Source organism: Polynucleobacter sp. AP-Nickl1-40-C4 (assembly GCF_035012665.1).
In the GTDB taxonomy this organism is placed as follows: domain Bacteria; phylum Pseudomonadota; class Gammaproteobacteria; order Burkholderiales; family Burkholderiaceae; genus Polynucleobacter.
Map to the genome: position 1 here is coordinate 113,156 of NZ_JAYGQR010000007.1, position 45,594 is coordinate 158,749.

Here is a 45,594-nt window from a genome sequence, read left to right on the forward strand (position 1 = left end):
GTCATCACGCTTTGCGGCTTTCGAATTCGAAGGCATCAATCCAGTACCAACCCAAAGGCCAGAATGCTGCATAGCCAAAGTAAAGAAGTAATGCAAGGTTGAATGCTTATCACCATTCATTGTGGCTGAATTCGTAAAACCACCGAAGACCTTGTCTTTCCATTGCTGTGAAAACCATTGCTTTGAGCTAGCGTCAGCAAACTTCTTAAACTGCCAACTCACCGTACCCATATAGGTTGGAGAGCCAAACACAATAGCGTCAGCATCATTAAGTGTCGCCCATTGTGCATCAGTAATATTGCCCTCAGCGTCAATGGCAATCAATGTTCCATTAGCGCCTTTAGCAATAGCCTCAGCCTGCTTTACGGTGTGTCCATAACCACTATGAAATACGACAGCTACTTTACTCATCAATTTCTCCTTAAAAAAATATTGACTTGATGTTTATGATTTAAAAGCATCTTTCAGCAACCGCAATGACTCTTCTAATTGCTTCAATTCATTTGATGATAATTTCTTAAATGCACCATTTAGATGTTCCAAATGCTCTGGAAATACTTTCTCAAATAAAGACTGTCCAGATGTCGTCAAACCAATCAGTTGACTACGCGCATCTTGAGCATTTGTCTGACGAAGAATGAGACCTTTTGCTTCCAAGCGCTCTAGCACCCCCGTTAACGTTCCCTTGGTCACAAGCGTTTTCTCGCCTAACTCCTTACAAGTCATCGGCAACTGATTGCCCAACGTGGCAATCACATCAAACTGGGTCATCGTTAAACCCATTGCTGCTATATGCGGAGCTGAATAACGCTCAAACGCTTGATAGGCAGAAACGAGGTTTCTCAGGACAGGTAAAAAGTTCATAAATCCTATTTAAAGTACTAGTTAGAACTAATATAGTACTACTACGAACTATTTGCAATATAAAACTAAAAAACTTCAATTTATGGGGTTTAAAGTCAGCAATACATTGCAATTAGGAAGACCTACCTCACAAGGTTAGCCCCTGCTGGCTTCCCTGGCTAGCGCTTAGCGCACAGAGCGAGACACACCCACCTTTATAGGGCTCTACTCTCGCTTGATACCAGCGCCCTTAATAATCTTGCCCCAGCGAACCGATTCCTTCTATAGAAATGCTCCAAATGCCTCTGGAGTCAGAGCGCGATACTTTTCGCCCTCACTTCAGAAGCAATTGAATTTAAAAATAATCCTTGGGATTGAAAATTAGAGACTGCTCAGAATTGAACTGTTTCACCTTCAGTCATCGGAATAATTTTGATATTGCTGCCCTTCATAGCCTCCTGAAACTCGGCTAACGTACCTTTAGTCATCGGGTTAGAGTTGTAGTGCATTGGGATCACCATTTTTGGCTTAATCCAGGTACGCAATGCAAATGCAGCATCATCAGGCGCCATTGTGAAATTTCCTCCAATTGGAACCATTACTAGATCGGGCTTGTAGTGCTCGCTAATGAATTTCATATCACTAAATAAGCCGGTATCCCCCATATGCCAAATCTTAAAACCGTTCTCAAGCTCAATAATGAAGCCCATAGGCTCGCCGGCGGGATGTGACTCCATTTTGTCTGTAGCCGGATTCTTCCAAACCAATAAAGAAGAGTGCTCTGCTTGAACTGCGGTTACCTTGATTCCAGGCGCAGGTGTTACGCGACCCGTTTTATTAAAACGATAACCCAAGTCTGCTGGCAGAATTCCCAAAGTAGTTAGTGGCGTCACCATATCGGCTGGACCATATAACTTGATGTTATTCATCTTAGCCACAGCTGGCGCATCGCCAAGATGGTCAACGTGTGCATGCGTCACTAGCAACACATCAATCGGACCAATCGCCGCCAAATCATTCTTGTAAATCGATGGTGTCTTCGGTCCGCCAGTAATCCAGGGATCAATCAGAATCATTTTTCCCTGAGGGGATTTAATCCGGAACCCTGCCTGTCCAAACCATAGTGCCTCAGTCTTACCCTGAGCACCTACAGCTGGAGAATTCTGCGCAATACTGAGCGAGGCTGTTGAAACTAATATTGCCGAAAGCAATACGCCCAAACCGCTTTTAGCTGAAAGGCATTTCATTGATACATCTCCTGATGATTGTAGTAATCAGGGAACTATAGACCAAATTGAAAGTTGAGATTTATGACGCAATGCGTCAATTTTTTAGGCACTATTTCCAGAATAGGGAGATCTTTTGCGGTGAGTTGGCTTTAATAGAAAGCACTCTCTTTTGAGTCACCTCTTGGTAAGCTGCCTCAATCACATAGTCGCCAGACTCGAGATTAATCAGCATATAGGGTCCATCTGCCTGGGCATCAAAAATCATCTGTTTTTTTGAGTTCATGATTTTGATAATTGCCCCGAAGATCCAGACTCCCCTGCCATTTTCTATTTGAGACATTTCTAATAGCAATGGCCATTGCTTTGCATCAGCCAAAATCGCAACCGTCTCACTCTCACCTACCCCACCAGTGATGTAAGAAATTCCCTGTGAATGCTGTGTCTCAGGAATTTGTGCCGAGGACAAAGAACTCAATAAAATTAGTTGAGTAGCGATCAGTATTTTGAGAAGTGTTTTCATACTTCCATCTTACGTCTGATTGATATATAAAAAAAGCCCCGCATACACGGGGCTTATGTGCGCTAGAACACTTAAGCTTATGGAGTCATCACAATGGCGCCTGAAACTTTTCGTCCTTCAGCAGCACGATGCGCATCAGCAGCTTGTTCTAAAGAAAATTTAGCGCCGATTTGTACTTTGACATGCCCTTTGGCAATTGCATCAAATACTGCTTTAGCATTTTCTTTTAACAAAGCCGCAGTAGCGTTGTGCGGAAATACAGAAGGTCTAGTTAAAAACAGGCAGCCCTTCTTATTTAAAATCTCTGGCTGAATTTCTGGAGCTGGGCCTGAAGCAGCGCCAAACAAAGCGACTGTTCCAAAGGGAGCGGCACAATCTAAAGAACCCAAGAAAGTAGTTTTAGCAACAGAGTCATAAACCACATTGGCTTTTTTGCCACCAGTGGCTTTAAGCACTTCTTCAACCCAATTTGCTTGAGAATAATCAACAACAGCATCGCAACCCGCTTCCTTAGCAGCTGCAAACTTTGCTGGCGAACCCACAGTGCCCACGACAAATGCACCCAATGCTTTTGCCCAACCAGCTAATATTTGACCAACGCCGCCAGCGGCAGCGTGCACCAGCACTACATCACCCGCTTTTACTTTATAGGTTTTTTGCACAAGATATTGTGCAGTCATTGCTTTAAAGAAAACGGCTGCGGCTACTTCATCAGAAATATTGCTGGGCAAAACAACCAATTTGTCAGCCGCTACATTGCGTGCACTTGCATAAGCGCCAATTCCGGCATTCATATAAACGACGCGATCACCCACTTTTAAATCAGTGACGCCTTCGCCCAAAGCCTCAACCACACCTGTAGCCTCATGCCCAAGGCCCGTAGGCATTTCTAATGGATAAACGCCTGAGCGCTGATATACGTCAATGAAATTAAATCCAATGGCAGTTTGACGGAGCTGCACTTCACCTTTTGCAGGTGGTGGCAATTCTTTATCAATCACTTTGATTACGTCTGCACTACCTAGTTCACTAAGACTAACGACTCGAGCTTTTGTCACAGGTCACCTAATTATTTTTTTATAAAGAAAAACATCATACAGTAAGGGCGCCAACAGAATCCTCTTCAATTACCGCCCAAGTACTGTCACCTAACTTCTTTACTGCCATCGAATAAGTCCAACCATCTGGAATTCCACAACTCCATTCTTTTGGACCATTCTGAATCAATACATTGGTGTTATTTCTACCGTCATAGTACAGATGGTAAATTTTTCCATGAATAGGATTAAAGCCAAATTTAGCGCTATGCACCATCTCTGTAGCATCTAGTCTTGCTTGTAATGCTTTAGCCTGCTTCATTAAGACTTCAGCCTGCTCCATAATGCGATCGTACTCAAGCTTGGCATTTTGGCGAGCTACGTTAACAGCCTTATCTTTTTCCTCAGTCACTTTGATGGGTGCAAACACAGGAGCACCCACCTCCATTGGATATTCAATCCCTGCATGTCGCGCTGGATCGGTATCTTCGATTCTCATGAAATGCCCTGTATGTACTAATTTAATAAATAGATGTGATTACTTAATCAAGCCACATGCAATACGTGGGCCAGAATTTCCTGCAGGCTGAGATTTGTAATCATCCGGGTCTCTGTGCACAACCACAGAGCGACCAACAATTCCAGTTGGACCTGTATTTACAGCAAATCCATGTAACTTAGCAGTGTAAGTTGCGTTGCCATTGGCATCGGACTTAATGTTGGGCAGATCTCCTGCATGATTCATGCCGCTATTTGGCATGCCATGAGATTTTGTTTCAGGATTGAAGTGACCACCTGCGCTGGTTGCATCCGGAGCAGAGCAATCGCCTTTTTCATGAACATGAAAACCTTGTTCTGAGTTTGGCTTTAATCCAGAAAACTTACCATTGATGAGAACATCATCTCCTTGCCAGGTAAACATAACCTCACCCTTAGCCTGAGAGCCTGATCTTGAATCTAAATTTGCGCTGGCTTTTTGCCCAGTACCTTGCTCCATTGATTGGCAGGCCACTAATAACAACATTCCCACAGCGGATAAAGCAATCGAAATTTGCTTGAATTTCTTGTTCATTTAGATCTCCTTGGATGAGGCGCCCAAAGGCGACTTCCAAGAAAGTGTGACACAAATCGGGCGCTTTTGCTTAGCGCTTATAGAAGCTCAAAGTCACCTCACCCAAATCAATCCCAAACTTGCTCATCTTGGCCTTATTGAGCATTACCTTGGGGGTAACTAAGTACATCCAATCATTAAATTGCACATTATAAATGGTGCCATCTACCGGTAAAGCAAGGGTGTAGGTCCAGTTAAGCGCATTTCCGGCGAGCTGACCTTGTGCATCACCCACTACATCATCAGCCCTACCAATATAGTTACCCGGAGATTGCTCAGTTAGAGTCCAGATGCGTGTTTGCTTTGTGCCGTCAGAGTATTCAAAACGTTCATCCAAGGTGCCGACTTTTTTACCTTCCACTACTGTCCAACTTGCTTTGATCAGCACAGTAAAGCGCTTTTTCACTTCACCGTTACGATCAGTAAAGATGCCATAGGCATCAATCGTTCCAGAAAAGTACTCACTCAGGTCTAGAGCTGGTTTCTCAGCCGCATATTGAGAAACCTGAGGTGAAGAGCATGAAACTAAAAGCGCTCCACAAAATATTGTGAATGCAAGGCGTGTAAAAAAGGATTTCATAACTTAACAAGCCTCATTAAAAAGTGGTGGTGGACAGGTTTGTCCCAATAGTTCTGCTCTCAGTTTAGGGGCGCTTGTTTTAGGATCTAACCAAATTCCAAAAAATGCCCTTGAAAACTCTGCCCCAGGTATTTGTGCGATTTGCTTACCATCATGATAAAAAACGGTTCCTTGCTTGGGGGAGTAGACAGCTGTCAAAGTTTGCCCCGACTCGACATTCGGCAAGAATGACGCCAACTCCTTACCCCAAAGGGCGGCTTGTTCATCAGGTACGCCAGTGCGCTTCATTTCCTCTGCGCTCCGATTAGCAATCGATTTACCGGAGAAGGATTTTTGATAGCGCATATCCAATGCAAACTCAGATGAGGATAGTGAGCCCACCCTATAAAAGGAAGCATCGTAAATATGTAGGCCCCACCAAGTCAGTCGACCGCTTCCTTGAAGTTTTGCAGTGCTTAGATATGCTGGCACCTCTAATGGATCGCGCGCAAAGCTGGTCGGCACCAAGAAACTCAGTAAAGTGGCGATGAGAAGAAGATGAATTTTCTTCATTGCTGTACAGATCTTGAGCGGGCCTTCACCAATCGTAAAGCTACAGGCCCAAAGAGATTAGATATCACATGCCGATTCTTGGCAAAAAAGAGATAAGCCAATTTCAAGAATGGCTGAAGTGGCTTTCTTGAAAAGAACCAGGCCATGCGCGGCAGATTTGCACGACGATAGGCCTCAGGAAAAACTGAGACGCCTTGGATCAATTTGCCGCTAGCAAACTGACCATACATCGCCGCCAATGCAGCCTCACAGGAGACCCCCACCTTTTGAGGGTCATACTGTTCTGAGTTAATGTCGACAAAGCCCAATAGATTGTCTTGATTGCGTCCCGATAAAAAGAGAATCTCCGCCTGGCACAACGGGCAAGCGCCATCGTAAAACAAGGTGAGCTTTTCTAATTGAGTCATTGTTCAGCAAGTTTACGGCTTATTCAATAAACTGGCTAACACGGACATTTTTAAGGTTGCTATGCAAAAAGAAGTTGCGCTAAATGTTTTTGGTGAACCCCTCATTCCCTGCTCTTTCGACCCCCTAACAGGGTTTTTTAGGGATGGCTGCTGCAAAACCAATGAAGAGGATGTGGGCAGTCACTTAGTTTGTGCGATTGTGACAAATGAATTTTTGCAATTTAGCCTGCAAAAAGGAAATGACCTCATTACCCCAAGACCAGAATATCAATTTCCAGGGTTAGTGGCTGGTGACCAATGGTGCCTATGCATCAATCGTTGGGTGGAGGCATTCAATGCCCAATGCGCGCCCTCTATCAAACTGGAAAGCACTCACATCAAAGCCCTAGAGACTGTGCCCTTGAATATTCTGAAAGAATATTCAAGGGAAATATAAAAGCGTGAAAGCGTTTTATACCGACCATTTTGTATTGCCACTTCCAGAGGGTCATCGCTTCCCAATGGAAAAGTATTCTCGCTTACGTGATCTAGTAAGTAGTCTGATCGATATCGAACTGGTAGAGGCACCCCCTGCTACTGACACTCAAATTCTGTATGCTCACGATCCAAGCTATCTCATTAAAGTCATTGAAGGAAGACTTTCTCCGCAAGAGCAAAGAGAGATTGGATTTCCGTGGAGCAAGCAGATGGTGGAACGTTCACGTCGCTCAGCAGGCGCCACTGTTGCGGCAGCCAAAACTGCTTTACGAGAAGGCATTGCCGCCAATCTTGCGGGTGGCACCCATCATGCATATCGAGATGCCGGTAGTGGATTTTGTGTCTTTAATGATTCCGCTATTGCAGCACGCGCTTTACAAAAAGAGATCAGCCCATCCCTCAAAGTTGTAGTGATTGATTTGGATGTGCACCAAGGAAATGGCACTGCATCGATACTGCGAAATGATGATTCTATTTTCACCCTCTCGATTCACGGGAAAAATAACTTTCCATTTAAAAAAGAAGAGAGCGATCTTGATTGGGGTCTGACCGATGGTTGTGATGATGCCGCCTACTTAGATGCTCTGGGCCAGTCCCTAGATCAAATGGATTCACGCTTCAAGCCAGACTGCCTCATTTTCTTAGCTGGTGCAGACCCCCATGAAAGTGATCGCCTAGGAAGGCTGAATGTCAGTACAGCAGGAATGCGCTTACGGGATGAGGCGGTATTTCAGTATGCCTTGGATAGACAACTACCCATCGCGTTTTCAATGGCGGGCGGCTACGGAAAGGAAATGACATCTACAGTAGATATTCACTTTCAGACCATTAAGACCGCCCTGCAATTTCAGAAGCAATATTAAATCTCTAGCCCTTCTTTTTTGAGGTGCTTTTTGGGCTGGCGAGATTGCCAACATTCTCGACGCTCTTCTCAAAATTTGTAAATGAGTCCGCCATTGCAGCGCGAATCAGTTCAAAATTTTGCAATGCGTTGTTAAATGAGGTTTTGAATACAGAGACATAAGCCTCGCTACCAAGAGGCGCATTGTCCGTTGCATCATTTACAAAGTGAATTAAATCTGCCTTAGATTCTTGAATCATGGTTTCAGCAATATCAGCGAGCTCTTGATTACCGCTTTTAAGCACCTGAAGTAATTGGTTGTGATATTGAGAGATCTCTTTAGCAGCATCCTGCAGCACTTCGGCATGAACAAATTCAAATGCAGATCGAGGGTTCTGAGTTTTCATTAGCTCAGCTACCCTCTTCTGAATCATGCCGGCTAATTCCTGTGTCGCCTGCTGATTAATCTGTGCGATTGCCTGAGCACTTTCAATCGCCACGCGCCCAGCTGCCTTGGTCGCATCAATAGCTCTTTGTTGTCCTGGCATTGCATTCATATCAAGTGATTTCTTGCTCATATCAGCCTTTCAGATGGGGAAATGTCAGACACCAATCTACTCTCGTTCAGGCGGGTTTCTATAGAGAAATACCAGTAGATCTACCCGATACAGGCAAAAGAAAAGCCCCAGCTATTACCAGTTGGGGCTCCATCAGCATCCAGAGATCAATACACTCTATTCCTTACTTTGAGTCGGACTTCTTCTTTGGAAGACTGTTCAGAGTCTCAGCACTATTAAGCTGTTGATCTACCAAATAGAGCGTGCCACCATAGTTGGCCTGCAAATCGTATCCCGAGAGCCCCACTGTATAGAAGGTAATTTCAGGATTAAAGGAGCGAATCGTACCGCCCGAACCAGCAGAAAAATTTGCATCTACATCGATGCCACCACGACGACCATCAATCGAGGTCAATAAAAACTGATCGATAGCGCCCGGGGTCTTAAAGATCGCCACTTGATATTGATCTTGATAGCCAGCCCCCAAACCTTCACCTGTTTTGAGCGCTTGCATAAAAACAGGTTCTTTGCGACGCTTATCAAACAGGACACCCTCGCCACGGGCTACTACCAGCAAAACAATATTGACATTGGTAGTCGTAAAGACTGCATAGCCAGCCGCCTGATCAATTTCTTTTTGAATATCTGGTTTTTGCTTGATCAATGCATCAAGACCTGTCTTTGACATCTTTAACGTAGCGTCACGCTTTTGAATGATCTCTGCAGTAGTGAGTGGCTTGCCATCTTGACCAGTGGATTGGCAGCCAGCTAGAAAGGCTGCTGACAGCAAAGTTAAGGTAAGGCATTTCAAAAAAGATTTATGTGTATTGGTCATATTTAGGTGATTGATAGGGTTTAAATAGTCAGCCTCAATTGAGAGTATTACTCTAAGGGTCTGGGTTTCTTGGTTTCCGACACCGGAATAACTTTTCCGCCCAAAACTGTCGCATACACTCCAATATCTTTAATTTTGATTGCGGGAACAGTTTGTGGGTCCGCATCTAAGACCGCAAAGTCTGCGAACTTACCGGCTTCAATACTTCCTACCTTATCCTCTACTCCCAATGTGTAAGCAGCATTAATGGTAATCATCTTCATCGCATCAGAGGCAGTTACCGCCTCAGCCGGACCCCACACCTTGCCATCGTTGTACACATCCTTACGAGTCACTGCAGTCCACGCCTCTTTTAAGGGCACAGGCGCAGACACAGGCGCATCTGAATGAATAGAAGTGACAATGCCGTTGCGAACAAGAGTACCAAGTCGAGTTGCATAAGATACGCGATCCATACCTAAAGCTGGGTATTCCAATTTAGCGCGCTCGGAAATATAAGAAATATTGGCACTGACTACAGCACCAAGAGCCTTAATCTTCATCACCATTGCAGTCGAGGGAATGCCAAAATGGTTAATCGTGTAACGATGATCAAAGCGTGGCTTGGCATCAATCATTAATTGCAAAGCGTTAATAGAATTTTGATTGCCAATATCGCCATTACTATGAATGTGAATGTGATAACCCGCATCCCACCATGGCTTCATGGCAGCAGCAAAGTCTTGTGCAGACTTGTAGTTTGATGAGCCTAGACTTCCATCGGTATAGCCTGGGTGCTCCATCCGCATGGTTTCTGGCAAGTAACCGCCATCACTATAGAACTTGACGCCCTGGAATATCAAACGGTCGTTGTCTTGCTGTTGTAGAGCCTGTGCTTCTGCAATCGCCTTATCACCATACTTCTGAATAAAAGGCTCCGCGTAAACGACCGGAACAATTCGTAAAGCGCCTGCTGAAGATTGACTAAAAGCTTTAGCAATCTTTAGCTCCATATCGATGTTCAAGGTACCAAATGCCAAATCGCCAGAGGTAGTGATCCCGCCCTGCTGCATAAGATCACTCATATACAAATAGTCAGTCGGAATTTCACTTGGATTGAGAACATCTTTTCCAGCAATGCCCAAAATATAAGTTACCGCAGGGATTTCTAAGAACTGGCCATTTAATTGACCATCCTTATCAATACCTACGCCCTTCACATTCTTCACCTTCTCAGGCGTGATGCCATAGAACTTGATAAAAGCACTATTGACGTACATATCGTGGCCCGAAGCATCCCATACAACAATGGGTCTAGTGCTCGAAGCTTGATCTAAGAGCTGACGATCAGGCATCTTCCCCATAGCCACTACGTCAAAGCCCCAAGCCAATAGTGTCTTGTTCGGATCCTTGATGTCATCAGAGTATTTTTTGAGCTGTGTCATTGCTGACTGTAAGTTAGCAACCCCAGGAAATGCTGGCCCCCATGGATTTGGCATAGGCGATGGTGTCAGTAATGGTTTGTTGAACAAAATACCGCCCAACAAAGGGTGCGCATGTGGCTCAATGAATCCCGGGTACATGACTTTATTAGCAAAATCTTTATTAATCTGCGTTGGGTACTTGCTTGTCCAAGGCTTCATGTCTTCCAAAGAGCCTACAGACAAAATACGCCCATCCGCAACAGCAACAGCCGTTGCATTCGGAATCGCCGGATCCATCGTGACAATTTTTTTAGCCACAAACACAGTGATATTAGTGACCCTAGGTGTTGATGGCGGATCAAGCAACTGAACCGCTGAAGCTAGGCTTGAGAAAAGACCTAATACAACGGCATAAATAATTTTAGACTTTAGGTTCACTGGGGGCCTCTATCAAACCTTCATTTATAGAATACTAACCATACTTCAATTGCAATCATCAATCTAATTAAAAAAGAAGCTCGACAAGCGAGCCTCTTATTAATATCAGATAGCCGAATTTAAATCCATTAATTAACCGGGACTACAATTTTTGGCTGAGCTAATTTAACGTACTTCATTTCCTTAGCATTCACATCCATTTTTTTCAAATCAAATGCATACGTATTATTGTTTTCAAACATCTTGACGTTGTAAACCATAGTTTTATTGTTGGCCACAATGCTCCATTCAGTTACCTCATAACCGCCAGTGCCGCCACCATAAGGATTACTAGCTGGCAAGGTCACTGATCCAGGAGGAATATCAAAGCTTCCTAGAATGTGCCAAGCAGCACCGTCCATTTGGGCGTTGGTAAAGTTTGTTGGCACTGAGTTTGATAAAAATAGTGCGCGAATAAAACGGCTTGGGCTCAAGAAATCTCCAGGAAGGCCATGCAATCCATTGCCAGAACTCGGTGCTGCGTAAGTGGCTCCATTAATGACTAGTGGTGGCTTCTCTACCTTAGAGAGATTGGCATAGTTTCCAATGCTATTGAGGTGATCTTGAAACGGAGGGTCATTTGTCAATACAGTCGTTGGGTTGTCAATGATAGATAGTCCATTTTTGGAGTACTCAACTACGATACTTTTACCATTGGCATCGTGCAATGTATAGTGCACTGGTGGTGTCTGATTCCCATAAACAGCCAACTTCGCGCCATTGACTTTAATCTTTGGTAGACCAGCCTTCACCTCATCAACAGTAGCAAAATTTGTCAGCACGTAAGTGAGCACCTGAACTGAATTGATGCTTGTTGCTGAGTCAGCTTGGGTAACTACCTGGTAAGCAGCACTATTTGGGTAGTTAAGTACACCTCCGATGAGACCCTTTTCATTCATGCCATCTACCAACTCAGGCAAGCCAAGTGCATTCATGCCGGCTACTGCATATTTAGAATTCCAATTCAAGCCTGAGCCGTACTTACCATCAACACCAATCCCTTGATGGGCATAAGCTCTTGGAATGGTAGTTAACTGAGAATTCAAAGGCAAACCGAATTCCATTGTGCGGCCATAAACATAGCCACCATCACTACCTTTGAGCAAGAAGCTAGTACAGGCTTCACTCACCAATGGAGCAAATGCCAAGGTAACTGAAACCGAAGTGGCTAGTAATTTATTAAACATCCGTTTTTTCATGATTAACTTCCTATCTTTTATAAGTGGGAAACTCTGCAGCAAATTACTTAAGAACAACTAGTGTGGCCGTAGCACGCGCACCCCAACCAGATGGCCCACCGGGTGTATTGCTGACGTAATACATAGGACCAGCACCAAAGGAGAAAGGCACGCCATCAATCACCACCAATTTGGAAACGCCTACATATAGAGGGTTTGATGTGCGATGCGTATCGTAGTTATATTGCGCTTCCATATTGGCTGTATATGTCCAAGCCTGTTTATCGGTGTAAGCAACAAAAGGCTGTCCATACAAATTATTTTGTGTGCCAAAAGTTGGATTGCCGCCTACGTTCCAGGATTGGTAACCAAGCAAGCCATAAGTCCATGGACCTTCGCGATTCAGGACAACAGCAGTCACGCCGGCACCAGTTTGTTGTGAGCCAAACTTACCGCTATTACCGGATGGTGATTGCGCATACGGGCCAATACCCCAAATCCAAGAGGAGTTGGTATTGGGTGCATAAAAAGACTCAAGAGTTACGCTAGCAATACCGTATCCAGAAAATGATTGGCCAGGCGCAGTTTGCACACTAGTTTCTCTAACACCCGCAACAATAGGGCGAACGATGAATGTGTCACCGCCGCCTAAATTGAATGGCATGACTGGCTGAAATAATAAAGTTTGCTCGGAGCCGCCCTGATTTAGGCCCACACCGCGGCTAAATTGGTATTGCAGCGGCACTGAAATCATATTGGCGATTGGATTTGCTAATTTCTTAGCAATGTCAACGCTGTCCACGGCCGGCTTGGCAGAAACAGTTACAGCATCTGATTTCTCAGCAGCAACCATACCCGCACGGGCAGGAATTTCTTGGGCAAAAGTTGGGGATGCAAAAACACCTACTGCCGCTAAGGTAGCTGTTATTTTTAGAGTGAGGTTCATGTTTTATTTCTAATGAATTGAGGATTAGAAGTGAAATGTTGCTGATAATTGTGGGCCTTGAAAGGTCGTCTTTTGTAGTAAACCTGCACCGTTTGTCTTTGAGCTGCTCATGTCATAGTAGAGGCCGCGATAAACCAAGGAGACATCAACCCATTTTTCAATAGTCTTGCCGACGCCTGCCATTGCCTGCCAAGTAACATTAGTAGTTCCACCTCCGCTGCCGATATCAGCATAAAAAGGAATGTACCAAGTGGAATCTGCGATGCGATAGCGCCCTTTAAAGCCAATAATCGGATCAACGGTACTTACAGTCTTTGAGTCGCTCAATGAATAATTTGTTCCGTCAAGCGCGAGGTTCAACGTGGCGGTCATACTAATCCAACGTACTCCCAACAAACCATCAACATTAGCGTCTTTATTGTTTACAAGGTTATATGTAGCCGCGCCAGTCAACATGGTTTGCTGAAGGGTAGGTTTCATCGCCACCCTAAAGTTGTAACCAGGCGCCGGAGTAACTGATGTAGTACCGCTCTTTTGCAAGGTAGCGCTGACTACATCAGCCATCATTCCCCAACTACCATAATGCGCCTCTCCAGAAATCATTGCCCCAGACTTCAGATTGCTAATAATGTTATTCATGTTCGCATCAGCAGTATTCAGGTATTGACCTTTGTAGTTGAGTGTAGAACTAACATTAGGGAGCCAGACATAAGGCGTTACATCAACAGTCCACTGATTAGAAATCCTAGGAATTGGCGTAAGCTCCTCATCCGCATAAGCCAAACCCATCGAAGTAAATAATGTAGACACTGATAAGAATGCTAGGAGAATTTTCTTATTCATAAAAGGACCGATGTAATATAAGATTGGTGAGGAAATAGTTAATACAAATTTTGAACTAATTATAGTCTGTAGGCCTAACACTTAAAGGCTTGCGCTCTAGAAGTTATAGGAGACCTTCGCGTAGGTAGACCAGTCGTACTGGTGATAACTTTGAACCACTTGCTTGCTAGCCCCCACTGCAAATACCCAGTTCCTTGCGAAACGATGTGTCACCATGGCATCAATTGGCACAAACCAGCCTCCACCAGCAGAGTTATAGACTGCGCCGTTTTCATCCCAAAACGCAACATCGTGTTTGGGGATAGCTGGAAGCCAACAGTTGGGAACACCTGGAGATTCCTTACCAACGCTGGTTGGCTAGGATTAATGACTTGGCTATTATTTTTGGTGTCAAAACCATACATATAGCGCAATAAGGGCGAGAAATCAGTCACATGTAAAAGGCTGTCCACCTCAGGCAAAAAAGACCACCCTAACTGAGGCCCCACTGCCCACTGACCGTTATTGCCAAATGGAAATACAATGCGACCACCAACTAAAGCCCCCAAGGGCTTCAGAAAAGTTTGATCTTGACCCCATACCGTCACCATGGTGTTGCCCGCACTGTACTGCCCTGAATTATTAGCCGATGAAATAGAGTTGTAATTTGAGGCGTAAGAAGTATCCAGACGTATACGTCCACGCCACTCGCCAGCTGCTAAAGGGTTGTAATAGCGAAGCTTAAGAATATTTTGATAATTATCATTGCCGTCGTAATTGTGATAACCCCAAAATTCCAACACCTTGCTATTGGTTAGCCGCTGAGAGTCGTTGTCAAATTTTGAAACGGGGACCAATAAGTCCTCAGCATAGCTTGCTGACACAAAAAAGCTAATAAGAAGTGATAAAAGTATTTTCATGAAAGGCAATGCCACCCTAGGGTGGCATTTATTACATATATCTATTTAAAAACGAAAGACTATGGCGTTACAACATGCCATACATTATTGACGTTATCACCAGTCTTATCGCCAGGATTTTTGTCCTTAACAAAGAAGTACAGTGGCTTACCTTTGTAAGTTATCTGCTTTTGACCATCGTTACGGGCGATAGAAGAAAAATCTCCTGAGAGCATGATGCCTGGCTCTACATAAACTGGGGGCCAATTATTCGCACAAGTTGACACACATTCGGATTTTCCTGAACCAGCCTGGTCTTTATCAAAGGTGTAAATGGTCTTGCCATAACTGCTTGTCAAAATACCGTTGTTCACCTTTATAAAATCTGCTGAGGATGTTTTGATATCGGGCGTACCGCATGCTGTCAACGCCATAGCAACAATTGCTGCTGAGCTAAGCTTTAATAAATGTTTCATTCTCTATCCTTATATGGGCTATGAATTAATTACCTGGTCCAACCAAGGTAATTTCAATACGACGATTCTGTGCACGACCTTCTGGAGTTGTATTAGAAGCAACTGGATTAGATTCACCCATGCCTTGCGCAGAAATCAAACTTTGGCTAACGCCCTTACGAATAAGATAGTCAACTACATTATCCGCACGCTTTGAAGAGAGGTCCAAGTTTGTAGCAATTCCTTGATTACGTAGCTCGGCTCCGATCGATACATTATCTGTATAGCCACGAACAACCACTTTTGTATTTTTAAATCCAGAAAGTGTTGGCGCCATTTTTGCTAAAACCTGCTCAGCTTTTGCATTTAAGCGATAGCCACCCTCTGGAAACAAAATTTTGTCGCGAATAGTAATGCGCAATTCGCCCTGTAATTGACGAATTTCCACCTCATCACCTTGGTAGGCCTGTTGAAGCTGGCTATACGCCTGGTCCAATTGATTGTATTTGCCATCAGTAACGCAGGCACTTAAGAGCGCAAGTGCTGTAATAGATAAGGCCATTAATCCATGCTTCGTCAAACTCATGTCATTTCTCCAAAATCAGTAAAAAATATGCTTTTAATGGCATTAAGGCCACTATAGCCCAAAGGCTCACCCGAGCCTTTCAAATACCCATAAAAAATGGTCATTTTCTTCAAGAGTCTTGAAATAACTTGTTTTAAGCAGGCTGGAGACCCTAGAATCAATTATCTATAAATTCGATCATAAATATCAAATTTATTCATTAGACAAATAAACAACTGAGGTTCAAAATTGCTCTAGTTGTAGTAGTTACTAAAGAAATTGATTAACCAACACTAGGAGCACAGTATGTCCATTATTAATACGGCAGTTCAACCATTCAAAACCGAAGCTTTCCATAATGGTAAGTTTGTAACGGTTACTGACGAATCCCTCAAGGGCCACTGGTCAGTTCTGATTTTTATGCCAGCAGCATTTACTTTTAACTGCCCAACAGAAATTGAAGATGCAGCTGAGAACTATGCTGAATTCCAAAAAATGGGTGCTGAGGTTTATATCGTAACAACCGATACTCATTTCTCACACAAAGTTTGGCACGAGACCTCTCCTGCTGTTGGTAAAGCAAAGTTTCCGCTCGTTGGCGACCCAACACACACCTTGACAAACGCGTTCGGTGTTCATATTCCTGAAGCCGGTTTGGCATTGCGTGGCACATTCATCATCAACCCAGAAGGCATCATCAAGACAGCAGAGATTCATTCAAATGAAATCGCTCGTGACGTTTCTGAAACTTTACGTAAGTTGAAAGCCGCTCAGTACACAGCAGCACACCCAGGCGAAGTATGCCCAGCTAAGTGGAAAGAAGGCGCAGCAACATTGACCCCATCTTTGGATCTCGTAGGCAAGATCTAAGTTAAATCAGTAATCAATAGACTCTCTTTAAGAGAGTCTATTGGAGAGGACCAGATCCTGCCCAATAGACTCACCTAAAAAAATACCCAAGGAAATCATCATGCTCGATACCAATATCAAATCTCAGTTAAAGGTATATTTTGAAAAGATTGTTAGCCCGATCGTTCTAGTAGCCAGCCTAGATGACAGCGACAGCTCTAAGCAGATGCTTGAGCTCTTAAATGAACTAGCTGAGCAGTCTGACAAGATCAGCTTAAAAACTGACGGTAAGAGTGAGCATATTCCTAGCTTTACCGTTAGCAAGACTGATCAAGAAGCACGCATTACCTTTGCCGGCCTACCAATGGGTCACGAGATGACATCTTTTATCTTGGCTATTTTGCAGGCTAGCGGCTACCCAGCCAAAGTAGAGCAAGAAGTGATTGATCGCATTACTAAATTAGATGGCAAGCTCAGCTTTCAGACCTTCATCTCTTTGTCATGCCATAACTGCCCTGACGTTGTTCAGGCGCTGAACTTAATGGCAGCCCTCAATCCAAACGTCACCCATGAAATGATTGATGGCGCCCTTTACCAAGGCTTGGTAGATCAATACCAAATCATGGCTGTTCCAACTGTGATTCTCAATGGCGAAGTATTTGGTCAAGGTCGCATGAGTGTTGAAGAGATTGTTGCCAAGCTGGATACCTCTACCCCTAAAGAAGAGGCTGCAAAGCTTTCTGCTAAAGAGTCGTTTGACGTTTTAGTCATTGGTGGTGGGCCTGCTGGTGCTGCTGCTGCAATCTACGCGGCACGTAAAGGTATTCGCACTGGAATTGTGGCCGAACGTTTTGGCGGGCAAGTCATGGATACCATGGGTATTGAAAACTTCATTTCCGTAAAAGAAACTGAAGGGCCTAAGTTGGTTCAAGCACTCGAGCAACACGTGAAGAGCTATGAAGTCGACATTATGAATTTACAGCGCGCCAATGCTTTGCGCAAAACGACTCATGGTCTTGAAGTGGAATTAGCCAACGGCGCAGTACTCAATAGCAAGTCCGTAATCATCAGCACTGGTGCTCGCTGGAGAGAAATGAATGTGCCTGGCGAACAAGAATACCGCGGCAAAGGGGTTGCATATTGTCCTCACTGTGATGGCCCTTTATTTAAAGGCAAGCGTGTAGCGGTGATTGGTGGTGGCAATTCCGGTGTTGAGGCTGCCATTGATTTGGCGGGCATTGTTAGCCATGTCACTCTCATCGAGTTTGATAGCAAGCTCCGTGCAGATGCGGTATTGCAAAAGAAAATGGCTAGCATGCCAAACGTAACCGTCATCATGAGCGCGCTCACCAAAGAAGTATTGGGTGCCAATGGCAAGGTCAATGGCTTACGCTACCAAGATCGCACCAATAACACTGAGCACAATATTGATCTGGAGGGTATTTTTGTCCAAATCGGCTTATTACCGAATACTGATTGGCTTAAAGGTAGCATCGATTTATCCAAGCACGGTGAAGTCATCGTCGATGCAAAAGGTGAAACTTCTTTGCCGGGTGTATTTGCAGCGGGAGACTGCACCACCGTTCCATACAAGCAAATCATTATTGCCATGGGTGAAGGCGCCAAAGCTTCGCTAGGAGCATTTGATTACCTCATTCGTTCATCGGTTACTGAGCCAGAAGAAGTAGTTGCTGCGTAAGCAAAAATTAATCTGCAGCAAAACAAAAGGGAGTCTTTCGACTCCCTTTCTCGTTTAAAGACAAATGTGACTTATTCTGATTGACCTGGTCTAGGCGCTTGCCACGGCCAGCGGCCATCAATCTCTAAAGTCAGGGACCAGCTTAAGAAGCAACGAATCAAAACGATAGCGCCCAGTACCGCCACACTAGTCAATGTTGGGCTTATGGCTACCGTCCGAATCACATCACCTGCAACTAAGACTTCGAGCCCCAGAATAAGCGAGCGCACGATTTGTATGCGAAAGGTTTTATAAGCAATATCGGCCGTCTGAGTAATCAGACCTTTTGCAAAACAGAAGAGGCCCCATAAAACACCGATGGACACTACGGCTACTCCAAGAGCATCCATCACATCACTGACATCTCGAATAATTTCAATTTGATTCATATTGCAGTCTTTTGAGATTGAATGCCTACATATTAGCTCGTTTAGCACTAGCCTCCGTTATAAACTACACTGTGCCATCTATTGCTAGATTAAATCTAAGGAAATCAGAATGAGCTTAATTGACAAATTACAGTGGCGCTATGCCACCAAGAAAATGGACTCCACAAAGTCTGTACCGCAGGATAAGGTAGAGCAAATACTGGAGGCTATTCGTTTAACTGCCAGCTCTAGTGGATTGCAGCCTTATGAAGTGCTTGTGATTACCAATAAAGCGATTCGTGAAAAGATCAAAGCAATCTCCTGGGATCAAACCCAAGTAGTCGACTCTTCTCACTTGCTCGTTTTTGCCGCTTGGGATACCTATACAGCAGACCGAATCAATCAATCATTTGATATGACTGAGAAGCTGCGCAACTTCAAAAGCGAAGCTGGTGATATCTACCGCCAGAAGCTACTAAGTGGTTACACCGCAAGAGATACTGAAACTAATTACACCCACGCTGCAAAGCAAGCTTATATTGGACTCGGTACCGCCCTCATTGCGGCAGCATACGAGCAGGTAGATTCGACACCAATGGAAGGCTTTGATGCTGCATCCCTCGATGAAATCCTCGGCCTCAAAGCAAAAGGTTTACGCAGTGTTGTCATGCTGCCGCTAGGATATAGAAAGGCAGACGAAGACTGGTTACTTAACTTGAAAAAAGTCAGGAAGCCTAAAGAAGAGTTTGTTACTTGGATTGAGTAATAAATAGAAGTATAGAAAAAGTAAAAGCCACCCGAAGGTGGCTTTTTTAACGACAAAATTAACTATTCAGTTAATTAAGCAACTTTACGGCTTTTAGCAGCTGGCTTAGCAACAGCGTATTGACCTTGAATGTTTGCCAAAGCAGCATCAACACTCTTCTCAAAGTTAGCAAATGCGTCAGTTGCAGATGCGCGAACTTGGTCAAACTGTTGGAGTGAAGAATCAAATGCAGTTTTGAATGCAGAAACAAAAGCTTCAGAACCAGCAGGAGCTGTCTTAGTAGCTTCTTTAACAAACTTAACCAAATCCGCACGTGCGTCATTGATAGAAGCGTCAACTACTTGAGCAACTTCTTTGTTACCGTTGCGAACTACTTGGTTTACTTTAGCTTGGTAAGCAGCAGCATATTTAGCGGCTTCTTGAGCAGCTTCTGGCTGAGCTAATTTAGCTAATTGCTGTGGATCCTTGATTGCCAACAATTGTGAGCTTGTATCTTGAGCAGCAACTAAAGCATCTTTAGCAGCAGCTTGGTTGATTTCAGCTAATTCTTGAGCGCTTTCAACAGCAACTTGTGCCAAATGTTTAGCAGTTTCGATTGCTTTAGCTTGTGCAGAAGCGAGTTGGTCGTTTAATTGAGTTTGGAACATGATTAATCCTTTATTTATTAAATGGGTTTTTTATTGCGATGCACCATTTTAAAATCGGTCTTTTGGAATTGCAAGATCTTTTTGTTGCAAAGCAACATTTATTTTAAAAACCTTCAATTTCAGGCTTTAAATGAGGTTTTTCAAGGACTTAACTCAGCCCTGAAATAGGGGAAAAGGCTAAAAATTAGGCCAAATCCCTCTAAAAATGACTGAAATTACCCGCCATTGAAAGCTACTTTACCCAGGTCGTAAAGTCCTCAGCACTTACCCTAGGGGTAATAAAGGTATTCACAATCTCGCTTTTATCGGCATAACCTAGTGCCATACCGCACACAAGCATCTCATTCTCTTGCGCACCAATACGAGGCAGGATGATCTTGGCATAGTCATTCCAAGCAGCTTGAGGGCAGGTATCCAAACCTTCACCTCTAGCTGCAATCATCATGTTCTGCAAAAACATTCCATAGTCAAGCATCGAACCCCTACCAAGCTCCTTATCGATGGTGAAGAAGATGCAAACGGGAGCGCCAAATGCCTCAAAGTTTTTTCGATGCTGAGCATGCATCTTATCTTTATCGCCCTTAGTAATTCCTAATAAACCATACAAGCCCCAACCGTTTTCACGACGCCTGTCTATATAAGGGCTAAACCATTTTGTGGGGTAATAGTCGTAGGCGGATTGATATTCTTTTGCCAAATCGGGGTTAAGTGCAATGTCATCATAAGCAGCGCATACTTTTTTGCATAATTCATCAAGCGCCTTACCCTCTACAACATAGGCCTTCCAAGGTTGGGTATTAGTACCCGAGGGTGCACGCGCAGAAATATTGAGTAACTTGAGCACGGTCTCTTTGGAGACGGCTTCTTTTGTAAACGCTCTTACCGACATACGCGAGGTAATTGCCTCGGCTGGAGTTAATGTCTTCATAAAGATTCCTTAGCTTTATTTAGGTTTAGCGCTACTAGCTCTTGCCTTATGTAGCTTACGATAACTATCGATCAAACGATGATGCCTATCTAGCCCCTCTAACTTCATACTCGTTGGCGTTAAACCGCAGAAACGAACACTGCCATCGATTGAACCCAAAACGGCATCCATCCTAGCATCACCATACATACGGCGGAAGTTCAGTTCATAGTCTGACATCTCTAATTCATCATCTAGGTGAACTTCAAGGGCAGCATCTAGGGCTTGATAAAACAATTTACGCTCTACTGTATTGTCGTTGTACTGAAGAAAGGCTCCCACTAGCTCATGCGCTTCATCAAATTGCTTTAAAGCAAGATGAATCAATAGCTTTAACTCGAGAACGGTGAGTTGACCCCAAACGGTATTCTCATCAAACTCAATGCCAATTAATGTGGCGATGTCGCCATACTCATCTAGTTCGCTATTCTCAAGGCGGTCCAGTAGCGACGCTAGACTGGCATCGTCAAGTTGAGATAAGTTCAAAATATCAGAGCGGAATAATAAAGATTTATTAGTGTTATCCCAAATCAAGTCTTCGATCGGATAAACCTCAGAATATCCTGGCACTAAAATCCTGCAGGCTGTTGCGCCCAGCTGATCATAGACGGCTACATAAGCCTCCTTGCCAATCTTTTTCAGAATACCGAACAGAGTTTCAGCTTCTCTAATATTCGAATCCTCACCCCTGCTAGAGAAGTCCCACTCTACAAATTCATAATCTGATTTGGCGCTGAAGAAACGCCAGGACACAATGCCGCTGGAATCAATGAAGTGCTCAACAAAATTATTAGGCTCAGTCACCGCCTCGCTGGCAAAGGTAGGTGGGGGCAAATCATTCAGACCTTCTAAGCTTCGACCTTGCAATAACTCAGTCAAACTTCTCTCTAAAGCAACTTCAAGACTTGGATGTGCGCCAAATGAGGCAAAGACACCACCTGTTCTTGGGTTCATTAAGGTAACGCACATCACTGGATAGATGCCGCCTAGAGATGCATCTTTAACTAATACTGGGAAGCCCTGCTCCTCCAGACTCTGAATGCCAGCCAGAATGCCGGGATACTTCGCGAGCACTTCTTGCGGCACATCCGGCAATGCAATTTCGCTTTCTAGAATTTCACGCTTTACTGCTCGCTCAAAAATCTCTGACAAGCACTGCACCTGGGCTTCGGCTAAGGTATTGCCAGCGCTCATCCCATTGCTGACGAACAGATTCTCAATCAGGTTGGATGGAAAATACACAGTCTCGCCGTCGGATTGCCGCACATAGGGCAATGAACAGATGCCGCGCTCTACATTACCGGAATTGGTATCCACTAGATGCGAAGCCTTTAGCTCTCCATCTGGGTTATAAATGTTTTGAGAGTATTCATCCAAAATTTCAGTGGGCAATGCATCTTTCTTGCCAGGTTTAAACCAACGCTCATTGGGGTAATGCACAAACTCTGCATTAGAAATATCCTCACCCCAGTAAGCGCCGGCATAGAAATGGTTATTACTCAAGCGCTCGATATATTCGCCCAAAGCAGAAGCTAAAGCACTTTCTTTGGTTGCGCCCTTACCATTGGTAAAGCACATCGGGGAGTGCGCATCACGTATATGCAATGACCATACATTCGGAATCAGGTTGCGCCATGAAGCGATTTCGATCTTAATTCCTAGATTTGCCAAAAGACTCGACATATTGGCAATGGTTTGCTCCAGGGGTAGATCTTTACCCAGAATATGAGTACTAGTGCTAACGTCAGGCCTTAAGGTCAATAGACTTTGGGCATCAGCGTCAAGATTGGCAACTTGCTCGATAACAAAATCGGGGCCTTCCTGAACCACCTTCTTAACCGTACAACGCTCAATTGAGCGCAGAATACCTTGTCGATCAGTTGCTGAAATATCGGTCGGCAACTCAACTTGAATTTTAAAGATTTGTTTGTAGCGATTCTCTGGATCAACAATATTGTTTTGTGAGAGGCGAATATTCTCAGTAGAAATATTACGGGTTTCACAGTACAGCTTTACAAAGTAAGCTGCGCATAAAGCAGATGAGGCTAAGAAGTAATCAAAAGGTCCTGGTGCAGAACCATCACCCTTATATCGAATAGGCTGGTCAGCAATTACTGTGAAGTCATCGAACTTTGCTTCTAAACGAAGCTTATCGAGAAAGTTGACTTTAATTTCCATGGGGATGATTCCAAAATAGCGAAAAAAATGTTGTGAACACCATTATCCATCCCAACGCCATCTGCAGAATGTCTTAAAAGCTAAGTCAGCCACATTTGGCGATATATGCCATCCCGATCATGATCTTGGGTTTGCTTGGCAACATTAAAAGGTCTGCCTTCCCTGGGATCCGTGCCTTTGCCAACAATATATAACCAGTTGCCTTGATTACTATAAACATCATAGTCAATCAATTGATATTCAAACCAGGCACAACCCGCCTGCCAATCACCCCTCATGTCATAAATCCAATAGCTCGCCACAATTTGACGCATACGATTGGATAGATAGCCCGTTTTTTTCAATTCACGCATGCCAGCATCTATCAGTGATTCCCCAGTAGTACCAGATGACCATTTGATGAATTTTTTACTATCAAACTGGTTGCCAGGTAATTTACTTAAACCTTTGGAGTGATAGAGTCTTTTGTCATACTTGAAATGCAAAAACCGGAAGTAGTCTCTCCAGAGTAATTCAAACCAAAGCCAGTAAGTTCCATCATTTGCTCCATGGCAAGATTCATAATCCGCCAATTGCTTTGCAATAGAACCCGCAGAGCAACAACCTTGCGCTAGCCATAGAGAGAATTTGCTGGAGTAATCTATACCAATCAGCTCATTACGTGTTTGCTTGTAGGTATCAGGAAGACGTCGCTCAAAATACTGCTGGATATGGGTATGAGCACTCCGCTCCCCGCCTCGAAACTTACTGCCACTAAATGTAGTGTTACTGTCAAATGCATTAATAGGGGGTATTTCGATAGCAGGTAATGAAGGAATGCTCTTGGGAGAATCAACAGGGGCAGAAAATCTTAAACCTCTCTTTTCAACTTGCTGACGAAATTGAGTAAAGACATCTGGCATCTCTTGCAATGGAAATGGTAAGGATTGAGCATCCAACATACTAGATTGCCATACTGGATTCACCCTAAAACCAGCACCACTTAATAGCGCCACTTGCTCCAACTCTTCAGGCGCTTGAATTTGCTCACAATAAATACGATCTGCTTGAGTCTGAGCTTTTAATTTCTCAAATACATGCAAGACATCACCGGTGACCTCATATAGGTCCGATCCCAGTTCTCGTAGCTGACTGCGCAATTCCTGAAGAGATTGATCCAAAAATACCCGACGATGCTCCCCTACCCTCGGAAATCCCCATGCAGTATCTTGCTCTAAGTTGGGCTGATGAATATAGACTGGTAGCAGATGATCTGCTGACTTACACGCCTGTAAAAATGATGGGTTATCCGCTAGGCGGAGATCATTTCTAAACCAATAGATTGCAGTTGTCATTTATCTACACCAATCCGAATCACTTGATTTCTATAGGCACCCGATAGCGCCTTTTTGACTATCTTATAGATGTCGAGATCAAACTCCACTTCACCCGACTGTGCCAACTCATAAAGCTCATCCTGATTAATGGCAGTGCCCAAATAGCACCATTTATCGACCACAATCATCTCACCACCCTCTTTAATGGCAATGGCTCCAGAATATGGCCAAACCTGAACCTTAAAGAGGTCCATGGCTGTTTTTAACTGTAAATTATGTAAGGCGATAGGGGTAATGTTGATGCAGGTTCCACTGCATTGCTTTACTTGATAGCCAAAGCAAGATTTACCCTCAATACGCTTCTCCAAGCCAAGCAAGGCTTCGCATAAATGGTGTTTTTTTGCCAATGCCTTTAAATAAGCATGCGCCTCTCGCTTGCTATAGAACAAGCCGTATAAATTATCTTGCAAACCAGGAGCCAAATGATGATGAGTTACTAAAGAAGGTGTCAGAACACCACTAACATCCTCCTCTAAGCTCCAGGCACAAAGATCCTTTGATCTACGTAGCTTAATATTCAGAGAAGGCATACGCTCTTTTATCAATCTCGACTCAAGAATTAAAGCGCCTAACTCTCCACTCGTCTCGATCCAATCAATATCGCGAACCTGCAAAGAAAGTTTCATTTCTTTACGTTGCATTAAAGCACCCTGAAAATGCCCCATCACCCTGCTCCGCAAAGAAATACTTTTGCCAATATAAAGAGGGGTCTTATTTTCTCCATAAAAGATATAGCAACCTGGGCCATCGGGTATAGAGTCAATTACACCCTGGTCTATGTTAGGGGGAAGACTAGCATTGCCAATGAGTTGGTTTATCGCCTCATTTAACTTTTCTTGCCCAAACTTTGACTCACACACACGCCAAAATTGAAGCAATAAATCAGCATCCCCTAGCGCACGATGTCTAGCACTTACCTTCAGTCCATGCGTACTAATGATGGTGTCGAGGTTATGACGTGGCTGATCTGGGAAAAGTAATCGAGATAGCTTTACGGTACATAAAACTTTAGGCTTAAAGTCAATGCCAACCCTCTTAAAAGAGGCTTTGATAAAACCATAATCAAAGCGAGCGTTATGAGCGACAAATATTTTTCCCTCAAGCTCTTTTTTTAAATCTTCAGCCAACTCAGAAAAACAAGGCCGCCCTTGGACCATTGATGGAGAAATGCCAGTCAGTCTTTGAATATTTTGTGGGATATAGGTTTGAGGATCAATCAACTTTTCCCACATCTGAACCTGATTACCCGCTAGGGTTTTAATTCCAATTTCAGTAATGCGGTCACGATCGAAATGAGACCCTGTGGTTTCAATATCTACAAAAGCTAAATCTGGGTAAGGGCCACGCTGACTGTTCACGCTAGAACCGTTAATTCCATTTAGCTTGCAGATGAAACTCTATTCAGATAGTCAGCAAAACTAAAAATAGAGTTTGGCCCGCGAGGCACATCCTCAACTTTTTTAAAGCTTGTTTTAACAACCTTTTGAGTTTCGCCTTTTTTCTTTTTTTCGTGACTAGGGGTAGCTTGCTTTTCTATTGGCAAGTATGGCTTTCGCTCCGGCGCAGTTTGAACCTCACTAAAGCGTGGAATGTAATCTTTGATAGCAGAGGCTAGCGTCACATTAGAGATGCAGCTCATCATGTAGGTTTCAAGTGATTGATAGAGCTCTTTAGCAATATCCGATACCTCCACTTTTTTCTTCTTAATTAGGTTCATTGCTAGAACGATATCCTTGATGGTAATAATTCTAGGATCCTTTGAAAGTTGATACCCGCCTGCCCGACCTCTAACTGCAGTCACAAGACCCGACTCCCTTAGTGGACGCAGCAAAAGTTCGATACGACTGACTGATATATGCTGTCTTTTTGCTATCTCTGGAGCAGGGACAAGCTGCCCATTAGCTGAATGGCTTGCAATATCTACGAGGGTATTTAGAGCTACCCTGACTGCTTTGGTAACTTCCATGGGAGTTTCGGCATAAAAGTTAGATTGAGGCTAGTATGAAACTGATCCGAAAAGTGTGCTGCAGCGCATTAATTAACCCTATCTAACTTATGGTTGAAATAACTAGACCCCAGCATCCCCTTACCCATCGGCTACTTCGCTTTCTAGCCTGCATTCTGGCCGGCGGATTCATTTCTCAAGCCATAAGCTGCCTAGCGGCTTATTTATTAATTAGTGATTCACAAGCTGCGGGCATGGTGGCGCACATAGTAGTTCAGCAACTTTCCTACTACCTTTTAGGATGTGCGTTCGCAATCTTAAGCATTGCCAACGTTCTCATTAAAAGGGGTTCGTCTCCACTTAAAAATATCCGTCTACCTTTACTAATACTGATGATGGCAGTTGCAGTGGTTAGCTTTCTTCTCATACCGCGCATGGATTACTTGAGGGAAACAGCGCTAATGGATGGCATGCCAGTCATGCTCTCGCCGTTTGCCAACTACTTTCAGGTTTTGAATATCTTAGTGCTGATGCTGCTGTTAACGCAGATCATTGCCGGCATCCTGGTGGCATGGTGCCTGACTAAATCAGAATCAACCTAGATGCGCTCGAACCGCAGCAATCAAGGGTATCTGCTGCTCTGGTCTTAGAAACTGACCCAGCTCTATACGTAGGCTTGATTGGCTGATGTGAAAGACTTTCGAGCCTTCCGATGGCAATTCAATTTTGGCCCACTGCGTATTCAGCTCATACACAGTCTCTTTGTAGCCAATGAATTTTTTGACCAGAAGACGTTTGTCATCAATCTCAATCGTTTCACAATCTAACGCATGTCTACAGTAAATTAGAAATCCGAGCGTTACCGCACAAAGCTCCAAAGCTGTAAAAATGGGAATGACCCATACGCCTGCCAAAAAGAACCCAGTTGCAACTGTTAGCGAGAGACAAACCAGGACAATATAGAACTTGAGGAGCTGCCTAGGAGTCAGTGCGCAGTTTCTGCGCATTTGCCAGCGCTTCATATTGATGTAGTTCTGGAAATAAATAGTGAGAGCCTATTGGCCTTTACTACGCTCTTGAGATTTCGCTAACTGGTCGGCGCTTCTTTGTTGAAAATCCATCATGGAGTGATACCCCATTTGATAACAAGGGCAATGCTTACCCAGAATCCAGCGAGCGAGTTTGATGCGTAGTTTTTGGACCATTTTTTACCTCTGATTGGTGAACCTCAAATGTAAACGGAAAACGCATTTATTGCTGAGCTCAGATTAAAACTGGGGGGATTTACCGCGAGATTCGCGTCAGCAAAAATTATTCAAATCCATTAAATTGATTAGATGACTAATTTAGACTCCACCACTCGAAAAATACCGCTATTCCCACTAGGAACCGTACTGTTTCCAGACGGCGTAATTGCCCTCAAGATCTTTGAGGCACGCTACCTCGACATGATTAAGACATGCTTGCGTGAAAAAACAGAATTTGGCGTTGTTAGCATCATGAAAGACCAGGACTCCAAAGAAGATTCGCCTCTTGTTTTTTCCCAAATCGGAACTCTAGCCCTAATTGAAGATTTTGACCCCATTCAACCCGCCTTATATATGACTAGGTCGTCAGGAACGCAGCGCTTTAGACTTCTTCATAGCCAACAAGAATCTAATGGCCTGTGGATTGGTGAAGTTGAGCTTCTAGCGAATGATCCCGTTACCCCTATCCCTGAAGAACATCAAAAGGTCGTGAAATTATTGAATGAAATTATTTCAGTGATTCAGAGTGAAGATTTATTAGAGGAGTCCCCATTTAAGAGGCCCTTCAAGACCGATGACTGCGGCTGGGTATCAAATCGCCTTGCAGAACTGTTACCCATCTCCCTGGCCCAAAAGAACCATTTGCTAGCCCAAACCAACCCCAGAATCAGACTTGATCTGGTTACTGAAATTATCGAAGATGATGGCTTAAGCAATCTCATGCTGCACTAAATCCATGCTTGATGAGCTTATTCGTAAAACGATTCGTGAAATGGTGGGGGGCGGTGGACCACCGATTGCTTTTCTAACGCCAGCAGGCGATCGCGGCCTCTTTGGCCCGGAATCCATTGCCTGGAAAGTACATGCGGACTTTATTTCAATGATGATTGGCGGCATTAGCTCACTAATCATGCAAGCACTTCATCCTCAGGCCTTAGCAGGAGTTTGGGATCACTCCAGTTTTAGAGAGGATCTTAAAGGTAGGCTCGGTAGAACGGCTTTCTTCATTGCTGCCACTACTTATGGATCAACAGAGATGGCAGACAACATCATTAATAAGGTTAATCAGATTCATGCAAAGATTAATGGCTTTGATGAATTTGGAAAACCGTATTCGGCTACTGACCCGCATCTACTGGCTTGGGTTCATCTCACAGAAACACATAGCTTTATGCAGGCCTTCGAAGATTATCGAAAAGAGAAATTGAGTTCACAAGACAAAGATCAATACTTTGTTGAAATGAAATCGCTTGGCGAAAGAATGGGCGCTCATAATTTACCCATCACTTACGCCAAAACAGATATTGCGATTCAAAACTATATTCCTGAGCTTTACTTTGGGGAGCGTGCAAAAAGTATCCTTGCTTTGCTCGAGAACTTTCCTGGCAAGCTTGCTGCAAAGCCGTTTATCAAACTGATTACTCGCGCTGGCTATCTGAATCTTCCGGATTGGGTCTACCCCTTTATCAAGAGGCCTACCCCTAGCCTGATTGAGCGTTTAGCAGTCAAAAAGAGTATCGATTTAATTGCAGTGCCCATTCGTGAGGCCCTTAAAGATGGGGTGGCTGCCCACTCACTCCGCAGAGTTTATGGATAATTTATTTAGAGAGACATCATGATCACTAATTACCTAATATCAGGCATGGTTGGCATCATGCTTTTCTTTACTGTCGTAGTAGCTCCGACTGTATTTAAGGTGCTCCCCGTTGAATGGTCCAGCAAGTACGTTCGGAACTTTTTTCCCAAGTACTATGCCTGCCTTGGCTTAATTACAACCGCCTGTATCTTCACGGCGCCCGACAGCGTCAGCAAGGTCTTACTAGCGATCTGCGCCCTACTCTTTGCCTTTACTTTGCTCTATTTGACTGGAAAGATTAACGAAGCCAAAGATCAAGGGCAAAGTCGTCGCTTTCATGTATTGCACGGCGCCAGCGTTGTCATCAACTTATTTCAGCTGATTACTTTTATTTATCTTTTAGTCAAACCGTCATGAATAGACAGATTACTCAGATTGGGGATTAACCTTATTTGGATCTGACTCTTCAGCCTTATTTTCCTTGATAGACCAATTCAAACTGGGGGCGGACATTTTTTCACCATCCCAAACTTGGCCACACCAACACTCACCTGCATCATTAATGATGCATACACCTGAGCCACAGCAACGCTTGTCTGGGGTCTTCATACATTAGCCTAATCAAGAAATTGAAATTAAGACTATTCTAGGGTTTTTATGAAACTAGCGCTTGATCTTGCAATTGATAACAATGCAAAGCACTTTATTTGAAACCCCCCTCAGCGACCATGCCGCGAATATTTTGCCAAAGGATGGGGGTGCTCACTACCATCCCAAAGTCTTTACTGAACAGGATTGCATGGCATTAATGAGACAGCTTCAAGCCTCCCTTAAATGGGAGCCTGAACAACTCATGATGTTTGGAAGGCTGGTGACCACTCGGCGTAAAGTTGCTTGGGTTGCTGATCCTCTGTGCAGCTATACCTATTCTGGGGTAAAAAAGATTCCACAAGCCTGGACATCTGAGCTCGTCCTAATTAAAGAGAAGCTAGAGAAAGCATCACAAGCTGAGTTTAATTCTTGCCTACTGAATCTCTACCATGATGGAAATGATGGCATGGGCTGGCATAGTGACGATGAAAAAGAGCTTGACCCCTTATCACCCATTGCATCGCTAAGTCTTGGGGCGCAGCGCAAGTTTGCCTTTCGCCATAAAAAGGACAAAGAGACTATTTCTCTTTTTTTAGAGAATGGTAGCGCCCTCATCATGCATCCACCAATTCAAGAGCATTGGCAGCACGCTTTACTGAAAACCAAAACTGCGTCAGATATTCGCATAAATTTAACGTTTAGAAAAATTAATCTTCATGCCACATGAGTCCAGACCCAAAGTCACGGTAGCTATTATTGGCGCAGGTATGGCAGGCCTTAGTTGCGCTGACAGATTGCAAACGCTAGGCTTTCAAGTCCAGGTTTATGAAAAGAGTCGCGGGCCAAGCGGTCGGATGAGCACTCGTCATGGTGAGGGTTGGTCAGCAGATCATGGGGCCCAATATTTCACAGCAAGAGATCCTGTGTTTATTGAGGCACTCAATACATGGATAAAGGCAGGTGTAGCTGCTGACTGGAATCCACGCTTATTTGTATATGAGGGTGAGCAATGGCGAGAGAGCCATTCCAGTGAGCGACGTTATGTGGGCGTTCCTGCCATGAACTCACCCGGTCAATATCATGCTAAAACCATCTCAATTGAGATTAATCAGACTATCGATCAGATTTACCAGCAAGACGGTAAATGGTTTCTCCGTAGCCTAGAGAATGGCGATATTACCAAATCCTTTGATTGCTTGGTATTAGCAATTCCTGCGCCTCAGAGCTACGCTCTTACCAAATTAGTAGACCACTCCATTGAAACAATTTACTCTAGCGTAAATATGCAAGGCTGCTGGACGGTGATGGCACGGTTCTCAGAAAAAGTGGATATGCCATTTGATGCCGCCTTCATTAATGGTGAAATCATTAGCTGGATCTCTCGAAATAATTCCAAACCTGGACGTACTGGCCACGAGACCTGGACAATACATGCAAACCCCCAATGGAGTCAGCAATGGATTGAGCTAGATAAAGAGGAGGCTAGAAAGCTCATTCTAGAGTCCGCAAAAAAGCTTGGACTCAATTGCCAGAATGCTGAAATTTCTATCCATCGCTGGCGTTACGCAAGCGGAGCAATCAATACAGAAATGGGATTTATTCTGAATGAAACTAACAAGCTTAGCCTATGTGGCGATTGGCTTAATGGTGGCAGAGTTGAGGGAGCGTGGTTAAGTGGTTACAAATTAGCAAATGCAATGAATAATTTCGCAGAAACGAACCTATAAGGATCACACTATGTCGCGTAAGGCATCCATCGAATTACGAGATCTAAAACTACAAACTCAGATTGGCACATATAAAACTGGTGACATCATCCCTGATAATCATTTATTGGATCTCACGCTTTGGATTGACCCGAATCTCGTGTTGATTTCTGAGGATAAGATGAGCAAGGTCTTTGATTACGACCCTCTCGTACTTGAGATTACGAGGCTAGCTAGTGATGGTCATTATGAAACCCAGGAAAGACTGATGAGTAGAATCACTGAAGCCTGTGCTAGCTATTCACAAATTCAATCACTAGACATCAGCCTCAGAAAATCTCCCGTTCATAATAATTCGGGCTCGCTTGGCGTTAGACTAAGTCTTGATCAGGGAGCTTTATTACAATTAAGAAGCTAAATCTTATTTATTGATAAATTACCGTTGCAGTATTTATCAGCGATAGTAGGCGCCCTGCTTGCCATCATCACCATCCAAAAGATGCCCAGTTTTCACAAAGATAGTGCAGCCCTCTTTACTAAAAGGTTGATGCAAGCTCATATGAGGACTTCTGATCCATGAACCGGCGGGATATCGTCCATGCTCATCTTCAAATACCCCATCCACTACAAAAATTTCCTCGCCACCGTAATGCTTATGCGGATTGAAATACGTTTGAGGTGCCCAACGAACCAAAGTTGAACCACTACCCTGCTGCATCAGCGGCATCACATTTAACCCTGGCACCATACCTTGATACCAAGGGGCAGTTTTAGTGTCAATTACCTCTCTCGCGACTTGATCTGGACCGAGATGTCGCAATTTCACGAAAAGCGTACAGCCAGTTTTACTGAATGGCGCATGAGAGGACCCCGGAGGATTCATCAGATATGTGCCGGCAGGGTAGTCACCAGTCTCGTCACTAAACACCCCATCTAAAACCAAGATCTCCTCACCGAATTCATGGGTGTGGGTTTTAAATTGGGTGCCAGGCTGATAGCGCACGATAGAAGTCGCTTTTGCTACCTCATCGCCAATACGGTCGAGCATACGCCGCTCAACTCCTGGCTCAGGACTGGGGATCCAAGGCAAATCATGGTGGTTAATGACGACTCGTTGGCTGTAATCAGAATTGATATTCACTTGGTTAATTTCACATAGGTAAAGACCCATAAGCATAGCAAGCTAATGGGATAGGTGCTTAAAGGAGAAAAGGGGGTGCATACCCTCTCATACAAACTACGCTAAAGTCTATTAAATACCCTGAATTCACTTAATGCTTTCAAAAGACTTTATGAGCTTACTTCCCAATCCATTTAATGCTCTCATCATTGGTGCCTCGGGCACTATTGGCTCCCATTTTGTCAAGCTCCTAGAAAGCAATCCATCATGCTCCAAGGTCATTGGCATACATCGCAACTGTGCTTATGCAATTGATTACCATCATCCACAGACTATTGAAGCTTCTGCAAGCAGTCTGACTGAATTAGGACCATTTCAATTGATCATCAACACTATTGGTATTTTGCATTCAGAAGAATGGATGCCAGAAAAGAAATTGGATGATTTAAATTCAACTCAATTGGCCGAGATGTTCAATACAAACACCATTGGTCCAGCCCTAACAATCAAGCATTTCTCAAAACTCTTGGATCCAAAGCACAGCGTCATGGCAACGCTGTCTGCCAAGGTTGGCAGCATTGAAGATAACCGCCTCGGAGGCTGGTATAGCTATAGAGCTTCAAAAGCCGCGCTCAATATGATCATCAAAACGGCCTCTATCGAATTTGTAAGAACGAAACCCAATATTGCTTTGATTGCCCTCCACCCAGGCACCGTGAACTCTGGATTATCACAACCTTTTCGTGGACAGCAAATCGGCAGAGATCCCTTAGAGGCCGTGACTGATATGTTCAACGTTCTTGCGAATGTAAATAAAGAAGATTCAGGCAGTTTTCTGACTTACTCCGGAGAAAGGCTACCCTGGTAGAACCAGAGGACTACAAGAGTCCCGCAGTGGCATTTAGTAACGGAATAGGTACTTTAGAGGAAGTGAGCGTCCTTTTATAGGAATTGCCTTGTAAAAATCCTCCCCGGTTTAAAAAAACAACCTTGTAGCGGCAATAGAAAGAGTTTGTTGCTCAAAAATTCTCTTCAATAAGATTCTGTAGAATAAAAATCATGAAACCTACTATCAAAATAGACTATGTATCGGATGTTGCTTGTCCTTGGTGCGCTGTAGGCCTAGGCAATCTTAATCAAGCTATTGCCAAGTTTAGGGATCAAGTCAATTTTGAAGTGCGTTTTCACCCCTTTGAGCTCAATCCCAATATGCCCTTAGGCGGTCAAGATGCCATTGAACATCTCACCGAAAAGTATGGCTTAACAGCGGAAGAGGTCAAAGCCAATCAAGCCAACATTCGCACAAAAGCATTGGAGGCAGGATTTGAGTTTCATCCAAAAGGTCGAAAAAGGGTGTACAACACATTTGATGCTCACCGACTATTGTATTGGGCAGGGCAGGAGTTTGGACTAGAGAGACAGGCGATACTCAAAAAGGAATTGCTCAATACTTACTTTTGTTTAGCAGTTAATTTAGATGACCAAGAAAATTTGATAGATGCAGTAATACGCTCAGGCCTAGATTCGGGTAGGGCCCAAAGCGTGCTCAAGAATAATGAATTTGCTAGGGAAGTTCGGGAAGAAGAGTCTACCTACACAAATGCAGGCATAAACTCAGTCCCCTCAATCATTCTGAATGATCAATATCTTTTGCAAGGCGCCCAACCTACTGAGTCATTTGTACAAACATTCGAACAACTAATTCAAAAGAGCTAAAGATAAACTCCCTGTAGTTTTCAGTGGGCGCTCGAGTCGGGTAGATAGAAGCTCTGCATTCTCAATAACAGCGCTAACTTTTTCAATTTTTTGCCTTAAGGCCTTAATGCCTTAATGCCTTATATGAATTCTTGAGCTATCCTCTTACTTATGGCGGAATGGCAGAGTGGTTATGCGTGAGATTGCAAATCTCGCTACCTTGGTTCGATTCCAGGTTTCCGCCTCCAAATTTAGCACTCGACTACAGGACCTCTCGTGACCTTAAGTCCCCTTCCAGCTACTGATTGGGATTTATTGAAGTGACTTGATTTCCAATATCATTAGCGCTTATGACTAACATACTCTCCATTTCTCATCTTAATAAGACTTATCAATCTGGCTTCGAGGCCCTAAAAGATATTAATTTGGAGATATCTAAGGGTGAGATATTTGCCCTGCTTGGACAAAACGGCGCAGGAAAAACTACCTTAATTAGCATTATTTGTGGAATCGTGAGCCCCAGTAGCGGTCGGGTTTTAGTGGATGGTAAAGATATTATTGGCGATTACCGTGAAGCAAGAGAGTTAATTGGCCTTGTTCCTCAAGAGCTCTCTACCGACTCTTTTGAAACCGTCTGGAATACCGTAACATTTAGTCGAGGTTTATATGGAAAACCATCTAAGCCAGTATTCATTGAAAAGATCCTGAAAGACTTGTCCTTGTGGGATAAACGTCACAGCAAAATTATGACGCTATCTGGCGGTATGAAACGCCGAGTAATGATTGCGAAAGCGCTCTCTCATGAACCCAGCATCCTCTTTCTTGACGAGCCCACTGCAGGAGTTGATGTCAGCCTCAGAAAAGATATGTGGAATTTGGTCAAAATTCTGAAAGACAACGGCACCACCGTCATTCTCACGACTCACTATATTGAAGAGGCTGAAGAAATGGCTGATCGTATTGGTATTATTCGCAGCGGCGAGCTCATCATGGTGGACAATAAATTAGCGCTGATGAATAAACTAGGTAAAAAAGAGTTAACCCTTCAGCTACAAAGCCCGCTCCAGAGCCTGCCGAAGGAGTTGGATTTACCGAGTCTAAGTCTTTCAGAAGATAAATACGAGCTTACTTATCGCTTTGACTCCAAAGATGAAGATATTGATATTGCGCAGCTACTTCAAAAGATCACAAGCCTGGGCATTATCTTTAAGGACCTCCACACAAAACAGAGCTCACTAGAAGAAATCTTTGTAAATCTTGTTAACTCAAAGGCTGATACACATGAAGCTTAATTACTATGGTGTACGCGCTATTTATAAATTTGAAATGGCAAGAACACGGCGTACATTAATGCAAAGCATTATTGCCCCTGTTATATCGACTTCCTTGTACTTTATTGTTTTTGGATCTGCTATTGGTTCGCGTATGACTCAGATGGAGGGGATCTCCTATGGGGCATTTATCGTGCCTGGCCTCATCATGCTTTCACTGCTCACGCAAAGTATTTCTAATGCCTCATTTGGAATCTATTTTCCTAAATTTAGCGGAACTATTTATGAGATCCTCTCTGCGCCTATATCCCCATTAGAAATTGTGATGGGCTACGTTGGTGCTGCAGCAAGTAAATCGATTATTTTGGGCTTAATCATTCTGGCTACTGCTACTTTTTTTGTACCACTTCAAATAGATCATCCTTTGTGGATGCTATTTTATTTGGTGATCACGTCAATCACTTTCAGCATGATTGGTTTTATCATTGGCGTATGGGCAGATGGCTTTGAAAAACTCCAAGTGGTGCCTTTACTCATCATTACACCACTGACTTTCCTAGGTGGAAGCTTTTATTCGATCTCTGTTTTGCCATCCTTCTGGCAAAAAGTAGCATTACTCAACCCAGTTGTGTATCTCATTAGCGGCTTTCGCTGGAGCTTTTACAGCATTGAGGACGTGTCGCTTTGGGTAAGCCTAGGAATGACAATGTCTTTTTTAGCAATATCAATTGCCGTTGTCATTTGGATCTTTAGAACCGGTTACCGTCTTAAGAAATAACCCCAAAAGATAAAACCCCCACCCTCTCGGCCGAGGGATTTGTTTTATCGATGCAGTACGTTTTGCATAGCGAAACCATACATTCCCTAGCCCTTCAGAACAATAAGAGGAGTCCGTTACTTGAGTTTCCTAAAGGAATTTCATAAAGTGGGCTAAGCTGGGGACTGTTACGCAATTTAATCCCATCAACATTACTAAGATTAAAGTGATAACCATAGAACATCATTCGAAGACGCATGAATTTAAGACGCTTGATGAAGCAATGGATTGGGCTAAGCAGCTAGGCGAGTTTGTTACGATAAAATTTAACGGTCTAGAGATCGCGGGTAAGTTTGGGGTAGACGGCATCACTAGCGGTAAATTCTCAAATGGCGAGCCGTATACATGGAAAAAACGTCGGAGATATTAGGGCTCTGATTAATTGACACATTCTGCGCGATTAGATCTTAATTTTCTAATCACGAGTTCCCTAAGTCGTGAGCGCCATATAAAGTAGCGCTCAAAAAAACCACCCTAAGGTGGCTTATACAATTCTTAGTTACATGAGGCTGAGGATGCGGCTATATTCTCATTACTTAAGCTGCGCCCTAATTTCACCAGATTTATTTGTAGCGCTATGAACATTGAGATAAAGATTTCCGTTCTTCAGACTTTGGATCTGAGCCTCGGTTAATTTAGCACCTGCTGGAGCCGACCACACATTTTCTGCAGTTTTACTAAATGGAACAATTACCGGGCCATTTTGACCCATAGGGGCTTCGTGGATATGCGCCATAGTCCCCTCCATACCCATGGTAGTGATGGTTCCGGATACAGAGCCATCTGGAGCAACCATAATTGAACCCACTCCAGATGCAGAAGTCATGACTGGTGGCACCTCTTGAGACCCGGTTAGGGTTACTTTCATAGACTGTGCTGATACACCAAATGAGGCAATCCCAACACCCAATACCAAAGCAGCTTTAGCAAAAACATGATTAATCTTCATCTATATCTCCAATCGGGTTAGCGAATCCTCAGACTATCATACCCACAGGCATAAATCATGACAATTGATTCGCTTTATACGTATCTTTACCATCTGCCCTAGAATCACTTAGTACATAACATTTATATCTAGGCAAACCCGGATTTATTGACTTGAAACTGCGTATTGAAATCGTAACGCCCGCACCCCCTGGCACCCTTCACGGAAACCGTATTACTGCTTTACGGTGGCATCAATTCTTGTCACGCCTCAATTACCAAAGCGCTATTACAGAGCAATGGTCTAAAAAGCCATGTGATGTTCTGATTGCACTACATGGACTACGAAGTCATGACTCTATTCAAAGGTATAAAAAAGCCTATCCCAATTATCCAGTCATATTAATCATGACTGGAACGGACATCTACCGAGACCTAAAAAACTCCACTAAAGTTATCAAGTCAATGGAGATGGCTGATGCGATTGTAGTTCTTCAACCAGATGCCATTCAATCCTTACCTAAGAAATTTCATCATAAAGTCCAAGTGATTTACCAGTCAGTAAAAGGCATCACTAGAAAGCCGCCACCAAAACGTCATTTTTTAGCCAGCATCATTGGCCATCTGCGGTCTGAAAAAGATCCCTTTTGTGCTGCGCAATGCCTATCTTTGCTGCCCTCAAACAGCAAGATTCAGCTGGTACAACTCGGCAAGGCAATGAGTCCGGAGTTTAAAAAGCAAGCACTCTCTATTGAAAAAAACGTTATGCGTTATCGATGGTTAGGCCAACTGAGTCACTCTAAAACGCTTCAGTGGCTCTCCCGCTCACACGTGATGATCATATCCAGCATTATGGAAGGTGGCGCCCATGTGGTGTCTGAAGCTATTGCTATTGGCATCCCCGTAATTGCATCAGACATTCCAGGTAATCGAGGCTTACTGGGAGATGCCTACCCCGCCTACTATCCAGTAGGCGATAAAGTTGCTTTAAGCAAACTACTAACCAAGGCTGAAACCAATCCAGCCTTTTATGAAAAATTGTGCAGGGCGATTGCCTTGCGACAGAAGATCACCAAATCAGAATTAGAGCAAAAATCTATTCAAAAGCTCATTAAAAGCCTGATTAAATAATCAATCAGGCCCTATGCTGTCGCATAAGCTACCAAAAAGTAGCAATTTAGATCAGTCCAGGAGTGTACGGCTTTAAAACCGGCGCTCATTAAAAGAGATTCAAATTTTTCTTGCGTGTACTTATAGCTATTTTCAGTATGAATAAGCACACCGCTATCAAAACGCCTTTCGCCACCGGGGAACGAAACCAATTGATCCCGAGTAGATCGAAGATACATTTCAATTCGAGTAAGTTGCTCATTAAAAATTGCGTAGTGCTCCCAATTTTCTAAATTGAAATCCGTTTCAACTAGCCGGTTCAGGTGTAAAAGGATGTTTTTATTAAAAGCCGCAGTAATTCCAAGGGCATCGTTATAAGCTCGAGATAGAACTGCGTGATCCTTAACCAAATCAACCCCGATCAATAAACCCCCATCACCTTGGCAAACTTTCACAATATTTTTGAATAGTCCCAGCGCGGCATCTGGGTCAAAATTTCCAATGGAAGAGCCTGGATAAAAAAAGGTTTTCTTTCGACCCACCAAATCAGGAAACGCCATTTCTTCCTGTAAATCACAGGTTTGTGCCTGCATCTGAATTTTTGGAAATTCTTTTTGCAAGCCTGAGATAGCCCGCTCTAAAAATTCTTTTGAGATATCTAGCGCCCGATATTCTTTGGGTAATAGGGTGTCAAATAATGCGCTACCCTTTTCACAATTACCAGCCCCTAAGTCCAACAAAACATCGCACTTTCCAATCGTCAAAGCCATTGCTTCGCCGTATTGCACCATGATTTGTTTTTCAGTTCGGGTTGGGTAATACTCCTCCAAAAAAGTAATTGCCTCAAATAAGTGCGAACCAATTTCATCATAGAAAAACTTTGGAGATATTGATGGCTGCTCTTGTGAAAGACCAGCAATAATTTCATCAGTTAATTTTTGATCGGGTAAATTGTCTTGACTCACTTCAATATTCCTTTTTCATGTTACCTAATTTAGCCAAGACTGTGCATTTGCACTCTACGAAGCTTGTTGCTAATCATGTCTACAGCTATAACTAAGATAAGCATCGCTATGATCACTGTTGAGGCTTGCTGCTCATGTAATAAAGAGAGTTCGTAGTACAGAATTTGTCCAAGACCCCCTGCACCAACAAATCCTAATATCGTGGCCATACGTATATTCATTTCCCAACGATAAAGACTATAAGAGAGCAGTTGAGAATAGATCCCTGGTAAAGCCCCATAAATAAATGCTTGAGCATTACTTGCCCCAGCCAATCTCAGAGCTTGCGTTGCATTGGGAGAGTGATTTTCCAGGGTCTCGCCAAATAAACGCCCCAGCACTCCTGTGGTGTGCAAGGCGAGCGCTAGGGTTCCAGCAAATGGTCCTAAACCTACTGCTAGTACCATTAATACCGCCCAAACAAGCTCTGGCACCGAGCGCAAAAAATTTAAGAAAAAACGGGTTGCTACTTTTGCGCTACGACCAAACTGTCCAGCTGCTGGTAGCGCCAGAAAAAGGCTCGCAATTGCCGCTAATAAAGTGGCCAAGGCAGAAATGGCCAAGGTCTGCAATACACCACTCCACACCTTCTGTAAAAAAGATGGTGAGAGATCTGGTGGAAAAAAGCGTCCTGTATAAATAACAACATCACTCATAGCTTGTTTAGTAAACAAAGTCAGAGGATTAAATGAAAGATAAACAAAGCTCACCACAATAAAAAGCGCAATCAGCACAAGCGTAATGAGACACTTTAGACAAAATTCGCGAGCAGGATAGTGGTTCATGCGAGTTGCCGACGAATGATGAGACTGATGTAGTCAGCGAGTAAAACAAGCAGCAAAAATACGATGAGAATGGTAGATACTTCACCACCGTTGAGCATCTTCATTGACTGGTCCATAAGCTGTCCTAAGCCACCAGCACCTACAAAGCCCATGACAACCGAGGCCCTAACTGCGCATTCCCAGCGATAGATTGTGTAAGAGGCTAGCTCTTGTGAGGCGCCTGGCAATAACCCATATAAAAATGCATTGATACGGCCGCTACCTAACATTATTAGCGCTTTAGCAGGTAGGGTGTTTTCAGTCTCTAAGATTTCGGAATACACTTTTGCGAGCATGCCACCATAGGTAATAGCAATTGCTAGCACGCCTGCGATTGGGCCCAAACCAAACACTCTCACCAACAGCAAGGCCCATACAATTTCTGGAATACCTCTGAGTAATAACATCAGCATTCGGGCAAGATATCTACCGAGTTTCGCAATGCGATGACCAGAAGCAGGACCAATACGTGAAATCGATAGGCTATAAGTGATGATGAGGCCCAGTGGAATTGCCATCAGCATTGCCAGAGCAATGCCTGCAGTTGCCATGGCTAAAGTCTCTAAAGTGGCCTTAAACACTAGCGCTAAAAATGATGCCTGAAGATTGGGTGGGAAAAACTGAATTAAGAAGTTAGTAAAAACTTTGAGGTTGCTAGCTTCAAATAATGCAAATACATCAAACTGTGCCAATTGCATCATTGGCCATAAGATCGTTAATGCAATACACGTCACCACAAAACGCCTGAGCGCATCTGGATCCCTAAAATAGACCACTCTTTTCATGGTTATGGATTCGGACTGCCTTGTTTTGGCAGAATACCGCGTTCAGATGCATATAACTGTTGAAGCAAGCTCTCACTCACATCGGATGCCGGCAAGTCAAAAAAGATCTCCCCATCCTTCAGCCCAACAACTCTTGGGAACCACCCTAAAGCAATGTCTACTGCATGAAGGCTGGCCACAAAGCAAGCATCCCTGGTGCGAGCATCCTCTAAAAGGCGCTGAATTGTTAAATCAGAAAGAACAGGGTCCATTGCTGATACTGGCTCATCAGCCAGCAATAAATAAGGCTTCTGGTACAGCACGCGCGCGACACCCACTCTTTGCAATTGACCTCCAGACAGGCGGTCACAACGATCAAAGAGGCGGTCGGCGAGATCGAGTTTTTGCAGACATAACTGCGGACCCGCGATATCTACCGGATAGATTAATGACAGAAGAGATTTCCAGAGCGGCCACTGACCAAGACGACCAGCTAAGACGGCGGTAATCACTCTTTGTCTTGGTGGGATCGGAGCTGCTTGATGAACTAAGCCTATTTGAGAGCGTAAACGGCGTAATTGCCCTTTTGAAATCGCCCATGGATCAATGCCCAATACCGATATCGATCCAATACTAGGGCGCAGTGAAGTCGCTATCAAATTAAGCAAGCTCGTTTTGCCAGAGCCAGATGATCCAATAATCGCAATTGATTCACCAGCTGAAGCGCTAATGTTGATATTTTTTAGCGCCTCTTTGCCATTGCTATGACTAAAACTAACTTGCTTAAATGCAAATGCTATTTTTTTCACTTAATCAAACCAGCACCAATTGCAGCCTTTTCAATTTCATCGTAGTTGGATGATTTAGTAGGAATATATTTGCTAGCCCTCTGAAGATCCATTAATTCTTTTTGAGCAGGATCATTGGCATTCAGCTTTAAAAAAGCATCGCTAATTTTTTTAGTTACCGCTGCATCCAAACCACCTCGTACGGTCCAGTTGTAATCATGGTACGGAGGCGTTGTATACAGAACTTTTACTTTTTCGGTATTAGGATTTTTAGCATCAGACAATTTATCCCAAACAGATGCATTTAAAGCGCCAGCATCTGCTTTACCGCTAGCAACAAATGCGACTGTTGCGTCATGGGCTCCAGAAAAAGCAATACTCTTAAAGTCTTTATCTGGGTTAATGCCTGCCTTCATTAGGTAAAAACGCGGCATTAAATGGCCTGAAGTAGATGATGGTGAACCAAAAGCAAAGGTCTTGCCCTTTAAATCTGTCAAAGTCTTTGCCGAGCTAGCCTCAGGAATAATAAATTTACTCGTAAATTTTTCATCTTCAAGACGCTGAATGATCGGCTTGACGGCGCCATTCGTACGAATTTTTGCTTGAATATAAGTAAAACCGCCTAACCATGCCATATCGATTTTATTTGTTGCCAGCGCCTCAACAACTGCGGCGTAGTCTGTCACGGGCGTAAATTCGACTTTCATGCCCGTCTCTTTAGAAAGATATTCGCCTAAAGGAAGAAATTTTCTTTGTAACTCAGTTGGTGATTCATCCGGAATCGCGGAGACACGTAAGACGGCTTGCGCCTGAGCTGGAAGCGTGAACATGCTAAAGCAAAGCGTTGCTAAAACAAGGCCGAGTGAAAATTTCAAAGTGTTTAGTTTCATATTGTTTGGATACTTTCTATTGAATTAAAGAAGTAGAGCTTAGGCTACAGAAACGCCTGAGCCCTGTACAAATTGACCTATTTTTTGAGCTTGGCTAAATCCATCTGCTCTGAGTATTTCTAATACCTGCTCGGTTGCTTCTGGACTGCAAGAGATTAATAAACCGCCACTTGTTTGAGGATCAGACAAGAGGTTTTGCTGCCACTCATTCAAATGAGAGGCCATCTGTATTTCATGACCATAACCCAGCCAGTTACGTGGTGATGCGCCAGTAAAGATACCTTCTTTCACCAGCTTGACCGCCTCAGAAACTACTGGAATAGAGTCCCACTGAATCTGAGCTGAAAGCTTTGCTCCACGGCACAGTTCCAATAAGTGCCCTGCTAAGCCAAACCCCGTCACATCCGTAAGCGCATGCACGCTATCGAGTTGGGATAGCGCGACGCCAGGTTTATTCAGCTTAGTCGTTAAGGCAATCATCTCCTGATAGGCAGAGTCAGAAAGCTGCTCTTTTTTCAGCGCAGCAGAAAGAATGCCTACACCCAAGGGCTTGCTAAGGATGATGCTATCCCCTAACTTTGCACCACTATTACGCTTGAGTTTTTTAGGGTCTACTACGCCAATGGCAACCAAGCCATAAATCGGCTCTACAGTATCAATCGAGTGACCACCGGCAATCATAATCCCAGCCTCTGCACACACCGACTCACCGCCAGCAGTGATTTGCTGAATGATCTCCAAAGGAAGGACATTGATTGGCATGCCCAATAGCGCTAGGGCAAAAAGAGGTTGGGCACCCATTGCGTAAATATCTGAAATAGCATTCGTAGCTGCAATTCGCCCAAACTGATAGGGGTCATCGACAATCGGCATAAAGAAATCTGTGGTCGCCACGATCGCTTGATGTTCGTTGATTTGATAAACAGCGGCATCTTCATTGTTATCAGAGCCTGCCAGCAGTGCAGCAGGCATCTGGCGAATAGGGGAAGATTTCAGAATATCGCTCAAAACACCTGGAGCAATTTTGCAACCACAGCCCCCGCCGTGAGAGAGGGAGGTAAGACGACCGTTATATGTCATGTTGAAGAACTCAATTTAAAAGTAAGAGGATGGCAGCTAAGTATGTGAGCTTACCTAATTTATGCCAAACAGGTACGAAAGCCGCAAAAAAAATCACTGCGGGAAGGTAGGTAAAAATTACGAAATTGGGGGCGACGCAGATAGTCAGGAGTAAATACACTCCAACCCTTCAAAACCCGATGCCTACTGTCAAACCATGGGGCTGAATAATCTTGATAAGGATCAGAGCTAAAGCCCTCAAAAGGCTTAAAAGTACTGCTAGTCCACTCCCATAAGCTGGATGGTTGCCATGGCTCACGCGCTGATGTCATTAAGACGCTAAGCTCATTTTCAGTAGGGAGTCGAACACCCTTCCATAAACAATACTGCTCAGCAGTATGGGCAGAGATATGTCTCACTGGAGCATTGAGATCCAGCTCTCGCCACCGATCAAAAAATCGCTCAAACCAGGCATCACCCTCTTTTTTCCAATATGCAGGTTGATGCTTAAAGCTTATTTCTGCATCATTTAGAGATCTTAAAAACTCTAAATATTCACCGTTACTAACTGCATGGCTTGAAATTGAAAAATCATGAGTCAATACTTCATGCTGCCATTTCTCATTATCAAAAATAAAGCCCGTGCTTGGTGCTGACCCAAGCTGAAATTGGCACTGAGGAATATGGATATATCTTGACTCAAAATCATTGTGTTGGTCTTGACTAGTGCCAAGATCTTGCTCAAGAGGCCAGGCGTAACCTAAAGATTGCCACATATAAGCAAACGCTTCATTGTGCATATCTTCATGATAGAGAGCTAACTGAATAAAGTAAGCCTGCTCAGGACTCAAGGTTCCAGATCTGAGGATGATAAATGTACGCTCCATCACATCCGAAAAGTAATTCATCAAGATATCGATAGAGGGTATTTGTACCTGCCAGCGATCATCATGAATCATTTCAGAAGAATTAAATAAAGCATCTGCATGGGCTAAAAAGGAAGGATTAGATGCTACCCCTTTGCGATGAACCCAAAATTCATGAAACCAAATCAGATGACCAAACTCCCAATGCGGGGGGTTTAATCCGGGCAACAAGGTGACTTTTTCCTGACCGTGATCAAGCTTACCAATAATGGTTTGTGTCACGTGAGTCGATCGCTCCAAATCTATTAGAAGCTTATTTGGCAATGGCCAAGGCTCGTAGCGCAGATAGTCAAACTGTGTCATTTGGATTTAGAAAATGAAGATCATCAATATTGCTGCACTAGTTAGGCAAGGTCTCAAGTAATTCTTCAAAGGTTTTATACCCCATAATGGGCATGAAACTTCGCGGTGAAAAATTCTTCTCACTAATGAGCGTTGACCCCTGCATTTATCAGAAACAATATTGCTTAATTGACTAAGATCATCTAAATCTCGCATCTGACTTGGTGAGTTTCGGGGAAGCATTGCTACTGGCTTTTGATTTAGTAATATTAGTATTGGGCGTGATACGGTTGTTAATTAAAGGTGGATTCAACTACGAAGTGCAACTTTGAACAACTAGTTAAGGAGGCTAAGGATGTTTTAGTATCCAAAGCTTCTAGACCTGCAAGTCAAAGTAGCCATGACCTATCAACACCTTAGCCAAACTGA

Annotated in this window: 56 protein-coding genes and 1 tRNA gene (1 of these 57 running past the window's edge); 19 read left to right on the top strand and 38 right to left on the bottom strand. The window is 43.7% G+C overall.

What is annotated here, in order from left to right; all coding sequences use genetic code 11:
* From VC182_RS09035 to VC182_RS09080, 10 genes are all read right to left on the bottom strand, one after another.
* Nucleotides 1–411, bottom strand: partial view of a flavodoxin family protein gene (locus tag VC182_RS09035; protein ID WP_072583728.1) — the 5' portion only. Its footprint begins 144 nt before the window's first position; only the first 411 of its 555 coding nucleotides appear in the window; the start codon lies at nt 409–411; its stop codon lies off the left edge, out of view.
* A 33-nt stretch (nt 412–444) separates the two neighbouring features.
* Nucleotides 445–864, bottom strand: a complete 420-nt coding sequence (locus VC182_RS09040) for a MarR family transcriptional regulator (RefSeq protein WP_323485105.1) — start codon at nt 862–864, stop codon at nt 445–447.
* Nucleotides 865–1,235: 371 nt separating this feature from the next.
* Nucleotides 1,236–2,090, bottom strand: a complete 855-nt coding sequence (locus VC182_RS09045) for a metal-dependent hydrolase (protein ID WP_072583730.1) — start codon at nt 2,088–2,090, stop codon at nt 1,236–1,238.
* A gap of 91 nt (nt 2,091–2,181) precedes the next feature.
* Nucleotides 2,182–2,592, bottom strand: a complete 411-nt coding sequence (locus tag VC182_RS09050) for a carboxypeptidase regulatory-like domain-containing protein (RefSeq protein WP_216154508.1) — start codon at nt 2,590–2,592, stop codon at nt 2,182–2,184.
* A gap of 77 nt (nt 2,593–2,669) precedes the next feature.
* Complete coding sequence (locus VC182_RS09055) at nt 2,670–3,650, bottom strand: quinone oxidoreductase (RefSeq protein ID WP_323485106.1); 981 nt, start codon at nt 3,648–3,650, stop codon at nt 2,670–2,672.
* Between the two features lie 34 nt (nt 3,651–3,684).
* Nucleotides 3,685–4,128 (bottom strand): DUF2452 domain-containing protein, encoded by a 444-nt coding sequence (locus tag VC182_RS09060; protein ID WP_072583733.1) that lies wholly within the window; start codon nt 4,126–4,128, stop codon nt 3,685–3,687.
* A 39-nt stretch (nt 4,129–4,167) separates the two neighbouring features.
* A complete protein-coding gene (locus tag VC182_RS09065) occupies nt 4,168–4,701 on the bottom strand; it encodes a superoxide dismutase family protein (RefSeq protein WP_323485107.1) in 534 nt (177 codons plus the stop codon).
* Nucleotides 4,702–4,771: 70 nt separating this feature from the next.
* Nucleotides 4,772–5,320, bottom strand: coding sequence for a DUF3833 domain-containing protein (locus VC182_RS09070; RefSeq protein WP_216120538.1), 549 nt, complete (start codon nt 5,318–5,320; stop codon nt 4,772–4,774).
* Nucleotides 5,321–5,323: 3 nt separating this feature from the next.
* Entirely contained in the window at nt 5,324–5,872 is a 549-nt protein-coding gene (locus VC182_RS09075; RefSeq protein WP_216120536.1) for a chalcone isomerase family protein, read from the bottom strand.
* A complete protein-coding gene (locus VC182_RS09080; protein WP_072583737.1) occupies nt 5,869–6,279 on the bottom strand; it encodes a thiol-disulfide oxidoreductase DCC family protein in 411 nt (136 codons plus the stop codon). The genes VC182_RS09075 and VC182_RS09080 overlap by 4 nt, the downstream gene beginning before the upstream one ends.
* 61 nt (nt 6,280–6,340) lie before the next feature.
* On the opposite strand from VC182_RS09080, the gene VC182_RS09085 reads away from it, so the two are divergent.
* Nucleotides 6,341–6,715 carry a DUF2237 family protein gene (locus VC182_RS09085; RefSeq protein WP_072583752.1) on the top strand — a complete coding sequence of 125 codons (375 nt, stop codon included), beginning with the start codon at nt 6,341–6,343 and terminating at the stop codon, nt 6,713–6,715.
* A 4-nt stretch (nt 6,716–6,719) separates the two neighbouring features.
* Entirely contained in the window at nt 6,720–7,619 is a 900-nt protein-coding gene (locus VC182_RS09090) for a histone deacetylase (protein WP_323485108.1), read from the top strand.
* Nucleotides 7,620–7,623: 4 nt separating this feature from the next.
* Here the strand turns inward: VC182_RS09090 and VC182_RS09095 are convergent, their stop codons facing one another.
* From VC182_RS09095 to VC182_RS09135, 9 genes are all read right to left on the bottom strand, one after another.
* Complete coding sequence (locus tag VC182_RS09095; RefSeq protein ID WP_216863873.1) at nt 7,624–8,175, bottom strand: phasin family protein; 552 nt, start codon at nt 8,173–8,175, stop codon at nt 7,624–7,626.
* A 163-nt stretch (nt 8,176–8,338) separates the two neighbouring features.
* On the bottom strand, nt 8,339–8,989 hold the full coding sequence (locus VC182_RS09100) for a hypothetical protein (RefSeq protein ID WP_255538551.1): 651 nt from the start codon (nt 8,987–8,989) through the stop codon (nt 8,339–8,341).
* A gap of 47 nt (nt 8,990–9,036) precedes the next feature.
* Nucleotides 9,037–10,830 carry an amidohydrolase gene (locus tag VC182_RS09105; RefSeq protein WP_216120528.1) on the bottom strand — a complete coding sequence of 598 codons (1,794 nt, stop codon included), beginning with the start codon at nt 10,828–10,830 and terminating at the stop codon, nt 9,037–9,039.
* Nucleotides 10,831–10,958: 128 nt separating this feature from the next.
* The gene (locus VC182_RS09110; RefSeq protein ID WP_143143941.1) at nt 10,959–12,068 is read right to left on the bottom strand and encodes a linear amide C-N hydrolase; all 1,110 of its coding nucleotides are present in this window, start codon (nt 12,066–12,068) and stop codon (nt 10,959–10,961) included.
* Between the two features lie 43 nt (nt 12,069–12,111).
* Nucleotides 12,112–12,993 carry a hypothetical protein gene (locus VC182_RS09115; protein WP_323485109.1) on the bottom strand — a complete coding sequence of 294 codons (882 nt, stop codon included), beginning with the start codon at nt 12,991–12,993 and terminating at the stop codon, nt 12,112–12,114.
* Between the two features lie 24 nt (nt 12,994–13,017).
* Complete coding sequence (locus tag VC182_RS09120) at nt 13,018–13,836, bottom strand: hypothetical protein (RefSeq protein ID WP_216120520.1); 819 nt, start codon at nt 13,834–13,836, stop codon at nt 13,018–13,020.
* Between the two features lie 209 nt (nt 13,837–14,045).
* Nucleotides 14,046–14,735, bottom strand: a complete 690-nt coding sequence (locus tag VC182_RS09125; RefSeq protein WP_323485110.1) for a hypothetical protein — start codon at nt 14,733–14,735, stop codon at nt 14,046–14,048.
* 59 nt (nt 14,736–14,794) lie between these two features.
* Nucleotides 14,795–15,190, bottom strand: a complete 396-nt coding sequence (locus VC182_RS09130) for a hypothetical protein (RefSeq protein ID WP_323485111.1) — start codon at nt 15,188–15,190, stop codon at nt 14,795–14,797.
* A gap of 25 nt (nt 15,191–15,215) precedes the next feature.
* Nucleotides 15,216–15,755 carry an OmpA family protein gene (locus tag VC182_RS09135; protein WP_323485112.1) on the bottom strand — a complete coding sequence of 180 codons (540 nt, stop codon included), beginning with the start codon at nt 15,753–15,755 and terminating at the stop codon, nt 15,216–15,218.
* Between the two features lie 285 nt (nt 15,756–16,040).
* On the opposite strand from VC182_RS09135, the gene ahpC reads away from it, so the two are divergent.
* Both ahpC and ahpF read left to right on the top strand, forming a co-directional pair.
* Complete coding sequence (gene ahpC / locus VC182_RS09140) at nt 16,041–16,604, top strand: alkyl hydroperoxide reductase subunit C (protein ID WP_072584055.1); 564 nt, start codon at nt 16,041–16,043, stop codon at nt 16,602–16,604.
* 100 nt (nt 16,605–16,704) lie between these two features.
* Nucleotides 16,705–18,282: an alkyl hydroperoxide reductase subunit F gene (gene ahpF, locus VC182_RS09145; RefSeq protein WP_323485113.1), complete on the top strand. Its 1,578-nt coding sequence runs from the start codon at nt 16,705–16,707 to the stop codon at nt 18,280–18,282.
* A 71-nt stretch (nt 18,283–18,353) separates the two neighbouring features.
* Here ahpF and VC182_RS09150 read toward each other — a convergent pair whose 3' ends face one another.
* Nucleotides 18,354–18,710 (bottom strand): DUF1622 domain-containing protein, encoded by a 357-nt coding sequence (locus VC182_RS09150; RefSeq protein WP_072584053.1) that lies wholly within the window; start codon nt 18,708–18,710, stop codon nt 18,354–18,356.
* A gap of 109 nt (nt 18,711–18,819) precedes the next feature.
* Here VC182_RS09150 and VC182_RS09155 point away from each other — a divergent pair, with 109 nt between their 5' ends.
* Nucleotides 18,820–19,455, top strand: a complete 636-nt coding sequence (locus VC182_RS09155) for an NAD(P)H-dependent oxidoreductase (RefSeq protein WP_323485114.1) — start codon at nt 18,820–18,822, stop codon at nt 19,453–19,455.
* 74 nt (nt 19,456–19,529) lie between these two features.
* On the opposite strand, the gene VC182_RS09160 is transcribed toward VC182_RS09155, so the two are convergent.
* From VC182_RS09160 to VC182_RS09185, 6 genes are all read right to left on the bottom strand, one after another.
* Nucleotides 19,530–20,102, bottom strand: coding sequence for a phasin family protein (locus VC182_RS09160; protein ID WP_323483746.1), 573 nt, complete (start codon nt 20,100–20,102; stop codon nt 19,530–19,532).
* Nucleotides 20,103–20,334: 232 nt separating this feature from the next.
* Nucleotides 20,335–21,030 (bottom strand): nitroreductase, encoded by a 696-nt coding sequence (locus VC182_RS09165; protein WP_323485115.1) that lies wholly within the window; start codon nt 21,028–21,030, stop codon nt 20,335–20,337.
* A gap of 15 nt (nt 21,031–21,045) precedes the next feature.
* Nucleotides 21,046–23,247, bottom strand: a complete 2,202-nt coding sequence (locus VC182_RS09170) for an OsmC domain/YcaO domain-containing protein (protein ID WP_323485116.1) — start codon at nt 23,245–23,247, stop codon at nt 21,046–21,048.
* Between the two features lie 80 nt (nt 23,248–23,327).
* Complete coding sequence (locus VC182_RS09175) at nt 23,328–24,581, bottom strand: DASH family cryptochrome (RefSeq protein ID WP_323485117.1); 1,254 nt, start codon at nt 24,579–24,581, stop codon at nt 23,328–23,330.
* The gene (locus VC182_RS09180; RefSeq protein WP_323485118.1) at nt 24,578–25,981 is read right to left on the bottom strand and encodes an exonuclease domain-containing protein; all 1,404 of its coding nucleotides are present in this window, start codon (nt 25,979–25,981) and stop codon (nt 24,578–24,580) included. The genes VC182_RS09175 and VC182_RS09180 overlap by 4 nt, the downstream gene beginning before the upstream one ends.
* A 20-nt stretch (nt 25,982–26,001) precedes the next feature.
* The gene (locus tag VC182_RS09185; protein ID WP_072583930.1) at nt 26,002–26,589 is read right to left on the bottom strand and encodes an RrF2 family transcriptional regulator; all 588 of its coding nucleotides are present in this window, start codon (nt 26,587–26,589) and stop codon (nt 26,002–26,004) included.
* Nucleotides 26,590–26,678: 89 nt separating this feature from the next.
* Between VC182_RS09185 and VC182_RS09190 the strand changes: the two genes are divergently transcribed.
* Nucleotides 26,679–27,170, top strand: a complete 492-nt coding sequence (locus VC182_RS09190; protein WP_323485119.1) for a hypothetical protein — start codon at nt 26,679–26,681, stop codon at nt 27,168–27,170.
* On the opposite strand, the gene VC182_RS09195 is transcribed toward VC182_RS09190, so the two are convergent.
* On the bottom strand, nt 27,162–27,590 hold the full coding sequence (locus tag VC182_RS09195; protein WP_216120502.1) for a DUF2244 domain-containing protein: 429 nt from the start codon (nt 27,588–27,590) through the stop codon (nt 27,162–27,164). The genes VC182_RS09190 and VC182_RS09195 overlap by 9 nt on opposite strands.
* Nucleotides 27,591–27,623: 33 nt before the next feature.
* A complete protein-coding gene (locus tag VC182_RS09200) occupies nt 27,624–27,773 on the bottom strand; it encodes a hypothetical protein (RefSeq protein ID WP_323485120.1) in 150 nt (49 codons plus the stop codon).
* A 132-nt stretch (nt 27,774–27,905) separates the two neighbouring features.
* On the opposite strand from VC182_RS09200, the gene VC182_RS09205 reads away from it, so the two are divergent.
* The 3 genes from VC182_RS09205 to VC182_RS09215 are packed head-to-tail and all read left to right on the top strand — an operon-like array spanning nt 27,906 to nt 29,808.
* Complete coding sequence (locus VC182_RS09205) at nt 27,906–28,547, top strand: LON peptidase substrate-binding domain-containing protein (protein ID WP_323485121.1); 642 nt, start codon at nt 27,906–27,908, stop codon at nt 28,545–28,547.
* 4 nt (nt 28,548–28,551) lie between these two features.
* Nucleotides 28,552–29,412: an oxygenase MpaB family protein gene (locus VC182_RS09210; protein ID WP_323485122.1), complete on the top strand. Its 861-nt coding sequence runs from the start codon at nt 28,552–28,554 to the stop codon at nt 29,410–29,412.
* 18 nt (nt 29,413–29,430) lie between these two features.
* Nucleotides 29,431–29,808 (top strand): DUF4149 domain-containing protein, encoded by a 378-nt coding sequence (locus tag VC182_RS09215; protein ID WP_323485123.1) that lies wholly within the window; start codon nt 29,431–29,433, stop codon nt 29,806–29,808.
* 9 nt (nt 29,809–29,817) lie between these two features.
* Here VC182_RS09215 and VC182_RS09220 read toward each other — a convergent pair whose 3' ends face one another.
* Nucleotides 29,818–30,000 (bottom strand): hypothetical protein, encoded by a 183-nt coding sequence (locus VC182_RS09220; RefSeq protein ID WP_216155821.1) that lies wholly within the window; start codon nt 29,998–30,000, stop codon nt 29,818–29,820.
* Nucleotides 30,001–30,082: 82 nt separating this feature from the next.
* On the opposite strand from VC182_RS09220, the gene VC182_RS09225 reads away from it, so the two are divergent.
* The 3 genes from VC182_RS09225 to VC182_RS09235 are packed head-to-tail and all read left to right on the top strand — an operon-like array spanning nt 30,083 to nt 32,106.
* Nucleotides 30,083–30,709, top strand: a complete 627-nt coding sequence (locus VC182_RS09225) for an alpha-ketoglutarate-dependent dioxygenase AlkB (protein ID WP_323485124.1) — start codon at nt 30,083–30,085, stop codon at nt 30,707–30,709.
* A complete protein-coding gene (locus tag VC182_RS09230; protein WP_323485125.1) occupies nt 30,699–31,709 on the top strand; it encodes an NAD(P)/FAD-dependent oxidoreductase in 1,011 nt (336 codons plus the stop codon). Before VC182_RS09225 ends, VC182_RS09230 begins: the two co-directional genes overlap by 11 nt.
* Nucleotides 31,710–31,719: 10 nt before the next feature.
* Nucleotides 31,720–32,106 (top strand): dihydroneopterin aldolase, encoded by a 387-nt coding sequence (locus VC182_RS09235; protein WP_215320752.1) that lies wholly within the window; start codon nt 31,720–31,722, stop codon nt 32,104–32,106.
* A gap of 36 nt (nt 32,107–32,142) precedes the next feature.
* Here the strand turns inward: VC182_RS09235 and VC182_RS09240 are convergent, their stop codons facing one another.
* Nucleotides 32,143–32,829 carry a cupin domain-containing protein gene (locus tag VC182_RS09240; protein ID WP_323485126.1) on the bottom strand — a complete coding sequence of 229 codons (687 nt, stop codon included), beginning with the start codon at nt 32,827–32,829 and terminating at the stop codon, nt 32,143–32,145.
* A 151-nt stretch (nt 32,830–32,980) separates the two neighbouring features.
* Between VC182_RS09240 and VC182_RS09245 the strand changes: the two genes are divergently transcribed.
* The 6 genes from VC182_RS09245 (at nt 32,981) to VC182_RS09270 (ending at nt 36,961) form a co-directional block, all read left to right on the top strand.
* On the top strand, nt 32,981–33,676 hold the full coding sequence (locus VC182_RS09245) for an SDR family NAD(P)-dependent oxidoreductase (protein WP_323485127.1): 696 nt from the start codon (nt 32,981–32,983) through the stop codon (nt 33,674–33,676).
* 191 nt (nt 33,677–33,867) lie between these two features.
* Complete coding sequence (locus VC182_RS09250) at nt 33,868–34,524, top strand: DsbA family oxidoreductase (protein WP_323485128.1); 657 nt, start codon at nt 33,868–33,870, stop codon at nt 34,522–34,524.
* 152 nt (nt 34,525–34,676) lie between these two features.
* Nucleotides 34,677–34,751 (top strand) — tRNA-Cys (locus VC182_RS09255).
* Nucleotides 34,752–34,853: 102 nt separating this feature from the next.
* Nucleotides 34,854–35,795, top strand: a complete 942-nt coding sequence (locus tag VC182_RS09260) for an ABC transporter ATP-binding protein (protein ID WP_323485129.1) — start codon at nt 34,854–34,856, stop codon at nt 35,793–35,795.
* Nucleotides 35,785–36,552, top strand: coding sequence for an ABC transporter permease (locus VC182_RS09265; RefSeq protein WP_323483711.1), 768 nt, complete (start codon nt 35,785–35,787; stop codon nt 36,550–36,552). The genes VC182_RS09260 and VC182_RS09265 overlap by 11 nt, the downstream gene beginning before the upstream one ends.
* A gap of 205 nt (nt 36,553–36,757) precedes the next feature.
* Complete coding sequence (locus tag VC182_RS09270) at nt 36,758–36,961, top strand: hypothetical protein (RefSeq protein WP_323485130.1); 204 nt, start codon at nt 36,758–36,760, stop codon at nt 36,959–36,961.
* Nucleotides 36,962–37,123: 162 nt separating this feature from the next.
* Here VC182_RS09270 and VC182_RS09275 read toward each other — a convergent pair whose 3' ends face one another.
* The gene (locus tag VC182_RS09275; protein WP_323485131.1) at nt 37,124–37,540 is read right to left on the bottom strand and encodes a CHRD domain-containing protein; all 417 of its coding nucleotides are present in this window, start codon (nt 37,538–37,540) and stop codon (nt 37,124–37,126) included.
* Between the two features lie 152 nt (nt 37,541–37,692).
* On the opposite strand from VC182_RS09275, the gene senB reads away from it, so the two are divergent.
* Nucleotides 37,693–38,649: a selenoneine biosynthesis selenosugar synthase SenB gene (gene senB / locus VC182_RS09280; RefSeq protein WP_323485132.1), complete on the top strand. Its 957-nt coding sequence runs from the start codon at nt 37,693–37,695 to the stop codon at nt 38,647–38,649.
* An 11-nt stretch (nt 38,650–38,660) separates the two neighbouring features.
* Here the strand turns inward: senB and egtD are convergent, their stop codons facing one another.
* From egtD to VC182_RS09315, 7 genes are read right to left on the bottom strand one after another with little or no spacing between them, the layout of a single operon-like run.
* Nucleotides 38,661–39,593, bottom strand: coding sequence for an L-histidine N(alpha)-methyltransferase (egtD, locus tag VC182_RS09285; RefSeq protein WP_323485133.1), 933 nt, complete (start codon nt 39,591–39,593; stop codon nt 38,661–38,663).
* A gap of 29 nt (nt 39,594–39,622) precedes the next feature.
* Nucleotides 39,623–40,417, bottom strand: coding sequence for a phosphonate ABC transporter, permease protein PhnE (gene phnE, locus VC182_RS09290; protein WP_323485134.1), 795 nt, complete (start codon nt 40,415–40,417; stop codon nt 39,623–39,625).
* Complete coding sequence (locus VC182_RS09295; RefSeq protein WP_215320762.1) at nt 40,414–41,241, bottom strand: PhnE/PtxC family ABC transporter permease; 828 nt, start codon at nt 41,239–41,241, stop codon at nt 40,414–40,416. Before VC182_RS09295 ends, phnE begins: the two co-directional genes overlap by 4 nt.
* A gap of 2 nt (nt 41,242–41,243) precedes the next feature.
* Nucleotides 41,244–42,020, bottom strand: coding sequence for a phosphonate ABC transporter ATP-binding protein (locus VC182_RS09300; protein ID WP_216155898.1), 777 nt, complete (start codon nt 42,018–42,020; stop codon nt 41,244–41,246).
* Nucleotides 42,021–42,025: 5 nt separating this feature from the next.
* A complete protein-coding gene (locus VC182_RS09305; protein ID WP_216192148.1) occupies nt 42,026–42,898 on the bottom strand; it encodes a putative selenate ABC transporter substrate-binding protein in 873 nt (290 codons plus the stop codon).
* A gap of 39 nt (nt 42,899–42,937) precedes the next feature.
* On the bottom strand, nt 42,938–43,978 hold the full coding sequence (selD, locus tag VC182_RS09310) for a selenide, water dikinase SelD (protein ID WP_323485135.1): 1,041 nt from the start codon (nt 43,976–43,978) through the stop codon (nt 42,938–42,940).
* Between the two features lie 59 nt (nt 43,979–44,037).
* The gene (locus VC182_RS09315) at nt 44,038–45,186 is read right to left on the bottom strand and encodes an SUMF1/EgtB/PvdO family nonheme iron enzyme (RefSeq protein ID WP_323485136.1); all 1,149 of its coding nucleotides are present in this window, start codon (nt 45,184–45,186) and stop codon (nt 44,038–44,040) included.
* Nucleotides 45,187–45,594 lie beyond the last annotated feature (408 nt).

What these genes read in the sequence shown, in the direction of transcription:
- VC182_RS09175 (WP_323485117.1), bottom strand. Translation starts at nt 24,581, where the DNA reads ATGACAACTGCAATCTATTGGTTTAGAAATGATCTCCGCCTAGCGGAT.
- VC182_RS09115 (WP_323485109.1), bottom strand. Translation starts at nt 12,993, where the DNA reads ATGAACCTCACTCTAAAAATAACAGCTACCTTAGCGGCAGTAGGTGTT.
- VC182_RS09060 (WP_072583733.1), bottom strand. Translation starts at nt 4,128, where the DNA reads ATGAGAATCGAAGATACCGATCCAGCGCGACATGCAGGGATTGAATAT.
- VC182_RS09100 (WP_255538551.1), bottom strand. Translation starts at nt 8,989, where the DNA reads ATGACCAATACACATAAATCTTTTTTGAAATGCCTTACCTTAACTTTG.
- VC182_RS09170 (WP_323485116.1), bottom strand. Translation starts at nt 23,247, where the DNA reads ATGGAAATTAAAGTCAACTTTCTCGATAAGCTTCGTTTAGAAGCAAAG.
- VC182_RS09195 (WP_216120502.1), bottom strand. Translation starts at nt 27,590, where the DNA reads ATGAAGCGCTGGCAAATGCGCAGAAACTGCGCACTGACTCCTAGGCAG.
- VC182_RS09070 (WP_216120538.1), bottom strand. Translation starts at nt 5,320, where the DNA reads ATGAAATCCTTTTTTACACGCCTTGCATTCACAATATTTTGTGGAGCG.
- VC182_RS09235 (WP_215320752.1), top strand. Translation starts at nt 31,720, where the DNA reads ATGTCGCGTAAGGCATCCATCGAATTACGAGATCTAAAACTACAAACT.
- VC182_RS09125 (WP_323485110.1), bottom strand. Translation starts at nt 14,735, where the DNA reads ATGAAAATACTTTTATCACTTCTTATTAGCTTTTTTGTGTCAGCAAGC.
- VC182_RS09080 (WP_072583737.1), bottom strand. Translation starts at nt 6,279, where the DNA reads ATGACTCAATTAGAAAAGCTCACCTTGTTTTACGATGGCGCTTGCCCG.
- VC182_RS09050 (WP_216154508.1), bottom strand. Translation starts at nt 2,592, where the DNA reads ATGAAAACACTTCTCAAAATACTGATCGCTACTCAACTAATTTTATTG.
- VC182_RS09260 (WP_323485129.1), top strand. Translation starts at nt 34,854, where the DNA reads ATGACTAACATACTCTCCATTTCTCATCTTAATAAGACTTATCAATCT.
- ahpF (WP_323485113.1), top strand. Translation starts at nt 16,705, where the DNA reads ATGCTCGATACCAATATCAAATCTCAGTTAAAGGTATATTTTGAAAAG.
- VC182_RS09315 (WP_323485136.1), bottom strand. Translation starts at nt 45,186, where the DNA reads ATGACACAGTTTGACTATCTGCGCTACGAGCCTTGGCCATTGCCAAAT.
- VC182_RS09265 (WP_323483711.1), top strand. Translation starts at nt 35,785, where the DNA reads ATGAAGCTTAATTACTATGGTGTACGCGCTATTTATAAATTTGAAATG.
- VC182_RS09210 (WP_323485122.1), top strand. Translation starts at nt 28,552, where the DNA reads ATGCTTGATGAGCTTATTCGTAAAACGATTCGTGAAATGGTGGGGGGC.
- VC182_RS09165 (WP_323485115.1), bottom strand. Translation starts at nt 21,030, where the DNA reads ATGAAGACATTAACTCCAGCCGAGGCAATTACCTCGCGTATGTCGGTA.
- VC182_RS09305 (WP_216192148.1), bottom strand. Translation starts at nt 42,898, where the DNA reads ATGAAACTAAACACTTTGAAATTTTCACTCGGCCTTGTTTTAGCAACG.
- VC182_RS09045 (WP_072583730.1), bottom strand. Translation starts at nt 2,090, where the DNA reads ATGAAATGCCTTTCAGCTAAAAGCGGTTTGGGCGTATTGCTTTCGGCA.
- VC182_RS09250 (WP_323485128.1), top strand. Translation starts at nt 33,868, where the DNA reads ATGAAACCTACTATCAAAATAGACTATGTATCGGATGTTGCTTGTCCT.
- phnE (WP_323485134.1), bottom strand. Translation starts at nt 40,417, where the DNA reads ATGAACCACTATCCTGCTCGCGAATTTTGTCTAAAGTGTCTCATTACG.
- VC182_RS09185 (WP_072583930.1), bottom strand. Translation starts at nt 26,589, where the DNA reads ATGGAAGTTACCAAAGCAGTCAGGGTAGCTCTAAATACCCTCGTAGAT.
- VC182_RS09155 (WP_323485114.1), top strand. Translation starts at nt 18,820, where the DNA reads ATGAGCTTAATTGACAAATTACAGTGGCGCTATGCCACCAAGAAAATG.
- VC182_RS09200 (WP_323485120.1), bottom strand. Translation starts at nt 27,773, where the DNA reads ATGGTCCAAAAACTACGCATCAAACTCGCTCGCTGGATTCTGGGTAAG.
- VC182_RS09190 (WP_323485119.1), top strand. Translation starts at nt 26,679, where the DNA reads ATGGTTGAAATAACTAGACCCCAGCATCCCCTTACCCATCGGCTACTT.
- ahpC (WP_072584055.1), top strand. Translation starts at nt 16,041, where the DNA reads ATGTCCATTATTAATACGGCAGTTCAACCATTCAAAACCGAAGCTTTC.
- VC182_RS09230 (WP_323485125.1), top strand. Translation starts at nt 30,699, where the DNA reads ATGCCACATGAGTCCAGACCCAAAGTCACGGTAGCTATTATTGGCGCA.
- VC182_RS09245 (WP_323485127.1), top strand. Translation starts at nt 32,981, where the DNA reads ATGAGCTTACTTCCCAATCCATTTAATGCTCTCATCATTGGTGCCTCG.
- VC182_RS09075 (WP_216120536.1), bottom strand. Translation starts at nt 5,872, where the DNA reads ATGAAGAAAATTCATCTTCTTCTCATCGCCACTTTACTGAGTTTCTTG.
- VC182_RS09110 (WP_143143941.1), bottom strand. Translation starts at nt 12,068, where the DNA reads ATGAAAAAACGGATGTTTAATAAATTACTAGCCACTTCGGTTTCAGTT.
- VC182_RS09095 (WP_216863873.1), bottom strand. Translation starts at nt 8,175, where the DNA reads ATGAGCAAGAAATCACTTGATATGAATGCAATGCCAGGACAACAAAGA.
- VC182_RS09295 (WP_215320762.1), bottom strand. Translation starts at nt 41,241, where the DNA reads ATGAAAAGAGTGGTCTATTTTAGGGATCCAGATGCGCTCAGGCGTTTT.
- VC182_RS09130 (WP_323485111.1), bottom strand. Translation starts at nt 15,190, where the DNA reads ATGAAACATTTATTAAAGCTTAGCTCAGCAGCAATTGTTGCTATGGCG.
- VC182_RS09040 (WP_323485105.1), bottom strand. Translation starts at nt 864, where the DNA reads ATGAACTTTTTACCTGTCCTGAGAAACCTCGTTTCTGCCTATCAAGCG.
- VC182_RS09160 (WP_323483746.1), bottom strand. Translation starts at nt 20,102, where the DNA reads ATGTTCCAAACTCAATTAAACGACCAACTCGCTTCTGCACAAGCTAAA.
- VC182_RS09120 (WP_216120520.1), bottom strand. Translation starts at nt 13,836, where the DNA reads ATGAATAAGAAAATTCTCCTAGCATTCTTATCAGTGTCTACATTATTT.
- VC182_RS09065 (WP_323485107.1), bottom strand. Translation starts at nt 4,701, where the DNA reads ATGAACAAGAAATTCAAGCAAATTTCGATTGCTTTATCCGCTGTGGGA.
- VC182_RS09150 (WP_072584053.1), bottom strand. Translation starts at nt 18,710, where the DNA reads ATGAATCAAATTGAAATTATTCGAGATGTCAGTGATGTGATGGATGCT.
- selD (WP_323485135.1), bottom strand. Translation starts at nt 43,978, where the DNA reads ATGACATATAACGGTCGTCTTACCTCCCTCTCTCACGGCGGGGGCTGT.
- VC182_RS09275 (WP_323485131.1), bottom strand. Translation starts at nt 37,540, where the DNA reads ATGAAGATTAATCATGTTTTTGCTAAAGCTGCTTTGGTATTGGGTGTT.
- VC182_RS09135 (WP_323485112.1), bottom strand. Translation starts at nt 15,755, where the DNA reads ATGAGTTTGACGAAGCATGGATTAATGGCCTTATCTATTACAGCACTT.
- VC182_RS09225 (WP_323485124.1), top strand. Translation starts at nt 30,083, where the DNA reads ATGCAAAGCACTTTATTTGAAACCCCCCTCAGCGACCATGCCGCGAAT.
- VC182_RS09085 (WP_072583752.1), top strand. Translation starts at nt 6,341, where the DNA reads ATGCAAAAAGAAGTTGCGCTAAATGTTTTTGGTGAACCCCTCATTCCC.
- VC182_RS09205 (WP_323485121.1), top strand. Translation starts at nt 27,906, where the DNA reads ATGACTAATTTAGACTCCACCACTCGAAAAATACCGCTATTCCCACTA.
- VC182_RS09215 (WP_323485123.1), top strand. Translation starts at nt 29,431, where the DNA reads ATGATCACTAATTACCTAATATCAGGCATGGTTGGCATCATGCTTTTC.
- VC182_RS09220 (WP_216155821.1), bottom strand. Translation starts at nt 30,000, where the DNA reads ATGAAGACCCCAGACAAGCGTTGCTGTGGCTCAGGTGTATGCATCATT.